The sequence below is a fragment of the Hyphomonas sp. genome (assembly GCF_013823385.1).
Taxonomy (GTDB): Bacteria; Pseudomonadota; Alphaproteobacteria; order Caulobacterales; family Hyphomonadaceae; genus Hyphomonas.
This window is the reverse complement of sequence record NZ_PNMA01000022.1, coordinates 1-56,876: the sequence shown is the minus strand read 5'-3', so window position 1 is coordinate 56,876 and position 56,876 is coordinate 1. Positions and strand designations below refer to the sequence as shown.

Annotated in this window: 54 protein-coding genes and 2 tRNA genes (1 of these 56 running past the window's edge); 25 read left to right on the top strand and 31 right to left on the bottom strand. The window is 61.8% G+C overall.

The features are described from left to right. A protein-coding gene (fliI, locus tag C0456_RS13315; RefSeq protein WP_291052930.1) for a flagellum-specific ATP synthase FliI crosses the window boundary here: on the top strand, window positions 1-930 show its 3' portion. It extends 465 nt beyond the left edge of the window; 930 of the gene's 1,395 nt are visible here — the last part of the coding sequence; the start codon falls outside the window, past its left edge; it ends in the stop codon at window positions 928-930. Here the strand turns inward: fliI and C0456_RS13310 are convergent. The 6 genes from C0456_RS13310 to C0456_RS13285 form a co-directional block, all read right to left on the bottom strand. Continuing rightward, window positions 913-1,755 (bottom strand): DUF1217 domain-containing protein, encoded by an 843-nt coding sequence (locus tag C0456_RS13310; protein WP_291052928.1) that lies wholly within the window; start codon window positions 1,753-1,755, stop codon window positions 913-915. The two genes, fliI and C0456_RS13310, sit on opposite strands and share 18 nt — an antisense overlap. Before the next feature lies 1 nt (window position 1,756). Next, window positions 1,757-2,182 carry a flagellar biosynthesis repressor FlbT gene (flbT, locus tag C0456_RS13305; protein WP_291052925.1) on the bottom strand — a complete coding sequence of 142 codons (426 nt, stop codon included), beginning with the start codon at window positions 2,180-2,182 and terminating at the stop codon, window positions 1,757-1,759. Further along, entirely contained in the window at window positions 2,182-2,568 is a 387-nt protein-coding gene (flaF, locus tag C0456_RS13300; RefSeq protein ID WP_291052923.1) for a flagellar biosynthesis regulator FlaF, read from the bottom strand. Before flaF ends, flbT begins: the two co-directional genes overlap by 1 nt. 108 nt (window positions 2,569-2,676) lie before the next feature. Beyond that, window positions 2,677-3,924 carry a flagellin gene (locus tag C0456_RS13295; protein ID WP_291052920.1) on the bottom strand — a complete coding sequence of 416 codons (1,248 nt, stop codon included), beginning with the start codon at window positions 3,922-3,924 and terminating at the stop codon, window positions 2,677-2,679. Between the two features lie 147 nt (window positions 3,925-4,071). Continuing rightward, a complete protein-coding gene (locus C0456_RS13290) occupies window positions 4,072-4,452 on the bottom strand; it encodes a hypothetical protein (protein WP_291052917.1) in 381 nt (126 codons plus the stop codon). Next, entirely contained in the window at window positions 4,449-4,661 is a 213-nt protein-coding gene (locus C0456_RS13285) for a hypothetical protein (RefSeq protein WP_291052915.1), read from the bottom strand. Before C0456_RS13285 ends, C0456_RS13290 begins: the two co-directional genes overlap by 4 nt. Window positions 4,662-6,078: 1,417 nt before the next feature. Here C0456_RS13285 and C0456_RS13280 point away from each other — a divergent pair. Both C0456_RS13280 and C0456_RS13275 read left to right on the top strand, forming a co-directional pair. Further along, on the top strand, window positions 6,079-6,525 hold the full coding sequence (locus tag C0456_RS13280; RefSeq protein ID WP_291052913.1) for a flagellar hook-length control protein FliK: 447 nt from the start codon (window positions 6,079-6,081) through the stop codon (window positions 6,523-6,525). Window positions 6,526-6,536: 11 nt separating this feature from the next. Next, entirely contained in the window at window positions 6,537-7,187 is a 651-nt protein-coding gene (locus C0456_RS13275; protein ID WP_291052910.1) for a flagellar hook capping FlgD N-terminal domain-containing protein, read from the top strand. A gap of 42 nt (window positions 7,188-7,229) precedes the next feature. Here the strand turns inward: C0456_RS13275 and C0456_RS13270 are convergent, their stop codons facing one another. The 8 genes from C0456_RS13270 to C0456_RS13235 form a co-directional block, all read right to left on the bottom strand. Next, entirely contained in the window at window positions 7,230-7,787 is a 558-nt protein-coding gene (locus C0456_RS13270) for a flagellar basal body-associated FliL family protein (RefSeq protein ID WP_291052908.1), read from the bottom strand. A gap of 9 nt (window positions 7,788-7,796) precedes the next feature. Continuing rightward, entirely contained in the window at window positions 7,797-8,501 is a 705-nt protein-coding gene (locus tag C0456_RS13265; protein ID WP_291052906.1) for a flagellar basal body L-ring protein FlgH, read from the bottom strand. Next, complete coding sequence (flgA, locus tag C0456_RS13260) at window positions 8,498-8,905, bottom strand: flagellar basal body P-ring formation chaperone FlgA (protein WP_291052903.1); 408 nt, start codon at window positions 8,903-8,905, stop codon at window positions 8,498-8,500. Before flgA ends, C0456_RS13265 begins: the two co-directional genes overlap by 4 nt. A gap of 5 nt (window positions 8,906-8,910) precedes the next feature. After that, window positions 8,911-9,696 carry a flagellar basal-body rod protein FlgG gene (flgG, locus tag C0456_RS13255; protein WP_291052900.1) on the bottom strand — a complete coding sequence of 262 codons (786 nt, stop codon included), beginning with the start codon at window positions 9,694-9,696 and terminating at the stop codon, window positions 8,911-8,913. 27 nt (window positions 9,697-9,723) lie between these two features. After that, window positions 9,724-10,440 (bottom strand): flagellar hook-basal body complex protein, encoded by a 717-nt coding sequence (locus C0456_RS13250; protein WP_291052897.1) that lies wholly within the window; start codon window positions 10,438-10,440, stop codon window positions 9,724-9,726. Continuing rightward, window positions 10,440-12,200 carry a hypothetical protein gene (locus tag C0456_RS13245; protein WP_291052895.1) on the bottom strand — a complete coding sequence of 587 codons (1,761 nt, stop codon included), beginning with the start codon at window positions 12,198-12,200 and terminating at the stop codon, window positions 10,440-10,442. The genes C0456_RS13250 and C0456_RS13245 overlap by 1 nt, the downstream gene beginning before the upstream one ends. Continuing rightward, window positions 12,197-13,063, bottom strand: coding sequence for a flagellar motor stator protein MotA (motA, locus tag C0456_RS13240; protein WP_291052892.1), 867 nt, complete (start codon window positions 13,061-13,063; stop codon window positions 12,197-12,199). Before motA ends, C0456_RS13245 begins: the two co-directional genes overlap by 4 nt. Before the next feature lie 70 nt (window positions 13,064-13,133). Further along, a complete protein-coding gene (locus C0456_RS13235) occupies window positions 13,134-13,904 on the bottom strand; it encodes a FliM/FliN family flagellar motor switch protein (RefSeq protein WP_291052889.1) in 771 nt (256 codons plus the stop codon). A 282-nt stretch (window positions 13,905-14,186) separates the two neighbouring features. On the opposite strand from C0456_RS13235, the gene C0456_RS13230 reads away from it, so the two are divergent. The 5 genes from C0456_RS13230 (at window position 14,187) to C0456_RS13210 (ending at window position 20,015) form a co-directional block, all read left to right on the top strand. Continuing rightward, window positions 14,187-15,020, top strand: coding sequence for a flagellar motor protein MotB (locus C0456_RS13230; protein WP_291052886.1), 834 nt, complete (start codon window positions 14,187-14,189; stop codon window positions 15,018-15,020). Window positions 15,021-15,136: 116 nt separating this feature from the next. After that, on the top strand, window positions 15,137-16,441 hold the full coding sequence (locus tag C0456_RS13225) for a flagellar hook protein FlgE (protein ID WP_367179273.1): 1,305 nt from the start codon (window positions 15,137-15,139) through the stop codon (window positions 16,439-16,441). Between the two features lie 25 nt (window positions 16,442-16,466). Beyond that, a complete protein-coding gene (gene flgK / locus C0456_RS13220) occupies window positions 16,467-17,918 on the top strand; it encodes a flagellar hook-associated protein FlgK (RefSeq protein ID WP_291052881.1) in 1,452 nt (483 codons plus the stop codon). Between the two features lie 5 nt (window positions 17,919-17,923). After that, a complete protein-coding gene (locus C0456_RS13215) occupies window positions 17,924-18,901 on the top strand; it encodes a flagellin (RefSeq protein WP_291052878.1) in 978 nt (325 codons plus the stop codon). A gap of 4 nt (window positions 18,902-18,905) precedes the next feature. After that, window positions 18,906-20,015: a flagellar basal body P-ring protein FlgI gene (locus tag C0456_RS13210; RefSeq protein ID WP_291052875.1), complete on the top strand. Its 1,110-nt coding sequence runs from the start codon at window positions 18,906-18,908 to the stop codon at window positions 20,013-20,015. Window positions 20,016-20,133: 118 nt separating this feature from the next. Here C0456_RS13210 and C0456_RS13205 read toward each other — a convergent pair whose 3' ends face one another. The 5 genes from C0456_RS13205 to fliF are packed head-to-tail and all read right to left on the bottom strand — an operon-like array spanning window position 20,134 to window position 24,519. Continuing rightward, window positions 20,134-21,240 carry a FliG C-terminal domain-containing protein gene (locus C0456_RS13205; RefSeq protein ID WP_291052872.1) on the bottom strand — a complete coding sequence of 369 codons (1,107 nt, stop codon included), beginning with the start codon at window positions 21,238-21,240 and terminating at the stop codon, window positions 20,134-20,136. Between the two features lie 31 nt (window positions 21,241-21,271). Next, window positions 21,272-22,030, bottom strand: a complete 759-nt coding sequence (gene fliP, locus C0456_RS13200; protein WP_291052869.1) for a flagellar type III secretion system pore protein FliP — start codon at window positions 22,028-22,030, stop codon at window positions 21,272-21,274. Further along, window positions 22,027-22,347: a FliM/FliN family flagellar motor C-terminal domain-containing protein gene (locus C0456_RS13195; RefSeq protein ID WP_291052866.1), complete on the bottom strand. Its 321-nt coding sequence runs from the start codon at window positions 22,345-22,347 to the stop codon at window positions 22,027-22,029. The genes fliP and C0456_RS13195 overlap by 4 nt, the downstream gene beginning before the upstream one ends. Next, window positions 22,347-22,967, bottom strand: coding sequence for a hypothetical protein (locus tag C0456_RS13190; protein ID WP_291052863.1), 621 nt, complete (start codon window positions 22,965-22,967; stop codon window positions 22,347-22,349). Before C0456_RS13190 ends, C0456_RS13195 begins: the two co-directional genes overlap by 1 nt. Continuing rightward, window positions 22,960-24,519: a flagellar basal-body MS-ring/collar protein FliF gene (gene fliF, locus C0456_RS13185; RefSeq protein ID WP_291052861.1), complete on the bottom strand. Its 1,560-nt coding sequence runs from the start codon at window positions 24,517-24,519 to the stop codon at window positions 22,960-22,962. Before fliF ends, C0456_RS13190 begins: the two co-directional genes overlap by 8 nt. A gap of 129 nt (window positions 24,520-24,648) precedes the next feature. Between fliF and fliL the strand changes: the two genes are divergently transcribed. The 5 genes from fliL (at window position 24,649) to C0456_RS13160 (ending at window position 28,607) form a co-directional block, all read left to right on the top strand. After that, complete coding sequence (fliL, locus tag C0456_RS13180) at window positions 24,649-25,164, top strand: flagellar basal body-associated FliL family protein (RefSeq protein WP_291052858.1); 516 nt, start codon at window positions 24,649-24,651, stop codon at window positions 25,162-25,164. A gap of 4 nt (window positions 25,165-25,168) precedes the next feature. After that, complete coding sequence (locus C0456_RS13175) at window positions 25,169-25,657, top strand: hypothetical protein (protein ID WP_291052855.1); 489 nt, start codon at window positions 25,169-25,171, stop codon at window positions 25,655-25,657. 18 nt (window positions 25,658-25,675) lie between these two features. Beyond that, window positions 25,676-26,314, top strand: coding sequence for a hypothetical protein (locus C0456_RS13170; protein WP_291052850.1), 639 nt, complete (start codon window positions 25,676-25,678; stop codon window positions 26,312-26,314). 152 nt (window positions 26,315-26,466) lie between these two features. After that, entirely contained in the window at window positions 26,467-27,390 is a 924-nt protein-coding gene (locus C0456_RS13165) for an oxygenase MpaB family protein (protein WP_291052847.1), read from the top strand. Beyond that, a complete protein-coding gene (locus C0456_RS13160; RefSeq protein ID WP_291052845.1) occupies window positions 27,387-28,607 on the top strand; it encodes an acyl-CoA dehydrogenase family protein in 1,221 nt (406 codons plus the stop codon). The genes C0456_RS13165 and C0456_RS13160 overlap by 4 nt, the downstream gene beginning before the upstream one ends. A 6-nt stretch (window positions 28,608-28,613) precedes the next feature. On the opposite strand, the gene C0456_RS13155 is transcribed toward C0456_RS13160, so the two are convergent. From C0456_RS13155 to cpdR, 8 genes are all read right to left on the bottom strand, one after another. Then, window positions 28,614-30,182: a hypothetical protein gene (locus tag C0456_RS13155; protein ID WP_291052842.1), complete on the bottom strand. Its 1,569-nt coding sequence runs from the start codon at window positions 30,180-30,182 to the stop codon at window positions 28,614-28,616. A gap of 4 nt (window positions 30,183-30,186) precedes the next feature. After that, the gene (locus C0456_RS13150; protein ID WP_291052840.1) at window positions 30,187-31,137 is read right to left on the bottom strand and encodes a DUF6384 family protein; all 951 of its coding nucleotides are present in this window, start codon (window positions 31,135-31,137) and stop codon (window positions 30,187-30,189) included. Further along, a complete protein-coding gene (locus tag C0456_RS13145) occupies window positions 31,134-32,324 on the bottom strand; it encodes a cell surface protein (protein WP_291052837.1) in 1,191 nt (396 codons plus the stop codon). The genes C0456_RS13150 and C0456_RS13145 overlap by 4 nt, the downstream gene beginning before the upstream one ends. A gap of 218 nt (window positions 32,325-32,542) precedes the next feature. Continuing rightward, window positions 32,543-34,639 carry a TonB-dependent receptor gene (locus C0456_RS13140; protein WP_291052834.1) on the bottom strand — a complete coding sequence of 699 codons (2,097 nt, stop codon included), beginning with the start codon at window positions 34,637-34,639 and terminating at the stop codon, window positions 32,543-32,545. A gap of 83 nt (window positions 34,640-34,722) precedes the next feature. Then, a complete protein-coding gene (locus C0456_RS13135; protein ID WP_291052831.1) occupies window positions 34,723-35,124 on the bottom strand; it encodes a DUF2946 family protein in 402 nt (133 codons plus the stop codon). 73 nt (window positions 35,125-35,197) lie between these two features. Then, window positions 35,198-35,920 carry a hypothetical protein gene (locus tag C0456_RS13130; RefSeq protein ID WP_291052828.1) on the bottom strand — a complete coding sequence of 241 codons (723 nt, stop codon included), beginning with the start codon at window positions 35,918-35,920 and terminating at the stop codon, window positions 35,198-35,200. Window positions 35,921-35,987: 67 nt separating this feature from the next. Further along, window positions 35,988-36,062: transfer RNA gene (locus C0456_RS13125), tRNA-Val, on the bottom strand. A gap of 113 nt (window positions 36,063-36,175) precedes the next feature. Further along, the gene (cpdR, locus tag C0456_RS13120; protein WP_035600105.1) at window positions 36,176-36,535 is read right to left on the bottom strand and encodes a cell cycle two-component system response regulator CpdR; all 360 of its coding nucleotides are present in this window, start codon (window positions 36,533-36,535) and stop codon (window positions 36,176-36,178) included. Between the two features lie 189 nt (window positions 36,536-36,724). Here cpdR and C0456_RS13115 point away from each other — a divergent pair, with 189 nt between their 5' ends. The 4 genes from C0456_RS13115 (at window position 36,725) to C0456_RS13100 (ending at window position 39,615) form a co-directional block, all read left to right on the top strand. Next, on the top strand, window positions 36,725-37,588 hold the full coding sequence (locus C0456_RS13115) for an N-formylglutamate amidohydrolase (RefSeq protein WP_291052824.1): 864 nt from the start codon (window positions 36,725-36,727) through the stop codon (window positions 37,586-37,588). Between the two features lie 274 nt (window positions 37,589-37,862). Continuing rightward, window positions 37,863-38,261: a helix-turn-helix domain-containing protein gene (locus C0456_RS13110; RefSeq protein WP_035600103.1), complete on the top strand. Its 399-nt coding sequence runs from the start codon at window positions 37,863-37,865 to the stop codon at window positions 38,259-38,261. A gap of 32 nt (window positions 38,262-38,293) precedes the next feature. Further along, a complete protein-coding gene (locus tag C0456_RS13105; protein WP_291052819.1) occupies window positions 38,294-39,106 on the top strand; it encodes an inositol monophosphatase family protein in 813 nt (270 codons plus the stop codon). A gap of 101 nt (window positions 39,107-39,207) precedes the next feature. Beyond that, window positions 39,208-39,615 (top strand): helix-turn-helix transcriptional regulator, encoded by a 408-nt coding sequence (locus C0456_RS13100; protein WP_291052817.1) that lies wholly within the window; start codon window positions 39,208-39,210, stop codon window positions 39,613-39,615. A 21-nt stretch (window positions 39,616-39,636) separates the two neighbouring features. On the opposite strand, the gene C0456_RS13095 is transcribed toward C0456_RS13100, so the two are convergent. Further along, a complete protein-coding gene (locus C0456_RS13095) occupies window positions 39,637-40,665 on the bottom strand; it encodes a TraB/GumN family protein (protein WP_291052815.1) in 1,029 nt (342 codons plus the stop codon). Between the two features lie 133 nt (window positions 40,666-40,798). Here C0456_RS13095 and C0456_RS13090 point away from each other — a divergent pair. The 3 genes from C0456_RS13090 (at window position 40,799) to C0456_RS13080 (ending at window position 42,786) form a co-directional block, all read left to right on the top strand. Next, window positions 40,799-40,875: transfer RNA gene (locus C0456_RS13090), tRNA-Arg, on the top strand. A 92-nt stretch (window positions 40,876-40,967) separates the two neighbouring features. Further along, a complete protein-coding gene (locus tag C0456_RS13085; RefSeq protein WP_291052813.1) occupies window positions 40,968-41,738 on the top strand; it encodes an SDR family oxidoreductase in 771 nt (256 codons plus the stop codon). A 178-nt stretch (window positions 41,739-41,916) separates the two neighbouring features. Continuing rightward, complete coding sequence (locus C0456_RS13080) at window positions 41,917-42,786, top strand: pirin family protein (protein ID WP_291052810.1); 870 nt, start codon at window positions 41,917-41,919, stop codon at window positions 42,784-42,786. Window positions 42,787-42,830: 44 nt separating this feature from the next. On the opposite strand, the gene C0456_RS13075 is transcribed toward C0456_RS13080, so the two are convergent. From C0456_RS13075 to C0456_RS13065, 3 genes are all read right to left on the bottom strand, one after another. Then, window positions 42,831-44,105 (bottom strand): metallophosphoesterase, encoded by a 1,275-nt coding sequence (locus C0456_RS13075; protein ID WP_291052807.1) that lies wholly within the window; start codon window positions 44,103-44,105, stop codon window positions 42,831-42,833. Window positions 44,106-44,247: 142 nt separating this feature from the next. After that, entirely contained in the window at window positions 44,248-47,022 is a 2,775-nt protein-coding gene (locus tag C0456_RS13070; protein WP_291052805.1) for a TonB-dependent receptor, read from the bottom strand. Between the two features lie 422 nt (window positions 47,023-47,444). Next, window positions 47,445-49,289 carry a potassium/proton antiporter gene (locus C0456_RS13065; RefSeq protein ID WP_291052803.1) on the bottom strand — a complete coding sequence of 615 codons (1,845 nt, stop codon included), beginning with the start codon at window positions 49,287-49,289 and terminating at the stop codon, window positions 47,445-47,447. 304 nt (window positions 49,290-49,593) lie between these two features. On the opposite strand from C0456_RS13065, the gene C0456_RS13060 reads away from it, so the two are divergent. From C0456_RS13060 to C0456_RS13040, 5 genes are all read left to right on the top strand, one after another. Next, complete coding sequence (locus tag C0456_RS13060; protein ID WP_291052801.1) at window positions 49,594-51,027, top strand: TolC family protein; 1,434 nt, start codon at window positions 49,594-49,596, stop codon at window positions 51,025-51,027. 4 nt (window positions 51,028-51,031) lie between these two features. Next, complete coding sequence (locus tag C0456_RS13055) at window positions 51,032-52,177, top strand: efflux RND transporter periplasmic adaptor subunit (RefSeq protein ID WP_291052798.1); 1,146 nt, start codon at window positions 51,032-51,034, stop codon at window positions 52,175-52,177. A gap of 4 nt (window positions 52,178-52,181) precedes the next feature. Then, on the top strand, window positions 52,182-55,316 hold the full coding sequence (locus tag C0456_RS13050) for an efflux RND transporter permease subunit (RefSeq protein WP_291052796.1): 3,135 nt from the start codon (window positions 52,182-52,184) through the stop codon (window positions 55,314-55,316). Window positions 55,317-55,443: 127 nt separating this feature from the next. Continuing rightward, window positions 55,444-55,971 carry an acyl-CoA thioesterase gene (locus C0456_RS13045; RefSeq protein ID WP_291052794.1) on the top strand — a complete coding sequence of 176 codons (528 nt, stop codon included), beginning with the start codon at window positions 55,444-55,446 and terminating at the stop codon, window positions 55,969-55,971. After that, window positions 55,968-56,876 (top strand): nucleoside hydrolase (locus C0456_RS13040; protein ID WP_291052792.1); only part of this gene is annotated, 909 nt, incomplete at its 3' end. The genes C0456_RS13045 and C0456_RS13040, both read left to right, overlap by 4 nt.

The following is a 56,876-nucleotide window of genomic DNA, read 5'->3' as shown; positions in this document are numbered from 1 at the left end:
CTGGGTCTCTTTGCCGGCTCGGGAGTGGGTAAATCAACCTTTCTCGGCTCCCTCGCCGGCGGGCTTGAAGCCGACCGGGTCGTCATCGCCCTGATCGGCGAACGATCCCGCGAAGTGGGCGAGTTTGTCGAAGTGAACCTGCCTCAGGCCGTCCGCCCCAAGACGGTTGTTGTTTCAGCCACGGCGAGCGAATCGCCCGGGGCAAAAAAGCGTGCCGCCTATTGCGCCATGGCAGCGGCCGAGCATTTCCGCGACCAGGGCCACAGCGTTCTCTTCCTGTTTGATTCAATTACGCGGTTTGCCGAGGCTCACCGCGAAGTGGCCCTCCTTGCCGGTGAAACCCCCGCTCTTAATGCCTTCCCGCCGTCCACCGTCCGCGTGATTGCCGAGTTGGCCGAGCGTGCCGGCCCGGGCACCGGCACCAAGGGCGATATCACGGGCATCTTCTCGGTTCTTGTAGCGGGCTCCGACCTTGAAGAACCCGTGGCGGACATGATCCGCGGAATTCTTGATGGCCACATCATCCTTTCCCGGAACATTGCCGAGCGCGGACGATATCCGGCGATTGACGTCCTGAGGAGTGTGTCCCGGGCCCTGCCCGGCGCGGCGACGGACTGGGAGAACGATCTTCTGCGGGACTATCGCCGCATGATCGCGCTTTACGACGAGGTTGCGCCAATGCTTCGCGCAAGCCTGTTCGAGTTCGGCCGTGACGCCGATGCGGACCGGGCCATCAGGCTTTACCCGGCACTCGATGCCTTCGTCTCTACAAGGAACACTATGGGAATAGACGCAGCCTTTGCGGCGCTGTCAGGCCTTCTGGGAAGCAGCGCTCAGTCCACAGAAGGCTCGCTGCCATCGGAACCGCAAACCGGTCTCAGACCGCCGCCACGCCCCAGGAGTCAAGCGGCTTCAGAGAAAGATGGATAGAAAGAGATTCTGGCTGGCATTATTGCCATACCCATAGCTGCTACCCCCAAGAAGTGTCAGCGCCGCCGATGCCGGAGTATACATCGAGGAGCCTTCCGTGATCGACTTCATGGCATGATAGCGCACGATCGCCTTGTCCACGATCTCAGGCGACGCCATGTCGCTCAGCTTGGACACCCCAAGCGTCTTCTTCAAGCTGTTTTGCAGAATTTCAGCCTGCCGCTCAATTGAAAGGCCCTTCATGTCCGAGGGCAGGTTGAGGGCGGTTTTCAGAAGTGTGGAAACCGGAACATCCCCCAGTATCCTGTAAGCGATTGCCATATCGCTTACCCCTTCTGCTGCAAGAGATTTGATCTCATCCTTATAGTTCAGGGCGAGACGCATGTTGTCGTCAACGTTGCCGACAGCCAGTTCGAAAGAACTCGCTTCGAAACGAACCGCAATCGCGGCCAGATCATCCTCAGACAGAGTAATCTTGCCATTCTGCGGCTTCAGGGCCTCGGCGAAAGCTGTGTATTTGGAATTGTTCAGACGTTTGAGAAACGTGCTCTCGGGATTAGAGACTTCCGTCAAGACCTTATTGATAAAGCCTTTTTTCCATTCCTCGCCCGAAAGGTCGAAGGCAGTCATGGTCACGCGCACGAGACGGGCGTCTTTGAGAAAGTCCTCCACAGCGATCGGCTGGGAGAACTTCTCAATCATATAGTCCCGGTCTCTCCGGATCTGCGGCGAGTTCGCGTGAGTCTGCAGCTGTTTGTCATAGGTCGCCTGGAGGTACTTCCATCCCCCGATCCCCGACAAAGGAATGACCGGCTGGAAAGCCATGTCAGGCAACCTTGCTTTCGGGCGGAGTTGCGCCACGCATGGCCAGAAGCTCTTCTTCCACAGCAAGTATCTGGCGAAGATGGCAGAGGGCGGAGTAATAATTCCCGCGGCTGACCATCGATCGCAGCGTCGGGATAAGTTCGGCGTCAACTGGCTTGAAGATATCAAGCAGCTGGATGCAGGCTTCATCCAGCGCTGGCAGCGTATCGGCTTCCTTCAGGTCGCCGGTGATCAGAAGCTGTATCGCATAATAGACACGCTTTACCGGCGTGTTGACCTCTGTGGGATGCATGGCATCGCGCAGCCGCAGCACACGGGCATCCCCCTCGACCACGCGGATACGGGCGGGCTTGTCGCCATTTTCCAGTGTTGCGCCATTGATGATGAAACGCTCGCCAGGTGCAATTTTCAGAACCAGTCCAGACATCAGATAACCTCCTGCTCTACTGATGAGGCCGAGCCATCCAGGCCGGCCATGATTGTGCGGTTCACCTCGATGATGTCAGCAAGCCCCTCCGATCCGGAGAGAACTTTCATGCTGGTGCGCCGTACAAATTCGGAAAGGGATATCAGGCCTGCCTTGGTCTCATCAGGAAGCGCGTTATCCGGACCCAGAAGATCCGTCGCAATGATGGTCCATAGCTGCAAGTTGCGGTAAATTGCGTCGCCCCAAGCGCCAAAATTTATCCCGCCATCGTCAAGTGCGCTTTGTAGATCCCGCGTGATCTGTTCGAACACCGCGTATTCAAGCGCTCGGCCGGTCGCAGTCCGCTGCATCACCTGGCCATAGGCCTTATATGCCAAAGCCTGCACGATTCCCCTCCTGGGCATCCTATGAGTTGCCCCGGGCGCCGAAACACCCGGGACAATCGGTTTAATTGGGTATCCCGGGCACTTTAGCGCCCGGGATTAAAAGGTCCGTTAGCGGAAGAGCGACAGCAGGGCCTGCGGCGCCTGATTCGCAATCGACAGCGCCTGGACGCCGAGCTGTTGCTGAACCTGCAGGGCCTGCAGTTTTGCCGAAGCAGCTTCCATGTCGGTGTCGGTGAGGCCGCCGATACCAGCCGTCATCGAGTCGACGATGGTGCGGACAAATTCCGACTGGCCGGAGATGCGGTTCTGCGAAGAACCGAAGGCGGCAGTCGCGTCGATGGCCGTGTTGAGCAGGCCTTCAATCGTGGTGAGAGCAGCCGCTGCGCCCGTTGTCGAGGTCACATCGATATTGGCGAGGTTACCCAGGCCGCCCGACGAGACGCCAGCCGTACCACCGGTTGCCGTGACCGTCGTAACAGACAGAGCCTGAGCCGAAGCGTTCGCGATAACAATGTCTTCTCCGTTCCGGGTTACCGAGTAGTTCGTCTCACCGGTGGCAGCGAAGAAGTTCGACATCTGGGTCGTCAGGTTTGCAGCAACCGATTCGAGGCTGTCAGCGGCAGATGCAACATATTCAAAGCTGCGTGTACCGAGCGAATTGTTCGTGGTCGTGTCGCTCAGGGTGATGCGATAGCTGTTGCCGTCGGCAACCGATGCGATCGAGACGGTGCGGGTCGCGGAGCCTGCAACCGTAGCGGCAGTGCCAGCGGCCGTGCCGGCGTTGTCCATGATCGTGGTGTTGGTAACAGCCGTACCGCCGAAGGTTGCTGCCGAGCCCGTGTTGGCGATGGAGAGATCCTGGCGTGCAACGGCGATGTAGGAGGCCGAGACAGAGCCCGAAGAAGAGCGGTCGAGCGAAGCCAGGACGTTGACGTCTCCGCTTGCCGAACCGTTGAGCAGGTTCAGGCCGTTGAACTGGGCCGCAGCCACGTAGCCCTCGATCAGACCCATTTTCTCTTCAATGTCCGTCTGGTACTTGGCGCGATCAACGTTTTCGCCCTGAGCGCCGACGATCAGCGTCTTGATCTCTTTGAGGGTTTCGACGACTTTTTCCGAAGCCGAACGAGCCACGCCGACGGTAGAGGAGCCGAGGCTCAGCGAGTCGGAAATTGCCTTGAAGCTTTCAACGTCGCTCGACATGACAGTCGCGACGGCCCAGACAGCAGCGTTGTCTTTTGCGCTCGAGATTTTCTTGCCCGTGGCGATCTCGTTCTGGACGGTTTCGAGGTTACGGTTGATGTTGCGGAGGGTTTCCAACGCAACCATCGAAGCGTTATTGGTCAGGATGCTAGACATCTATCTTATCCATTCTTGAGTGCCGCTTTTTGTATCTGCGGCTGTTTGTTGAAACGCGTCGTCCTGACGTTGGAGCTGAAGCCCCGAACTTTCGTAGTTCCACAATGCCACTCATAAGGCCGAGCGATAAATGTACAGTTAATCGGTTCACACCCTTTTGAAATATTGTCCCGTGGCGTGCGAAAAGGCGACCTGGCGTCCCCCCATCCGATAGGAACCGACGAAAGCGTCGTCTGCCGGACCTTCAAATCTCCCGATCAGGCTGCGTACACCGTTCCGGACCGCGTTCAGCAGAAGCGCATTTTCTTCCGAGAGCTGAATGACATCCAGAATGAGCTGGCGCGTCTGCGGAGATACGGCGACCGGGGTGCGCCCGCCAAACGCATTCTCGAAAGCTTCCAGCGCAACCAGCTTCTCGCCACTCAGCTCCGCCGCATCCCTTGCCCGGCCAGCCAGGAGGAGCTCTCTCTCGGTGATCAGAATGTCTTCCAGATCCAGGGCTGCCGTCTGGATTTTTTCTTCAGTCATTCTGGCGCGCCTTTCTGACTAACTTGTGCCGCCCCCTGGCCCGCTGTCAGGTCGTCCACCCGGCGGGCGAGACCGAGCGGATGGGTTTCTGCGAGATCTGCGGCAATGGATTCCACCACATATCTGGAGAACGCAGACGCCGCCTCACCGCCGCCCAGGGTGAGAGATTTCTCCAGGCCCGCATGGCTGAGCATCTCAGCCCACAACATCTGTTCGAATCTTTTTCCGATCTCGGAACGCTCCGGGCTGGCCGCAGCCCCCCCCTTCCCTTCGCCCGCTGGCCCCATGGAAGGGGGCGTGGCGCTCGGCATTATGGATGAGACCATGAACAACTCCGAAAATTTATTCCGCCCAGGGAACATCAATAGCCCGGCAGTTAACGCATATTTTACGGCAGTTGGTTGTAGTAAGGTTAACAATACATAGGTGGAAGGCAGGATGACTTTCTCCGTAGACCCGGATTTCTGGCTTTTTCAGTCAGGTCCTCGGCAAGATGGACTGACTCGCGCTGAGGCGAGCGAGGGGCGCGGCAAGGCATTTGCCAGCAGCCTTTTTGGCGTTTCAGAAAATCCGGAAGCGCCCGGCATCGATCCGCGCGCGGAAGGCGATGGGCTCATGCTCGCCTCACTGAATCTGGCGCGGGCCTCTATCGTCCCGGCCAGCGGTGACGATAGCTTGGAGCAAGTCCCTCCCCCGTCTGAGGCGCCGCTACCAGACACAGATTTCCCTCTGGGCCAAGTTCTAACTGTGCCGCCTGAAGTGGTGGATCTCAAGGCCAGCCATCCGGCTGAGGCGCAACCAGCCGACGGCTGGACTACGTCAATGCTTTCGCAGAGTGCTCTCCTCGATGGCAATATGTCCGCCGAAGCCCTCTTTTTTGCCGATACTGATGTGCCCGTAGACGCCCCCCCGGCGGAAACAATACCTGCAGACCCGCCTCCCCTTGCTCTGCCGGCAGCTGAGCTAACCGCAATCGTGACCCTCAGCGAGGCTTCCCCCGAAGCATCAGATGCTAGACCCGCCATGCTGCCCGAGCGCACGCCGCCGGCACCGGAACCAGCGGCGGAAGCAGACACCGATCCGCTGCACGATACCTCTGCCTTACCCCAAGCGGCTCCGGCCATACCTGCCGCCGCTCCCCTGCCCGCTCCGGTGGAGATTGTTACACCATCCGGCACTGAAGGGGCAGCCACCGCTCACCCCATCCAATCTCAGAGCCCCGCAGCTTTATCTGACGTAGCCGCGCCCACAGAAGCCAGCGCGCGCGCTGCTGAGCGGCCCGCCGAAGTGATGATGGTCACACCTGCCGCCACACCGGACACGATTGTCAGCCCACCCCCCATCACACCACCGGTCCCTGCTACGGCCGCACCGGCAGCAGACACCCGGCAAAGCCGCCCGGTTTCCACCGAACCCGAAATGCAGCCCACCCCGGCGGACGGCTCATTCGTTGACGTAATTGAAACTGTAGCGCCCCCCGCAGGCGTTTCTGATTTCGCAGCTCAGCCTCAAGGCGGGACTGTCGGCGATGCCGCTTCAGGCCCTCCGGTCGCGCCTCTGTCTACTGGCGGCTTTCTCCCAGGGCAGCCTGCTGGCCAAATTGCTTCTTTGCCCGCCTCTACGCCATTGACCCCTACCCACGCCGTACTGATCGCCGCCCCCTCCCAACTGCCTGATATTGTTGCCCGCGCCACACGCGATGGTGGACAGGACGACCGCATCACCGTCCAGCTGGATCCCCCCGAACTCGGCCGCATCTCGATTGATTTCAAGTTTGATGGGCAGGGATTGCAGCATGTAACGATCACGGCGGAAACCCCGGAAGCCATGCGGCAGCTGCGCCAGATGCATTTTGAGCTTGTGCAGGCGCTTGAGCGCAACGGACTGTCCGGCCAGGACATGAGTTTCCAGCATCAGAACCCGCAGCAGAATGAGGGGTGGGGCCAAGCCGCAAAGCTTGCCGGCGCCCGTCCCGATACCCCTGCCCTGACCGGCAGTGGTCTGATCATGGCCGCCGACAATACACCCAGTCGCCAGAGCGCTTCGAGCGGCCGGCTTGATATCCGCCTTTAGGAGCCCCTACCATGACCACAATAACCAGCAACGTGGCTACCTCCGCTCAGACATCAGCATCTTCGAGCAGCGGCAATATCGGCAAGGAGTACTACAGCTTCATCAAACTGTTGACAGCTCAGGTGAAAAACCAGGACCCCCTGGCTCCCATGGACTCCACCCAGTTTGTCGAGCAGCTGGCAACCTTCTCCAGCCTTGAGCAGCTGGTGAACTCAAATACTGCCCTCAGCAATATTGCTTCAATGCTCAGTGACCTGAACGGGCTGATGGCCAGCCAATGGCTGGGCCAGGATGTGGCCTTCCCTTCTGCCTATATGCCTTATACCGGCAACCCCGCAACCTTCTCTTATGAAGCGCCTGCGGGCACGACCAGGAGCACGCTGACCGTCAAGGATGCAGATGGCAAGGCGGTATGGACCGAAACGCTTGACCCGAACGAAACCGTCTTCAAGTGGAATGGTCAGCTCACGGATGGCGGAACGGCTGCCAAGGACAAGATGTACGAGTTCGTGATCGACTATTACCAAGACAATACGTTCATGGGAACCGCCATTCCGGAGGTGATCTCCAAAGTCACGGATATTCTCAGCACGGGCGGCACACTGCAACTCGGCACGGCTGCGGGTCTGACTGTTGACCTGGCAAAGATACGTAAGCTCTGATATCCGGCTCTCGCGCGCTTGCCTCGGACTGCCCTGCCCGCGTCAGAGGTCCTGCCGGGCGATGTCGAGGATCAGAACATTCTTGATCCCCATATCGGGAAACTTTTTCTGCAGTGCCCCGAGAAGCAGGGAGCGCAGGGTTTCGTAATTCTCGATCGTGGTCATCGATTGGAACGTCCTGCCGTCTCCGCTGATTTCGACAAGTGTTGTCATCACGACATCGCGGAGCATTGGCTCCTGTGTCAGCATCCTGTCGGAAGCGGAGGCGTCCGCCTCAATATTGATATTGAGAATGACGAGGCTTGCGACCCGTTCATTCTGAATAATCGGCACCACGAATTCCCGGGTGAACCTGAAATAGGACGACCCAGAACTGGCACTGGCCTTTCCGTGATCGTCCTTTTTGGCTTTCTTTTCACTGCCGTGAGAGTCTTTTTCTTTCGGCGCGTGGTCGCCGCTCTCTTCCTTCTTCCCATGCTCCTCGCCCTCCGCATGGGTGGCCGCAGACGCGTCCCCAGCACCGCCGCGCAGCATATGCCCGATCACTCCGCCAATAATGACGCAGACAACAGCAACGAGGGCGGTGACAAGGTTTTTCATCATGGGGCTCTAAAACGGAACAATGCGGTCAATAATCTTGGTACCAACTTTTCGGTCAGTGGCGGAAGACGCGTCACCATTGCTGACATAGGCCAGCTTTGCATCGGCAATCTTGTCATAGGTAACAGCGTTCATCCGCGTAATATCCTGCGCACGCACGACACCCGAGACCGTCAGATAACGAACTTCATTGCTGACGCGCGTCTGCTGATATCCTTGAATGATCAGATTGCCGTTGGGCTCCACGCCGACCACACGCGCGGCGAGCGTGAATGTCACCTTCTCGGCGCGGTTCACGGCGCCAGATCCGTTCTGGCTGGAGTTGCGGGAAACATCGAGACCGGGCGACAGGCTCGCCCCGCCCGGCAACACGCCATTTGCCCATTCGGGAAGGCCGAACATGGCCTCGACACTCATGTCATCACTGGAAGCCCGCTTGCGCGTCAGCGAGCTCTGAAGGCTTGCCTGGTCGTTCATCTCAACGACCACTGTAAGCAGGTCGCCGACTTCCTTGGCGCGCCGCATACTGAGCAGTGCTGTTGGCGCGGTTTCCCAAAGCGACGCGTTCTGAATATTGGGATCTGCCGGTTCCGGAACCGCCCCGGGATACCCTGCGTACGGCGAAGGCGGCGTGAACTCCGGCGCTGGCTGGGCGGAGCTGGCGCAGGCAGCGGCTGCGAGCGCGGCGAGAGGCATTGAGAACAAGATTTTCATTGTGCGAGGACCCATCCGCTTTCCTGAACAATTCCCTGAACCATCTGGCGAGACTGCAGGTTCAGAACGGTAACCGGCTCATTCAGGGAGGCTTCTCCCAGCGCGCGGCCAGTGGTGGAGATTTCGAGGCCGCCCTGAATGTACTTCACGGTGACAATCTGATTGCGGGTGACGAGCCGCGCAGGACGCGTATTGTCCATCGTAACAGGCTGGCCGGCATAGATCGTGCGCTTGGCTTCGCGCCCGATGATCGGCTCTTCCATGGACGGTGCGTCGCCCGTCTCCCATGCGGCGTTGACCGGCGTTACGAGATCCCCTGCCCGGATCACTTCTGATGCGACAACCGAAGACGCACCGGTCAGAGCGACATACGCGCTGAAACTGAGGGCAAACAGAGTGCTCATCGGCGCTACCTCAACCGCGTTGTGGCCGACAGCATCTCATCAGATGCCGTGATCACCTTGGAGTTCAGTTCATACCCGCGCTGGGCTTCGATCAGGTCGGAAATCTCTTTAACGACATCCACAGCCGAATCTTCGATATAGCCCTGGCGCAGGAAACCCATGCCTTCCGTTCCCGGAATGAGCCGGTTGGCAGGGCCGGAGGCCTGCGTTTCCCGGAACATGTTGTCGCCCATGGCTTCAAGCCCCTTCTCGTTCACAAACCGGACGAGAGAGATGTTCCCGATGGCCTGACCATCCGTTTCATTGGCGAAATAAGCGACCACTTCGCCGTCCCGGCTGATCGATATGCGCCGCGCATCAGCCGGGATCACGATCCCGTCTGCCAGCGGATAACCATCCGATGTCACGATCTCGCCGTCCGGGCTGCGGCTGAGCTTGCCATCGCGCGTGAAAGCAGGTTCGCCGGAGGGAAGCGTCACCTCGAAATACCCGTTTCCGTCGATGGCGATATCGAGTTCAGCCTGCGTTTCGCGCAGAGAACCCTGAGTAAGCGCCATTGAAACAGTAGAGGGGCGGACACCTGTACCGAGCTGGATACCGGAGGGCACAACCGTGCCGACCTGCGAGGTAATCGTGCCCGGGGTCAGGTATTGCTGGTACATGAGGTCTGAAAACTCTGCCGTCCTCGGACGATAGGCCGTGGTGCTCATGTTGGCGATGTTGTTCGAGATCACTTCCACCCGTAACTGTTGGGCGGCCATCCCGGACGCGGCAATCTGCAATGACTTCATAGGCGTCTCCTACACCTGCTAAACAGTTCAGCGCTCCCGAACAGCTGTGATCAGCTGACTGATGCGTTGGTCCTCTTTTTCAAGAAGTGCCTGCCCCGCCTCATAGGCGCGGTGCACTTCAATCATACGCGACACTTCCAGCACTGTTGAAACATTCGATTGTTCCAGCGCGCCCTGGAGCAGTTTTGCGTCCTGAGTTGGCGCGACCTCGCCGTCGGTCGAGAAATAGGTATTGGAATCCCGCTGGAGCTCTCCGTCTGCAACCATGATCCCGACCTGATCGATGATCTGTCCGTTGCCCGAAATCGTGCCGTCTGCACCGATCGTAACGTCCAGCGCGTCCTGCGGTATATTGATGGGATTACCACCCGCATTAAGTACGGGGTTACCCTGCATATCGACAAGTTGGCCCTCCGCCGATAGCTGGAAATGTCCCGCGCGCGTGAGGCGCTCCCCCTGCGGAGTATCCACCATGAAGAAGCCTTCCCCCTGGATCGCCAGATCGAACCGGCCGCCGGTGAAATTCAGCCCCCCCTGCTCCATCTGAAAAGCGTGACCGCCAAGAGCGCCCATCGAGAGCGACTGATCGGCGCCATTCCCAGTTGATACCAGGAACTCCGTGAAGATCGCGCGGTCTGACTTGTACCCCGTGGTGCTGGAATTGGCGAGATTGTTGGCCACGACCTGCATCTCGTGCATCAGGCCCTGCTGGCGGGCCAGCGTGCTATAAACTGCGCTCGACATCAGTTACCGCCTCCTTCGAGTGTTTCCAACGCCATTCTAGTCGACATCAGCCGGTCCGGAATGACAGCGATACTGGCCGGCGCAGGTTGGGCAGGCCCGCTGGTGGCGGCCTGCCTCAGGCTCAGCACACGGTCGACACGCGCCTTGAGCGCTGCATCGGAGATCGTCTCCGCCGCCTGATAGACCTTGGCGGGCACAATCCAGCGCCGCATGGCGGCATCCTGTTCAATCAGTATCAGGACCGTTGTGTCATCAAGCTTGAGGCGGGAAGTAAACAACTGAGCCTGGGACGCATCATTGGCATCGATGGCGCTCAATGCCGCGATCAGACCGATTTGTGCGTTGGACGGATTTGCCTCAGCCAGTTTGAATACAGACGCATAGTCCTTCAGCCGATAAGCAAGGTTTGCGCGTTGTTCGGCAACTGATTCTCCGGCCTGCGTCTTCTGCGATAGCTTGTCTGCCAGCGACGCAAAGCCGAGGCGCACCGCTTTGAGGGTCGCAGCTTCATACAGCGCCGTGCGCTGCTCGTGATGATCGAGCAGGCCTGTTTCAATAGAAAGGGCCTCGATAGCGGCCAGATTGTGCAGGGGGTCATCGCTTGCCAGATCCCGCTCAAGGGCGCTGAAGAAATGACTGCGGATCTCGCTCTGCACCGCCGCGCTCTGCATGTTCTCCCGCCCGGCCATCTCCATCATCGTCAGATAGCGGGACTCGGCGCTGAGTTCCTCGAGTACAAATTTCATGCTGGCACGGATGTCATCATCTCGCTGAGACTGGGCGATCTTGACCAGCATCCCATCGAGCAGCAGCGCTTTTAGCGGCGCATCGATCACGCGTTTATGCCTCAGGAGGGCCGAGAGGGCCTCGTCCTGAAAGCGACCCTGCAGAAGGAAAGTCCGGATAATGATCTCCGCCTCAGTGCTGCCCTGCCCCATCTGGAGGATCGCATTGGCAAACTGCAGCTGGGCCGAATCGCGCAGCTCTGCCTCTGCAAAGGCAGCCATCATTTTCTGGGACAGGAACCGCCCGTCTGTGCGGTCGAGTTCGGGCACAGCAATCGCAGTCACACTCGTGCGCAGCTGCAGCGGCAGATTGCGGAACTCGCTGAAACTCTTCTCGACATGCGCCGCGCCAACACCCTGGCCATCGCTCAGCAAGGCCATCCCCAGCCAGAACCCCGCCTGCTCGTGGCAGCGTGCAAGTTCTTGAAAATATGCAATATCCGGACGAACCCGGCCGTCCAGCATCAAGGCAACCTGGCGCAGGGCCTGCTGATTCGGGTCGCGAGGATCATTGAGGTTCATCAGCGCTTCTGAGCCCATATCGAGCGCGATGTATGCCTTTGCCAGCCGGTGATCGTCAGTATGCGAAGCGCCCCCGGCCATCAATTGGGAGCGATAGTTCAGTATATCAGAATAGCTTGAGGCGGTTGCGAATTCAGAGAAATCCAGCGGATAAGGCGCGCTGCAATCCATCCGGCCGGCCAGTGCCCAGACATCAGACGGCGCAGAAATGAAGCGCTCACCCGAACCTGCGGCCGTTTCCCCGGCCTGCGGCTGCGCGGCCCCAGCATCCCCGCCAGATCCGGAGGGGGCCAGCAGACCTTCGTCAATCGCATCCCGGACAAACTGGTTGAGCTCTGTGGACAGGGCCTGCTTACGCGCGTCTGGCCCCGCCGCCGTTTCTGCCGGTTTGGCAGCAAGGACGGGCGGAGCCAGAAGGACGCCGCAAAGGAGAAGCCAGAGGTATCGCCTCATGCTGCCTGCTTGAGCCCCCTTACCGCCTGCTCGACCTCATCAAAAGTCGGGCGAACCCGCGCGGGCGCCTGGCGGCGAGCCACTTCAACGCAGATGTTAACTGGGTTCTTGTACAGGCTCGACACGAGCACTTGGCCAATCATCGAATAGAAAAGGTGCTCTTCAGTCCGGATCGATTTCACGCGCGCCGCAAAAGGGCCCACCATGCCATAGGCAAGAAACACACCCAGGAACGTACCCACCAGCGCGCCGCCAATCATGCCGCCCAGCACTTCGGGTGGTTTGTCGATGGAAGCCATTGTCTTGATGACGCCCAGAACAGCCGCGACGATCCCGAGCGCCGGCAGCGCGTCAGCCGTCTGCTGCAGCGCGTGCGAGCCGTGCAGCTTCTCTTCCAGAAGGCCTTCCAGGTGCTTGTCGAGCAGCTCTTCGACCTGGTGCACATTGTCGAAGTTCATGATCATTGAGCGGATCGTGTCGCAGATCATCTCAATCGCCTCGTGATCCTTCAGGATACGGGGATATTTGGTGAAGATCGCCGAGTCATTGGGCGCTTCGATGTGGGGTTCGATATCGACCGGATTCTGCTTCATGATGTGAAGCAGTTCGTGCATCAGCAGCAGAATATCCTGATAGTCGGTCTTCTTCCACTTCGGGCCTGTGAACGCAGCAACGACATCCCCGCCAGTATGCTTGACCGTCGTGAAATCGTTGGAGGCCAGGAATGCGCCCGTGGCGGCGCCGCCGATCATCATCATCTCAAAAGGAAGTGAGTGTAGGATAATACCTAATTTGCCCCCGGCGAGCATATAGCCACCGAAGACCATCACCATGGTAATTGCCAGGCCGAGTATCGCGTTCAACTGCCTATCTCCGTGTACCTATAAACCGCGCCACTCTTTTATACCGGCGGCTGCGGGTGACCTTTCCTTGCTACATCTTCGCGACTTCCTGCGTGAAGGGTTCGAGCACGGGCTGTTTCAGCTTCAGCGCTCGCTGGCGCTTCCACACTCCCATTTCACATTGCCCGATCTCAATTTGTCCGTTGACGGTCTCAGCATTCAGACGGACCGATCCCGGATCGGTGTCTGGCAGCGGAATGAGATCGCCCACCTCCAACCGCGAACATTCGCCGATTGTCATTGATATTTTGTCAAGAACCGCTTCAACATTTATAGAAGATCGCAGTGCACTCTCGCGCAGCACCTTGGACGGCGACAGGCTGCGATGCTCGGCGGCGCGCCTCTGAGCGCCGTGCGCACAGCTCATTATAAATTCAAGGTCGAAAATAATCCATATCTGGGATTGCAGGGCTGCCGGCATAACCCGGTAGGCAACGGCAAGATAGCGGCTGTCAGCGTTGACATGCCCGGCGGCCTGAGCCGGATCGGAGATCGGTGATGCTGCTGTGTCGGCATCATGCCCTTCAAGCAAACGCGCAGCCCCGCGCCATAATGACACGGCGGGCGCCTCGAACATCAACTTCATGAAAAGAGCGGACGTTTCCTGCGCGCTTTCGAAATCCTGACCGAGCCGCTTGGCTACGACCCGCGCAGCCCCGGCTTCGTTGGTCGCAATGGCGCAGATTCCCGGCGAATGCATGGAATGGAAGAAGAAGGCTGTCTGATGCTCCAGGATTTCGAGAAGCCCACCGCCATTGTACATCCGGCGGACGTCGGGTTCTTCCGGGACGGTGCCATCCATCGCCTCATCCGCCCAAGCACAGACTGCTTGATGGAGAGTTTCCCAGAACTCATGATAGCCAAGGATCGTCGGGGGCAATCCCGACCTGGACTCCAACTTCTTCCTGAGAACCGATGACATACCCCACCCCTTCTGGATGCAAGCGAATCCAGCGATTCTTTGTGGCGCCCAATTGGTTGAGGAAAGGTTATCAAGATGGGCAGATCCTCGGCCCCGCCTTACGCTCTTAATTGACTGTACAATGATACTACCACCCAAGCAGAAGCAAAAATGGTGGCAAAAATGGCTACGGACTCCTCAGCACAAGGACCGACCATTATAAAGCGTAAGAAGGTCTACAAGGGTGGCGGCCATCACGGCGGCGCCTGGAAGGTCGCTTACGCGGATTTCGTGACCGCCATGATGGCTTTCTTCCTTCTCATGTGGCTGCTCAACGCCACCACCGAAGAGCAGCGCAAGGGCCTCGCCGACTATTTCAATCCCTCGATCCCCATCAGCCGGATTTCCGGAGGTGGCGCCGATGCCCTGCAAGGCTCCTCAGTATTTGCCGAGGAAACCTACGCCAATACGGGAACGGGCGCGAACCGCCGAGCCCAGCAGGAGATGCAGGCCCACGGGCACAAGGCGAAGGATGATCAAACCACGAAGGCAGAAGAACAGAAGATCGCGGACGACCTGCAGAGCCTCAAGCAATCCCTCAGTGGCGAGAGCCGCAAGCTCTCGGAGCATCTTATGATCAAGATGTCCCCCGAAGGCATCGTTCTGGAGATCACCGACTCCGAAAGCACCCCCCTCTTCCCTATCGGCCAGAGCGCGCCGTCTGAAACAATGACCCAGATCATGGGTATTGTGGCCGAGGTGTTTGGTGAGTTTGACAATGAAATCAAGATCGTAGGCCATACCGACAGCCGCCGGTACCGGAATGACGCTGTCTACGACAACTGGAACCTGTCGGCCGACCGCGCCAATACCGCGCGCCGCCTCCTGGCCGCGGCGGGTGTTCCAGCTCACCGTATTCGCGAAGTTTCAGGCAAGGCGGATGCTGATCCCCTCATCCCCAACGACCCTGAAGCCGCTCAGAACCGCCGCATATCGATCACGATACTGACGAACTGATCCGTGTATTGGCAAAACCGGCCTCCAGCAGGTAAATCAGTTCGATTGTAGAGTTATCAGGTTATTTACCAGTTGCCTCCAATTTGCGTGATTATCTGACGCAGGAGCAACCAGATATGAGCATCTCATCCTCCCTGAACGCGGGGGTTATGGGGCTGAGTGTAAACGCCACTCGTCTCGCCACCATTTCCGACAACATCGCAAACTCCGGAACGTACGGCTACAAACGTAGCGCCGTCGATTTTTCCAGCATGGTCTTGCAGCAGTCCTCTGCGGCCTATGCCGCAGGCGGCGTGCGCGTTGATACCTACAAGAACATTGCCGAGACGGGCTCATTGATCAGCACCGGGCGAGCGACGGACGTGGCTGTTGCCGGGCGCGGCCTTCTCCCCGTAACCAACCTGGATGGCATCACAGATCTCGCAGCAAACCGCGATCTGATGCTGACTCCGACAGGCTCATTCTTCGCGGACGAGAATGGCTTCCTGCGCACGCAGAGCGGATTGTTCCTGCTCGGCTGGGCTGCCAATGCTCAGGGTGAAGTGGGCAATGTCAGCCGCAACAGCGGCGCCAACCTCGTGCCGGTGAACATTTCGACCTCGGTCTTCAACGCAACCCCGACATCCAGCATCGATCTGGGCATCAACGTGCCAGCAGACGCGACCCGCGCTGGTGGAACAGGTGAGCCTTACAGCCTGCCCGTTGAATACTTCGACAATCTCGGGCGCGCTCAGAACGTGACCTACGTATTCACCCCCGTCGTTCCCGCGACCGGCTCAAGTAACTCCTGGACCGTCCAGATATTCGACAGTGCCGGTGATCCTGCCGTATCGATTGGTGATCTCGCAATCACATTCAGCGATACGCCCGCTTCGGGTGGCCGGATTGCAAGCGCAACAGCGAGCAATGGTGCCGTCTATGACCCGGCAACAGGCCGCGTCTCTCTCAATCTCGCCCATGGACCCGTAGAAACCTTCATCGGCCGGCTGAATGACAGCACCGGGATCACCCAGCTCGCTGGCTCCTTTGCACCAACGGCAGTGACCAAGAACGGTTCACCCATCGGCGATCTTCAGTCTGTGGAGATTGACGCCAAAGGATACCTCCAGGCGATCTATGACAAGGGCTTCCGCAGGACCCTGTTCCAGATCCCGATTGCTGACGTTCCCAACATGAACGGTCTCCGGGCACTCGACTCCCAAGCTTACACGTCTTCCAACTCAAGCGGAAACTTGTACCTCTGGGATGCTGGCAGTGGTCCAGTCGGCAGCGTTTCAGGCTATTCGCTGATGGAGTCCACTACGGATGTCGCGGCCGAACTTACTGATCTGATCGAGACCCAGAGAGCTTACACATCCAATGCGAAGATCGTGCAGACGGTGGACGAGATGCTCCAGGAAACGACGAACCTGAAACGCTGACGGCGCCGTTAGGAGGCCTGCTTAAGTGAGCATCTCAGCCGCCATCATTGCCGCACGATCCGGCCTTCAGGTAGTTAGCCAGAAGGCCGAAGTCGTTGCCAACAACGTAGCCAATGCCAGCACGCCGGGCTATGTCCGGCGGTCGCTGGTAATTGGCGAGCTGGTCAAGGGCGAGCAGACTACTGGCGTCACGTCTTACGGCGTCGCGCGGGCTCCCGACGAAGCGATAAAAGCGCAGAGACGGGAACTGACGAGCGATGTCGCGCAGGCAACTGTGCTCGCATCGACCTGGCAGTCGATTTCAAAGCGCGTGGGTGACACGGCTTCAGGAAGCGGATTGTTCAGCACTTTCGCGAAGTTTGAAGCAGCCCTTTCCGCTGCGATCACCTCCCCGGAGTCTTCCGCTACCGCCTCTTCCCTGCTCAATGCGGCCAAATCCGTTGCCCAGGAACTTAACAGTCTGTCCGCATACGCCGCGCAGGCGCGCGGAGAGGCCGACAGTGAAATCCTGCAAGGCGTAAAGACGGTCAACCAGGCCCTGGAACAGATTAGAGACCTGAACAAGCGGATCTCCGCTATCGACACCTATTCCGCTCAGGCCGCGTCGCTGATGGACGAACGCCAGCGCGTTCTCGATACGATCGCCGAACACCTCCCTATCCAGACCGTGCAGCGCGAGGGGGGCACAATTGACGTCCTCACCACGCAAGGGGTCTATCTGATCAATGGCAGCACCCTGCGCCAGATCGAGTTTACCCCTGCTGCCAGCTTCGCATCTACCCAAACTCTGGCGGGTGGGCAGCTCTCGGGAATTTCCATCGATGGCATCAATCTGACCCCGGGCTCCTCCTCCTTCGGTGCCGTTTCAGGGGGTCTGTTCGGGGCGTTGTTCACGCTCCGCGATCAGGACATGCCCGCCTTCATGGCCCAGCTGGACATGGTGGCCAATGACATCATTACCCGCCTGTCAGACGATGCGATCGATCCAACCAAGACACCGGGCGAGCAAGGCCTGTTCGTTGATCCCGCCGGCGCGGGCACGCTTGGCCTCGCATCACGCATTTCCGTCAATGCTGCGGTTGACCCGGCCCAGGGCGGTGAAATCTGGCGCCTGCGCGACGGCTTGGGCGCAACCATCTCCGGACCGCCCGGCAACTCGGCCACCCTGTCCGCCATGTTCAATGCCTTTACGCAAATAAAGTCACTCAACTCGAACGGCTTCCAGGGGGCATTCTCTGCCAGCGATCTGGCTGCACAACTATCTTCAGTCGTCGGACAGAAGCGGGTCTTTCAGGACTCCGTGCTCGCCTCCACACAGGCTCAGCATCTGTCACTTGTTGAGGCGGAGCAGGCCCTGACCGGCGTTGATGTCGATCTGGAAATGGAAACACTCATGCTGATCGAACAGGCGTATGCTGCCAATGCACGCGTGATCCAGGTTGCCCGCGACATGCTCGACATTCTGATGGAGCTCTGATCCCCATGCGCGTCATCCCTCCCAACAGCATCATTTCAGCCTCCTTCTCCCAGAGCATCGCGGACATGAAAGCCCGTGCCACGAGCGCCGCCCAGGAGTCGGTCACCGGCCAGCATACCGACCTGACAAAACATCTTGGCGGCCGCATCGGCTCCGCGATGACCAGCCACAAGGCACTTGCTGATATCGCAAATCAGCGCGGCCTGCTCAGCATCCGCGCCGGCCGTCTCGACCTTGCCCAACAGAGCCTTGGCGGCGTTCAGGAACGCATCGCCGGCCTGGAAGTCCGGATGCTCAGCGCGCTGAGCATGGGCGACCGGCCCGGCCAGGATCTTGTCGCCCGCGACGCTGAGGCGGCCCTCAGAGACACATTCAATGCGCTCAACAGCCGGCATGGCGACCGGTTTCTGTTCGCTGGCGACCAGACAGCGACCCAGCCCCTCACCAGCCCTGACCAGCTGCTCGCCGATATTCGCCAGATCGCCAATACGGCCACCAGCGCAGCAGATTTCGAGCTCCAGCTCGACGAATACTTTCAATCGCCAACGGGCGGATGGCTCACCTCGATCTATGCCGGCAGCGCAACCTCCAGCGATCCGGACGCCGTCACCGCGACAGACCCCGCCATCGTCGAAGTGATTTCCGCGCTTGCCGTAATGGCCATCAGCACCACGTCCAACAACATAGCCCTGTTCGATCAGAACCCGGACATCGTAGCGGCCAGCGCAGAGCGCATCGGAACAGGCTCCACCGCGCTCGTGAACCTGCGGGCAGATATCGGCATCTCTCAGGAGCGCATCGCCAAATCCAGGGAGTCCCTCGACACCGAGGAGGCCATCCTCAACACCGTTTTCAACAGCATGGTCGGGCGCGATCAGTATGACGCCGCTTCTGAACTCAAACAGCTTGAGGCAGGTCTGGAGGCGGCCTATCTGCTGACCTCCCGCCTCTCGAACCTTACCCTCCTGAATTTTCTGAGGTAGCCTGATGAAACTGTCTTCCTGGCTGATCGCCGTCTTCGCACTCGCGCCCCTGCTCCTCCCCTTCCCTGCCGATGCGCAGGCACGCATCCGGGATGTGGTGGACGTTCAGGGCGTGCGCGAAAACGATCTTGTCGGGTATGGCATCGTGGTCGGCCTCAACGGGACAGGAGACACAGTCCGTAACTCGCCGTTCACGGAAGATTCCCTCACGCACATGTTGGAACGCCTCGGCGTCAACGTACAGGGCGAGCAGATCAAACCGAAGAACGTCGCGGCCGTTCTGGTTACTGCCACCCTTCCCCCCTTTGCCCGCAACGGGTCGAGCATTGACGTTAACGTCGCCTCGATCGGAGATGCAACTAACCTCAAAGGCGGTACGCTGATCCTCACGCCTCTGAAGGCCGGCGACAACGAAATCTACGCCGTCGCGCAAGGGTCTATCATTGTCAGCGGCATCGATGTGCAAGCCCAGGGCGCCCGCGAGACCCGTGGCTCCCCCACGACCGGTGCCATCCCGAATGGCGCCAAGATCGAGCGCGAAGTGAATTACGATTTCAATCGCAATCAGCAAATATCGCTCGCCCTGCGCTCACCTGATTTTACGACCGCGGCGCGGATCGAAGACACCATCAATGCCTCCTTTGGTTTCCCGCTCGCCACCATGCGTGACCCTGGCACAATTGAACTGGACCTGCGCGGCATTTCCGACTCGCCGTCGCGCCTTCTGGCCAGCATCGAGAACCTGCCCATCAAGGTCGCCTCCCCTGCCCGTATCGTCATCGACGAGAAATCCGGAACAATTGTTCTGGGAGAGGACGTCACCATCTCCCGCGTGGCCATTGCCCAGGGCAATATCTCCATCAAAGTGCGCGAAACGCCGGTGGCCTCCCAGCCAAACCCGTTTGCGCGCGGCGAAACGATGGTCCTGCCCCGTTCGGAAATCATCATCGGCCAGACCGGCAGCAACAATATCGCCATGCTCGATCCCAATGTGACACTGTCGCAGTTGATCGCCGGTCTCAATACGCTGGGCGTGTCGCCTCAGGAAATGGCAGATATCATCCGTGCCATGAAGGCTGCCGGCGCGATCCATGCAGATCTTGTGATCCGCTGACACTGGTCTGATACCAGTCCATACACAGTCTTTGGGAATTGCGCCCAGGCAGGCATGGGCTCAGGAACCCTTAGCCGCGCAGCCCTCATTTGCCTGACAGAACCGATGCGCTCTGTTTTCAGCTGGGCTTTGTGATGGTGATCAGGCCCTTGCGGCGCATGTCCATGAGTTGCGTCAGGAAATCGCGGTGCAGAACCTCTGCCTCAGTGTCCGGGATCGAGGGCGCCCCTTTCAGATCTTCCCGGATCTGATCTGCCATACGGGAGGATATGTTGCCGAGGATATATTCCAGCACGGCTGGATAATCGTTCTTGAAGGTAGTCAGCACCTTCATCATGAGATCGGGGTCGACTTCCTTCATCACGACCGGCACAGCCACGCGCGGCAGAATGTCTGGCAGGCTGACAATGGTGAACAGCCCCCTCTGTATGATCGGCATTTTGCTCTCATACTTCGTCTGCAGCACACTCAGGAGGTTTTCCCGTTTTTCGTTCGGGATAAGGCTCAGCATCTCTCCGATGGTTTCCAGATGCCCGTCATCGCCACCGGCGACAGCCTGCGGCAGGTTCAGGAACTCCATGTCGACCATCCGGCTGATCACTGCGTCGATTTCAGGGTCGGCCTTCGGCGGCTCAATCATCTTGCTGAGAATCGGGCTGAGCTTTTCTTCATTGATGAAGCAAAGCACGCTGGAGGCCACGGCCGCATCGAGCTTGCTCAGGATCATGGCAATGAGATTGGGCGACAGGCGATTGAGATATTCTGCAATCTTTTGCGGTTCGCGCTGGCTCAGGCGCAGCCAAGTATCGCCGTCGCCCGCATTGTCGTCTCCTTGGGCGATGGATTGCCAGTCCATTTCCATGAAACCGCCAGCGTCGCCAAAGCCGCCTGCGTCGTCGCCAAACAAGGCGCCTAACCGGCCCGAATCAACGATGCTCGAGAGAACCTCTCTTGCGCGGGCCGGACCGCCCATCAGAGACCCCTTCGCCCCGCGCAGCTGCTGCAGGAAATCGATCACAATCTCGATCACATCATCGCGGGAAAGATAGCTGATGCTTTCCAGTGCCGCCGCGACCTTTGAAAGCGCAGCGTCATCCATCTTGCTGGCAATCGGACGGGCAGCGCCCTCTCCAAGCAACGCAACGATGACCGCCGCCCGCTGGGCCGAGGTAATGTTTTTTGTCCTGCGCTCATTGGCGGATACTAGTTCTGGCCGTCTGCTCATAAGGGTACCCGCGCGCAATTTCTGCGACGACTCATGCCGCATAACCCCTAAGAATTGCTTCCGTTATCTTAAGCCATCCGTCTGCAAGCACGAAGAATCCGAGCTTGAACGGCAAGGACACAACCGTAGGCGGCACCATCATCATGCCCACCGCCATGAGAACGGAGGCAACGACAAGATCGATCACCATGAACGGCAGGAAGATCACAAATCCGATCTGGAATGCGTGCTTTATCTCGCTGAGCATGAAGGCCGTGGCCAGCAATGAGAAAGGCGGCGGCTGGCCCTCCACAACCGGGCGGTTGACCGCATCGGCAAGGGTCAGCAGCGCTTCCGGATCGGTCCGCTGGGTCATGAAGGCCCGGAAGGGTTCGGTCGACTGCGCCCAAGCCTGCTGCTCGTTCAAAGTGCCGTCCATATAGGGCGAGATACCGTTCGCCCAGGCCGACATGAAAACCGGTTCCATGATGAAAAATGTGAGAAACATGGCAAGCGCCATGATCATCATGTTCGGCGGCGCCTGCTGAACGCCAATCGCCTGGCGCATGAAGGAGAAAACGATGACCATGAAAGGCAGGCAGGTCACCATCATCGCAATGCCGGGCACAAGGCTCAACACTGTAACCAGCAGGACCAGCTGGACAACGGAACTGGAAAGCTGTCCGTCACCGGACGGGTTCAGCAACCCTTCCAGCGCTGCAGGCGCTTCCTGCGCATGCCCGGAAAAGGCAAGGCACGCCGCGAACGCGGCGAGAAGCAGGATGCGGAAAATGGCCGGTGTTCGGATCATTCCGGTTCCACAGGTTTTTCAATGATCTCAACGATCTTGACGGCGATCTGGCCATCTTCTGTCTCGACCAGCTCGCCCTTGGCGATCAGCTTATCATCAATGAAGAGGTCAACCGGATCGTCTATTTTGGAATTCAGCGCGATTACCGAATCAGGCTGCAGCTCAAGGATCTCCTGAACGCTGAGCCGCTTCTGGCCAATCGAGACCGAGACCGTGACCGGTACGCTGTAAATCAGCCGGCGGTAGGAGTTGCGCCCGGAGGGATCACGGCGATCCTGACCGTCGAACTCCGGCAGGGACATTTCAGGATTTGCCATCACTTGTGCTCCGTAGTCGTTTTATATGTTGATCCAATGTCGTTGAGGCAGGCCGTCAGCAGGCCTTCGAAGTCAAATGTCACGCCGCCCGTGCGCCAGGATACTTCGGCGCGCCCGAAGCCCTGATCTTCGCTCGGGATGATGTTGCAGCGCCCTTCCAGAGAAGGATGGCGGCTGACCATCTCCACCATCTGCGCCGCAAGCTCGGGTTCGGCGTATATGTCCACCACAGGCGCAGCCGACGGAAGAAGTCCCGGCAGGTTACGGCCGATCTCTTCCGCCAGAAATCGCCGGGAGAGTTCGGGAAAAAGCTGAGCGGCAACGGCCTGCGCGGTTTCCACAGCATACTGACGGGATTCCTGATCGATCCGTTCCATAAGGCCCGCAAGGCCGGAAACAGCTGCCTGCAGCGCGACCGTTTCCCGCGGCACCGGATGCACAACAGCAGGCTGAGCCGGCATTGGCTCGTCTGCAAACAGCGGCTCGGGCTCCTCCATCTCCGGAAGCTGGGCGGGGGCGTGCGTCTCCTCGCCGGCGATCATGGCGCGCAGCCACTCGGCCGGGCGCGGCCCTGCCACGACATCAAACCGCGGCAGATTGGAAAAGATGGCCTCACTCATTTACGGCCACCTTCCGGTTCTCGAAGGCAGACGCCATGGGATCGGCCTGAGCTGGCTGCTGGTCTTCGGCAAGCCAGCGCTGCAACAGGGCAGCCGTTTCATCCTGCCGCTCGCTTGCATAATTCTTGAGATAGGCAAACGGATCGTTTTCTGCGTCTTCCCCGCCGAGCGCGCCCAGGCCAGCCGCTCCATCCGGAGACAGAGCCTTCTTCGGCTTCTGGACAAGCATCGGGCGCACCACGCCGACCCCCAGCACGATCACCACAAGCCCCAGCAGCAAGGCCTGCAGGCCAGACCAGAAATACCGCTCCATCAGCTGTGCAAACAGGCCAGGCGCCTCGACGAGGTCTTCCACCGGCAAGGCTTGAAACGGCATCAGCTCAATCGAAATCGTATCACCCCGGGCAACATCGATCCCGGCTGCCGACGCAATCAACTGTTCAAAGCCCGCCGCCATCTGCTTTGCGCGCTCAGCGGCATCCGCGGCGGCCGGATCAATCCCCAGCGCCTGCTCGTTCAGCAGCACGGCAATGGTAATCCGCTGTATCTCACCCGGCAGGGTTTCGACTTCGGTGCGGGTTTCGTTGATCTCGTAGGAGACCGTTTCAACCGAATTCTTGTTGGTGGCCGTGTTGCCGCCGCCCTCCGCGCCCTGCGGCAGATTGCTCGCAACGGTCATCCCGCCGCCTGCCCCGGCGCTTGCGCCGCTGGAATCATTGGTCGTCCGGTTACGGATGACCCGGGAATTGGGGTCATACGTGACCGCTGACGTCAGCTGGCGATGCCGGCTCACATCGACGGTGGCCGACACCCGCGCATTGCCCGCCCCCACGCGAGGCTCCAGCAGGCTGAGGATCTTCTGCTCCAGCAGGCTCGCCTGGGTGGCCGCCGCGATGGCCGGTTCTTCTGTCCGGTTGGCCTTTGGCCCGGCAAGGATGCCCTTGGCCGGATCGATCACCGCAACATCCTCGGCATTGAGGCCGGCCACGGCAAGCGCCACCATGTATTGAATGGCTTCTGCCTGGCCGGACGTCATGGGGCGCACCGTCGTCAGGGTTACCGAAGCGGTCTGAGTAGGCTGCGAGCGCGAGAAACCAGACCGCAGATTCGCGCCGATATGAACCCGCGCCGCCGTGACACCGGGAATCGCCAGGATCGTCCGCGTCAGCTCGCCTTCCTTGGCGCGCCAGTAGGCGGCGTTATACATCTCCGAAGTGACCGAAAAGCCGTTCACCTCGTCCAGCAATTCATAGCCCTGTACCGAGGGGCGCGGCAGGCCCTGCTGGGCCAGCGTAAAGCGGATCGCGTCCCGCTTTCCCTGCGGCACGAAAATCGCTTCGCCCTTGATTTCATAAGGGGTTCCGGACTGTTCCAGTTCCTTGATGATGTCGCCGGCATGGGCGGGCTCAAGGCCCGAATAGAGCAAAGTCATTGGCTCGCGCGTCACCCCCTGAACCAGGAAGCTCATTGCGGCGATGATCCCGGCCACGGCCGCGGCCAGCATAAGCTGCCGTGAAACCGGCAGAGCCTTCAGAGTATCGATGAATTTCATAAATGCGGTCGCCCCAGGCTGCATACGAGTCAGCTGTAATGATTAATATTTGGCGCCAAATCGTTAAGGTTATCTTTACCCCGGATCAGTCATTAGGAAGGTGCCTCACGAGATTGAATGAGGGGCTAGATGGCGAAGAAACCCGACAAGAACGAATCGGGGCAGACAGAATCCGGGAAGAAGTCCGGCGGCGGGATCGCCGGGCTGCTGATAGTTGCTGCCGCCTCCCTGGCGAGCTCCTTCGGCTTGTTCTACTTCCTGACTCCGCCTGCCCAACCTCCTGCTGCGGCGTGCCCGCCGGCGGGTACGGAATCGGCTGCGCCGGCCCTCAAGCCGCTTGCGCAGGATCAGGCCTATGTCGAGATCAAGGAAATCATCATCACCATCGGCAGCGCGCCGGCCGACCGCTATCTGAAGCTCAACCTGTCCATCGTCACCAGCAAGGACAACGCCGCCAAGGTCAAAGAGGCCGAGCCGATGCTGGTCGATGCGTTCAACAATTATCTCCGCTCGATCGAGCTCAAGGATCTCGAAGATCCCGGCTTTTATCCGCACCTGCGCGAACAGCTGGCGCGCCGCTCCGAACTGGTGGTCGGCAGCGCAGCTTCAAACGGCGTCCTGATCACAGAATTCTTGCTGAGGTAGCGCCATGGACATCTCAAACCTCATCAACACCATACAGCCCACCGACGTCGCGATTTTCCTCGTGTCCTCCGCCGCCTGTGTGTACTGCTTCGTCCTGTCCAAGCGCCTGCGGGCCCTTCAGGACACGAAGGATGGCCTCGGCGCGACCATCACCGCGATGACCAATTCGGTCTCCGCCATGTCGCAGGCCACCCATGACACCCGCACCCGCGTTGAAAGCATGGCCACCCGTCTCGCCCATCTGATCAATGATGGGGAGAAGATGTGCAAACGCCTCGAAGACACCATCATGACCATGGAACGCTCGCAAACGGGCGTAACCAACCAGGTTCATGCCGCCCAGACAGAACTCAACGTCATGATGCGCGATGTGCTCGACCAGTCCCGCGCCCGCATCGTTGAGATGACCGCCCTGATGCGCCAGATGCGAGCCGTCTCCGAAGCCAGCCAGGCAGACATCACCGCCCCCCCTTCCCGTGCAAAATCGGCCTGATCGAAAAGAGTTATGCCCATGCACAACCGCTCAAACGTCCTCCTGACCCTCGGTGTCCTGTTCACGATCGGGGGCGCAACCCGCTTCCTGCCGGACGCGCTGGCCTTTGCCGAAGCCCCTGCAGACACAGCGGCAAATGCCGCAGCAACCCCTGCGGCAGCCACCAGCACCGTAGGCGCGCCCCCGGCTACGCCCGGCCCGGTCCCGGCCGCCGCCCGCACCGATGGCCTGGCGCAGGTCTGCTTCTCCTCAGAATCCGCGTCCCTGCTGCAGGAAGACCAGTGGCTCTTCGATTCTGAACGCGCGGAGCTCAAAAAGCAGCAGCTGGAACTCCAGGCCTGGGAAAACCAGCTGGCTCAGCAGACGGCCGAGCTCAAACTCCTGCAGCAGACCCTGGAAGCGCGCTGGGAGCAGATGCAGGCAAGCTCCGACCAGGACATCGAACACCTCTCCCGCATGTATGGCGCGATGAAGGCCGATCAGGCCGCCCAGATCTTCAACAAGATGGACGCTGGCTTTGCCGCCGGCTTCCTGCGCCTCATGGTGCCCGACCAGGCGGGGCTTGTGCTGGCCAATATGGAAGCCGAGAAGGCCTATCTCGTCAGCATCAAGCTTGCGACGATGAACAACGATGTCCGCGCGCTCGAACGGCCCTGAGCCTGACGCAGATCGGGCGCTTGCCCGCCTGGCGTCGATGACGCGGAACCCCGGCGCCCGCACCATCTGACTTGCCGGGTGACGCCACGTCGCGTCTGTTGAGGCCATACGCCCTGCGATATGTTTCATGGCCAACTCCTGGGGAGGAGACCATGAGCGACGCAAAATCCTATCTCGGCTGGAAAGTCGATTATACGGCGCCGCCCGGCGAAGCCGGTCTTGTCCCGCCTGATTCGGTCACCTGGCAGGTGTTCAAGAATCCCGTGGCCCTGGCCATTGGCGGCGTCTGCGCCGTGCTGCTGGAATTTGCCGACGCCCGGATCCGCTCAGGGGTCTGGGATCATTCGGTCTTCAAGACAGATCCCATCGGCCGCTCCAAACGCACCGGCATTGCCGCCATGGTCGGCACGTATGGGCCCGCCAGCGCGGCCCGGCGTGTGATTCAGGGCGTTACCAACATGCACGCCCGCGTCAGGGGCGAAACGCCTTCGGGAGAGGCGTACCTCGCGCTCGATCCGGAGCTGCTGGACTGGGTCAGCGCCACAGCCTCCTATGGCTTCCTGATCGCCTATCACCGCTTTGTCCGGCCCCTGACGGATGACGAGATGAACCGCTTCTTTGCCGAAGGCGCCGCTGTGGCCCGCCTTTACGGCGCGCAACACCCCCTGCGCTCGGTGGAACATTTCAACTGCATGATGGCCCACCTCCTCCCCCGCTTCGAGCCTCACCCGATCAATACCGAATTTCTCGCCATCATGAAGTCGGGCCGCGCCGCACCCGGCGTGCCCAGAGGCCTGCAGAGCGCGCTGGTGCATGCCGCTGTCGATATCCTGCCGCGCCCGGTCCGCCAGAAGCTGGAACTCGGCAAGGAGTATGATCTCTCCGTCCCCGGACGGCTCACTGTCAAAGGCATGGCGGCGATCGCCGAACGCACGCCTGATCTCAATGGCCCCGCCGCTCAGGCCGCCGAACGCCTGGGCCTGCCCCGCAGCTTTGTCTGGAAATCCGAACCTGAACGCCGCCGTCTCGTCGAGGCCGCCCGCATCTCCTCAACACCCAGGGAAGCCATCCCATGAACCTGTCCTTCACCCCTGAAGAAGAAGCCTTCCGTGAGGAAGTGCGTGATTTCCTCGCCGATCATCTGACCCCCTCGCTGCGCGCCTATGCCCAGCGGATGACCAGCGTGTATGCGACGAAGGAGGTCGCGCTGGAATGGCAGGCGATCCTGGTCAAGCAGGGCTGGGCGGCGCCCTCCTGGCCGGTCGAGTATGGCGGCACGGACTGGACGCCCGCCCAGCGCTACATCTACGACGTCGAGATGGCCCGCGCCGGCGCCCCGCCGCTTTCGCCCATGGGCATCGGCATGTGCGGCCCCGCCCTCATCGGCCATGGCTCGAAGGCGCAGAAGGATTACTATCTGCCCCGCATCCTTTCGGGCGAGGATTTCTGGTGCCAGGGCTATTCAGAGCCCCATGCCGGCTCAGACCTCGCCGCCCTCACCATGTCGGCCGTCGAAGAGGGCGATGATTTCATCTGCAACGGCTCCAAGATCTGGACCACCCACGCCCATGAGGCGAACATGATGTTCTGCCTGGTCCGGACGGACAGCTCCGGAAAGCTGCAGCAGGGCATCACCTTCCTGCTGATAGACATGAACGCCCCCGGCGTGCGCGTCGATCCGATCCTCATGCTCTCGGGCGAGCATATCCAGAACGCGGTCTTCTTCTCTGATGTGCGCGTGCCCAGGGCGAATGTCGTCGGCCAGGTGAACCATGGCTGGACCGTCGCCAAATACCTGCTGGAGTTTGAGCGGGGCGGCTCTTCCTACGGGCCCCGCCTCCTCGCCCGCCTCCGGGCGCTGCGCGCCACCGCCGCCGCAGAGGGTCTGCTCGAGCCTGGCTTTGCCCGCAAGCTGTCGCTGGCCGAAGCAGAGATCCTCGCGCTTGAGGCCGCCGAACTCCAGCAGATGTCAGACCTCGCCGGGGGCGGCACACCGGGCCTCAAGGCCTCGATGATGAAGATCCGCGGCACCGAGCTCAGCCAGCATCTCACCGAGCTCGCGATCGAGCTTGCCGGGGTCTATGCCGCGCCCTTCCAGCCGCAGCATACGTCCCCCGGCGGTCCGGTTCTTGTCCCGAATTGTCCGGATCTGTCCGGAAATGTCCCGGTTGTGGGTCCGGAAAGTGCCGTCACTGTCCCGGCAAAATACCTCAATGACCGGGCCGGTTCCATCTATGCCGGCTCCAACGAAATCCAACGCGGCATCCTCGCCAAGGGGCAGCTGGGGCTCTGATTTAATTCAGAAACCCCCGCCGGTCTTGAACCCGCCACCGCCCTTCCTTCCCCCGCCTGAGGGGAAGGATCGCCCGCCGCTGCGGGACGGCCGCGAGGGGCGCTTCGGCGGCCCCGGAAAGATCGGGCCCGACCCGTATCCACCCCCGCCACGCGTCGTCTCGCGGATCACTTCCTCCAGCACTTCGCCCAGGACGCCGCCGATCATACCCCCCAGCACATCGGGCAGGCCAATCGTCTGGCTGCGGCCCTGTCCCCCGAAATCGGGGTGGGCCTGGGCCGGCGCCTCCGCCCGCCGCACCGCCCGGCTCAGCCGCTGCAATGCGCCGCGCACATCAACCTTGTCCCGCATCAGATCGGCCATCACTTCGTCAAAAGCGGCTTTGGAAACAACGGCATAAGGACTGTCAAACCGCGCCTGCTTGAACTGCCGGCGCAGCGCCTCCACCCGCCCCAGCTCATCCCGCAGGGCGCCCGGCCGGGCCGCTACCCGGCCCGCCTCCAGCTCCAGGTTCATCTCTTCGGCCCGCAACCGCACGAGCTTATCCACCAGCCGGTCATCATCCAGCTCAGCCGTTTCCGCCGCCAGCACGCGCAGATCCGGAAAGCTCGCCTTGCGCAACTCCGCTTCCAGCATCTGACGTGCTTCCACCGCAGGACCAACCTCCTGCCGCAAGGCCGCTTCGTGTCGCTCTGCCGTCTCCCGGTAGCGTGCTTCGGCCTCGGCGATCTCTGCGTCGCAGGCCTCGATGGCGGCGCGAACAGTCTCCGCCTCTGCCTTCAGCGCGCCCGTGCCTGCTGCAGCCATCGCGGCCGCTTCCGCCTCAACCAGCTTTGCCTCGGCCTCTTCCGCGAGCCGGGCCATATAGGCGGCATGTTCTGCAATGCGCTCGGGCAACTCCGTCAGGCGCTGATAATTGAGAAAGGCCTGATCATACCGGCAGAGCCTTGCCACCCAGCCATCCAGCATCCGGATCAGCGGCGAGGCCTCGTACTCTGGCGAGCGGAACTTCCGTGTCCAGAGATAGCTGAACAGCTTGTCTTCCCGGTAGGAGCGTCCCTTCTCTTCCCGGTCTGCCCGCGCGATTTCCAGCTTCTCGGCCGCGCGCCCCGTCATTGCGCGCGCCTCTTCGGCAGCGCCTGTCAGTACGGCATATTCGTTGCTCTGTTTCAGTTGCGCCTCAGCCTCGGCCACCCGCGCCTCAAAGGCCGCGATGGCCTCGTCATACGCCGCTGCCAGTTGGGCGCGCGCAGTTTCTTTTGCATTCAGCGCCGCCGCTGCCGCTTCCAGCATGACACGCTCCCGCGCCACGAACGCGGCATGGCGCTCGGCAATGTCGCTCGTGGACGCGGCTATCTTCTGAAGGGAGGAGACGCCCCCATTCCCGGCCTGCGCATAGCTCAGCCTCAGCTGCGCCAGGGCGGCATAGGCGCCCGCCTGTTCCTTCTGAATCGCCGCCCGGCGCGCCTCTGCAGCATCGGCAGCTGACAAGGCCTCTGCCAGCGACTGGCGCGTGCGGGCGACCAGCGTATCGATTGCGGCGAGCGCGTCGCGGCCATTAAAGGTATTGCTCATTCCGTCACCATTTCAGAATGGCCCCGCCAGGCGTCTCTACGGTGAACTCCGGCGAGAGATACCCGGCCGTTTTCCGTCCGATGACGGAATTCTGGATGATCTGGTCATCGCCTTTGTCATCCGCCACCGACTGGAACACGGCCTCCGAAACACGCTGGCCCCAGCGTGTCACCCGGGCCGACCGGCGATCCTCCTCACTCGTCACCGGCACCTGAACCAGCACGCCATTCGGATCGACGGCCTCCACGATGAGATAATAATTGCGCCCGCCGGGCACATCTTCGGGAATACGGAAAACGCCGGACCGCGCCTCACCCGGCCCATAGACCACCCGCACCTCATAGACCGCCAACACGTCTTTCTGCAGCACCGCCAGAGCGTCCCGCGCTGCGCGGGCAGCCTTTACCTCTCCCGCGGCAATCGCCCGCTCGCCCTCTGCCTTAAGGGCATCGGCCTTGAGCCGCGCAGCATCTTCCAGCGCCGCGCCCGTCACCGCCGCGTGCAATCGTCCGATCTCGGAGGGAAGCGTATCGGCAATCTCGATCCGCGCTGCTTCTGCCCTCTGCCGCTCGGGCACTGCCACGCCCAGATGCCAGGCCGCGCCCAGCGAGCCCGCCGCAATCACCGCCAGCGCAGCAGGCATCATCCACCGGCTGCGCGCGATATAGATTTTCGCCAGTGTCACGGAGAGGGATGGCTTGGGCGGCTCATATTGAAACCGGCGTTCCTCCAGCGCCTTGACGCCTTCCTTCAGGATATGTTCGGGCACATCGATGCCCTGGGCCGCATAGATTTCCTTCAGCCGCACAAGCAGCGCCGCTTCCCGCGCCCCGGCATCCAGCTCGCTGAGGACAAGCTGTTCCCGGTGGCGCAGCGTGTCGACGACATCCATCGCAAGAAGGACATCGTCGAGCTTGCTCGTATCTTTTGCCTGCGGGACGGCGGGCGTGCTCACGGCTTGGGAAGCAGCGCGAGGGTCGCGCCCTCCTCAACCAGCTTCGTCAGGCGGCGCTTGCCATCCTCCACCGCTTCCCGGATTTCCTCAGAGTTCACGGTGGCAAGCTTGCGCATCTCGGCGATGATCGTCTGTGTACGCTCCTGATAGGAGACGACGCTTTCCACCAGCATTTTCACCGAAGCCGCCGAAACCGTCGGGCCATAACCCGCCTTCACTGCCGCTTCCTGGATCTGCCCGCCAATATCGGCCAGCACTTCCAGGCTCTGGTCCACCCCCTTCTTCATCGCTTCCAGCGTCTGGGTGGATTCGTGCAGGCCGTGCATGCCGGTGAAGCTCGCTGTCAGCGCCGTCAGCACGATCTCATTGGTGGAGAAGAAGCTGACAGACTGAGCATAAACCCGCTCCTTTGCGCTCGTAGTCTGAACGAGCCGCGCCATGATCACTTCGGAGGTATTATAGCCGATGGTGATATTGTCGGAGAGGTCCTTGGAAACCTGATACCGCTTCTCCTCTGCCTGCAGCAGGCGCAGCTGCTCATCACGGGCAAGCTCGAGGCGCGCGCGCTCGGCCGCGTCCTCACCGGAATAGGCAGCGACAGCGGCCACCGCCTCACCCACTTTCAGTCTTGCAGCTTCCAACTCCGCCTCAGCTGCCTTCAGCACCTCCAGCGCCAGCACTTCGGACTGTTTCATCGCGCCGCGGAAATCGAGATAAGCCTCAAGTATCTTCCGTTCCCGGTCGATCTGGTTGGCCGACTCGCTTTGAACCTCGAGGTAGATGTCCTTGATCTTGCCGAAGCGAGCGGCGATGTCGCCGCGCGTCATCTTCATCCAGACATTCGAGACGCGCTCCATGGTGGAGATCTTGCCGTCAGCATACTGGTCCACGAGAGACTTGGCGTCGTCCCGGATGGTGTTGAAGGCGGTGGTGATGGCCTGATACCGCTCGCCGATGGTGATGCCCGCCACCTGCTCGCGCACCACATCATTGAAAAGGCTCGCCTGGTCCAGCGTGCGGGCAATGGCGGCCACCTTCTCCGGTTCCAGATGGGCAATCTGTTCCAGCAGCGCCACAATCGGCGCCGCCCCATTCCTGGAATTGTCCGGCACAAGCCCGAGCTGTTTCAGCCCGCCCATGGCCTTGTCGAGATACTGAAGTGCCGAGGGGCTTGTTGTCTGCGCCATTCTGCTCACGCCTCCGATGTTTCCCGCAGGACTGCGGACGTGGCGGAAAGGTAGCAAAGCGGTTTTGCCACGCAAGAAGTATTTATCGAAAAACGGCAACAAATGGCCATTGAATTGCCAGCCGGAATACCCATTGGCGGGCCGGCCTGCCGGCGGCAGGATGACAGACGCTGCCAGGCGCAACCTGCCAGCGGCTGTCATTTGCCTTTCGCTCGGGATCAGCCGGCCACACTGAGGCGGATGAACACCCCCCGGCCTGCCCCCGGAATACGTTCTCCGACAGGGACATCCCCGAAGCCGTTGCGGTTGTATCCGGACAGATGGTCCTTATAGACCTGATCAAGCAGGTTCTCGACACCCGCAGAGACCTTCACGCCCTCGCGGATCGCCCATTGGCCATAGGCGCTGAGCACGACATACCCCTTCGACGCCGCTTCGCTGTTGGTCACCGAAACGTTCTCCTGATCGGCGACGGCCCGCGTCTCGAAGGTTGCCGACCAGCTGGCCGCCTCCCAGCTCAGGCCCACCGTAAGGCTGGGCGGGGCAACACGGTAGAGATTGTCGTCCACATCGCGCCGCTCGCCCCGGACATAATTCAGCACACCATCGACCCGCAGGGGGCCGCCGAAATCATACCCCGCATCAAGGTCAAACCCGTAAAGACGCGCATCAACATTATCCCAGCGCAGCGGTGTCGGGTCGCCGCTCGAAGCGGCCACCGTCTCCACCAGCGTATCGGCCACCCCGATTGTGGCGTCGTAGGGCACCCCCTGGATGTAGTTGTCCACCTGGCGCAGGAAGACCGTCGGGCGCAGATAGGCGCGCGCGCTGGCATAATCGGCCCCAAACTCGGCAATCCAGGCCGTCTCCGGCTCAAGGCCGGGATCCCCGACATAGATATTGCCATCGGCCAACCCGCCACTGGCATCCAGCGGCAGCCAGCCATACCGCTGGACATAGCCGGGCATCTGCTGCTTGCGCGCGAACGTCGCCCGCCAGGAAAGACCATTCTGCACTGTCGTCCAGAAGCGGGCGACGGCATCGACGGTCGTCTCCTCGCCGGAAAGGTCAGCGCCGCTGAAGGCCGCTGCCAGCATGCGCGGCCCCATGGCCAGCGCCGGGCCGACCACCGGCTCGCCCACATCATAGCTGTTCTGATCAATGCGCAGGCCAAGCTGGGACTGGAATATCCCGGCCGCGCCGCTCCATTCGGCAAAACCGCCGAAGCGCTCTGCTTCAGCCTTGCGGAACGGCGTCACAAAGAAGGCGGAATTGTTCGGATTGGTGATGGTCACGTCATGTTCGACGCGCTCGCCATCTATGCCAAGTTCCAGCTCACCGCCAAATGCGGCAAAGGCGAGCGAAAGATCACCGCCCTGTGTCCTTGCATCCGCAAAGGTGGCGCGTTGCATCATCGCCGCCGGCGCAGGCCGCAGCGAGAAATTGTCCATAAGGTGGGCGACATCCGTATAATGAACATTTGCCGCTACCCGCACGCCGCCGAACGCCTTGGAATAACCGATCCGGGCAAAATCCGTGTCGAAATACACGATATCCATTGGAAAAGGCGGATTGCCCGAAGGCCCGGTATTCTGCCGCCGCATATCGATCGAGAACTCGCCAAGGGCCGTTCTCACCCCGGCGGACGCGCCGAATACCTCGCGCTCCAAACCAGTCCCACCGATCGTGCCGACGGCAAACTCGGTGTCCCCGCCCTCTTCCCAGGTGCCGAGAAGATTGAACCGCCAGGTGTCGTTTGCGGCGCCGGCCACGCCGCCCGCAGAGGTGCTTTCATTGATGCTTCTTGCCCCGAAGGTCAGGTCATAGCCGAAGCTGACGTCCGGGCTGTCTGCAAAACCAATCCGTTTGAACACAGCGTCCGCGCCCCCGGCGAGGCCAGGGCCTTTGGAAACAGGGCTCACACCCCGGTCAATGACAACTGCGGCAATCAGGGGCGCCGGGGCATAGTGGAAAACCGGGTCCATAAGGTTGGGCCCGCCCGAAGCAAACCGCTGGCCATCAACCCGCAGGTTCAGCCGCTCGCCGAAGAGGCCGCGATACTGCATCTGACCGGAGAGTTCGCCGTTCCCGATGCGGGCGCCGCCCGGCGTGCGGGCCGTGAGGTAGGTGATATCACCGCCCTGCAGCGGCGCGACATCCGGGGTAACGCTTTGCTGGGTCGCCGTATAAAGGCGCGAACCGGTGACAACGATCACGTCTTGAAGCGCGGGCTCGGAATCCTGAGCCATCGCGGGCGCGGCAAACGCGGCAAGCGCCGCCCCCGTCAGGAGGCGGGAGAATAATTTTGCAGGCATAGGAAGTATCTCATAACTGAAAGCAGGGCGCCCTGAAGCGCCCCCGGAAGCCCGATCTGACCGGGCCGGAGAAAAGTCTGCGATCAGATGTGTGCGGGCGGCGCTCTGGGCCCCAGCGGCGGCCCCCGGGGCGGGTGCGCAAATCCCGGATCATATTGGGGGGCGGGCACTGCAGCGGGAAACCCCGCCGGCCCGACAATCAGAACCGGGCTAGGAAGCGTCGCGGCCTGGCCCAGCATGCACAGCGGGCAATCATCCGCCATAGGCGTTTCATCGGGTGCCTCGTCCCCGAGAAGGGCCGCAAGCTGGCGCGCTGTTTCAACCGCTTCCGCGCTCGGCTCAAAACCGGGCGTCGTGCAGAGAAAACGCCCGGTATCGACGCCATTCGCCTGGGCAACAGACACAGCTCCCGGCAGAAAAATCTGCAGGCTGATCGCCAGCACTGCCAGAAAGCAGGCGGCACCAGATCTGAATTGGAGCAGCATCCCGCCGCGGCTAGCATGGCCTCCGCCTGCCAGAAAGCGTTGCGATTGTCGCAATACCCCCAACGAGGCGTCGCTATTGGCTGCCTGCTTCAGCCGAGGGTCGGAACTCTATCGGCATTGCCTGATAAAAGGCTGCGTTCTCTAGCGTCCTAAGGGGTTCAGTCTGGGCCCTGAACATCTCATAGGCTTCGCTCATCTGCTCGCATGGCAGAAAAGCGGACGAGGGCAATGCGAGCCGCAAATGCTCGGAAATCGCCTCCGCAGTGTTTTCGTCGAACCAGTCTGGCGGGTTTTCCGGATCAATCGCAGCCACATAGCCGGCAAGATGCAGAGCATGGTCCTGTTCGGGCACCGCTATACAGTCCCTCATCAGGCTGTGGAGGGGCGTATCCGGCGCATCAGCAGGGAACATCAGGACGACAACCCGGTACAGGGCTTGCGCAGCTTGTCCGCCATTTATGAAGGCCGCGCTGGCATAGGCATCCGCCAACCCCGGCGCAGACACCTTCACCAGTGTGCTATCCCGGAAAACGCCTCCCATCGGCATGGCAACGATCGTGCGCTTTTCGGTGAGCCCCTGCAGCTTGAAGCTTCCGTCCGGTCTGGTTACCGCCGACGCAAGGCCCTCGGCACCCACATAGCGCACCTGAGCGCCGTCGACCGGCTGATCATCTCCGGCAAAGATCACTATGCCGCTGGCATCGGGGGCCAGGACCTGCTCGCGCTGAGTAATGCAGGCTGTGAGGCAAATGCCGACGATAAGCGCCGCTGATGATCTCACTGCAAACTTCGACATGCCCATCCCCCGGCAGCTCCTGCAGGGAAAACGATAGCGCAGGGTGAGAACTTCACAAGGGAAGGAATGGTGGGCGGTACAAGGTTCGAACTTGTGACCCCTACGATGTCAACGTAGTGCTCTACCGCTGAGCTAACCGCCCTTCACGGCGATGACCCGACCGGGCCAAGCCTGAAGAAGAGGCGTAATGAACAATCCGCGCTGGCGCGTCAAGCGGCCTTTATGCGAGATGTACAGCTGAAGGCACGGTCTGCCTCAGGCCGCCATCACCTTGTCCACCTCTTCGACGATTTCGCGCAGGTGGAATGGCTTGGAAAGAACCTTGGCGCCGGCCGGCGTCGGCGAACCCGAGGAGAGGGCCACGGCGGCAAAGCCGGTGATGAAGACAATCTTCATGGCCGGATCGAGTTCTGCGCCCCGGCGGGCAAGCTCGATCCCGTCAAGCCCCGGCATCACGATGTCGGTGAGCAGCAGATCGAACACTTCGCGCTCAAGCGCCTGAAGCGCCGTTTCTCCGTCCGCATAGTCCTGCACATCATGCCCGGCGCGGCGCAGCGCTGAAGCCAGGAAAGTGCGCATCGAATCATCGTCTTCAGCAAGCAGGATTTTTGTCACGCAGGGTCCCCTGTGATGCGACTCACATAATTAAGACATTAAGCCCACCGATGGTAAATCGGCGATGAACACAAAGGCTTGCAAGACTGACGCCACACGCAAGCGCTGAAAGGCCTTGACCTTGCGAACGATTGTCAAACCATTGCGTTGATGCCGGATACGTCGCCCGCCTTAAGGATCTATGAAGGAATGCCCGCCAGCCCGGATGGGCTTGATGTGCCCTTCCTGCTCTCGGCGCCGGAAACGGGGGCTGCGCCCATCGTCTTTGCCAGCCCGCATTCGGGCAATTTCTATCCCGAGGCCATGGTTTCAGCGCTCTGCGTCCCCCTGATGGATGTGCGCCGGACCGAAGATGCCTTTGTCGACGAGCTGTTTGCCAGCGCGCCCCGGCATGGCGCCCACCTGCTTGCGGCCCGGTTTGGGCGATCGGTTGTGGATCTCAACCGCGACCCGCACGAGCTGGATCCCGCCATGTTCCATGACGGCCCGCCCCGCGCCTGCGCCCTGCCGACACCGCGCGTCGAAGCAGGTCTTGGCTGTCTTCCCAAGGTCGGCGCCAGGGGAGAGGCGATCTATGGCCGCCTTCTGTCAAAGGCCGAGGGCGAACAGCGCCTCGCCGGCGTGCATGATGTCTATCACGGCCAGCTCGCCGCCCTGCTGGATGCGCAGCGCGCCCTGCATGGCCGGGCGCTGCTGGTCGACTGCCATTCCATGCCGTCCGTGCAACCGGGGCGGCGCAATCTGACCGATATTGTCCTGGGCGACCGGTTCGGATCGAGCAGCGATCCCCGTCTGGTGAACCGGCTGGAGCGGGTATTCCGCAATCACGGCCTCACCGTGGCCCGCAACGCCCCTTATGCCGGCGGCTACACCACCCGCCGCTATGGCCGCCCGAAGCGCGGCATTCACGCCATCCAGATCGAAATCAATCGCGGCCTCTACATGGATGAGCAGGCAATCACCCGGTCCAGCGGCTTTGCCCGGCTCCGGCCAGTCATGGAAGCAGCCATCATGGAGATGGTCGAGGCCATCCGGCAGCTCCCCAGCCGCTGACAAATCCCTGTTTTGAAAGAAAAAAGGCCGCGCCAAAGGGCGCGGCCGAAGTCAAAGGGAGGAAACGCCAGAGGCGTCTGCACCGAAGTGCAAGACCAAACTATGTTGCGATGCACAAACGGCCAAGAACCTATTCGCCGCACCCTGCCCCGCCCCCTGCATATGCCCAATCTTCGGGCAGTTTCCCCGCTCCGGCACGGCATTTGCGTAGAAACTGCGCGAATATCCTGTTTTGGGACTGATTGGCGGTCCCGCACCAATATGGAGAGGGATCATGGCTGACGAAACAGACCTGCACGTTGGCAAACGCCTGCGCCGCCGCCGCCGACTGCTGGGCATGACACAGCAGGAACTGGCGTCCCAGGTGGGCGTGCGCTTCCAGCAAATCCAGAAATATGAATGCGGCGCAAACCGCATCACCGCCTCGCGGCTCTATGATCTGGCGCGGGCGATGAACGTCTCCGTCCAGTATTTCTTTGACGGTATGGCCGTGCAGGGCGCTGTGCCCAACGCCGCCAATGATGCCGAACAGATGGAAGGCGACATTCTCTCCCAGAAAGAGACCCTGGAACTGGTGCGGGCCTATTACCGCCTCAGCGAACGCCCCCGCCGCCGCCTGCTTGAGCTTGCCAAAGCCCTTGAGCAGGACACCTCCAGCACCGGCGCCGCTTGACCTCATCTCATGGGCGGGGCATCGCCTCGCCCATGACCGATACCCGCAATATCGCTGACGACATCGCCCTCGCCCGCCGGCTAGCCGATGCGGCCTGGGCTGCGATCCGCCCGCATTTCCGGAACCTGAACGGTGTCGACCATAAATCCGGCACCGCGAAATCCGGCTTTGATCCCGTTACCGAGGCTGACCGCGCCGCCGAACTGGCGATGCGCGCCATCATTGCGCAGGAACGCCCGGCAGACGGCGTCACCGGGGAAGAATTTCCAGACACCGCTTCCCAAAGCGGCTGGCGCTGGTATTTCGACCCCATCGACGGCACCCGCGCCTTCGTCGGCGGCCTGCCGGTCTGGACCACCCTCATCGCCCTGGTAGATCCCGAAGGCGTTCCGGTCATCGGCGTCATTGATCAGCCCGTCGTGGGCGAGCGCTATATCGGCTGGCCGGGCGGGGCGGAGATGGAAACCGCAACGGGCGCCATGCCCATCCGCGTCTCGGGTAATCCCGACCTGCGCACGGCCACCATCGCCACCACCGACCCCTTCATTTTCACGCCGCCGGAACAGGGCGCCTGGAACCATCTGCGCGCCACCGCCCGCATCACCCGCTATGGACTCGATGCCTATGCCTATGCCCGCATCGCCGGCGGCACGCTGGATCTTGTCGCCGAGTCGGGCCTCAAGGCGTGGGATGTGGCCGCCCTGATACCGGTCGTCCGCGGCGCTGGCGGCATCGCTACCAACTGGCGGGGCGAAGCTCCGGCCCTTGGCGGGCAGATCGTCTGCGCCGCCAGCGAAGGGATTCTGGAGCAGGCGCTCCTCGCCCTGAGGCGCGCGGCCGACTGAGTGGCCGGCAGCCGAGACCCAAACTTATATTTTTTATATCAGAAATCCTTGTGCGCCCTCCGCCGGAGTCCATATAAAAAATATAAACAAGAGGTCGCCGCATGTCACGCTTCAAATCCGAACAGCTCACACCGAACCATGTAAAGGCCGCCCGCGCCCTGCTCGGCGTTACCGCCGAAGAACTCGCCAAAGTGCTCGACATCGGCGTCGCAACCCTGCGCAATTTTGAAAGCGGCAAGGATATCAGCGGATCAAGCCGCGAAGAGATCTATAACGGCCTCACCCGGCATGGCGTGCGCTTCAAGGGCGGCGCAACGATCGGGGTCAGCCTTTCGGCGCCCGACCCATGGGCCATCGATCTGAGCGCCCAGTCCTGCCCTGTCTGCGCCCATCCGCTCCCCGCAATCCGCGCCCCAAAGACAGTCGGCCAGGCTCTCTGGGGCGGTTGGACATGCAGCGCATGCGGTAGCACCGTGTCAAAGACCGGCAAGCTGATGCGCAAGGCGTGAAACGGCGCAGGTCGCCGCTGCTCAGGGGCCAGTCACCTCATACCCCTCGGCGCGGAGCATCTCGATCACGCTGTCCTTGCCGGCAAGGTGCCCGGCGCCGACGGCGACCAGAACCGTTCCCGGCTCGTCCAGCATCGCCGTGATCTGGGGCACCCAGCGGGCGTTCCGGTCGGTCATCATCACATCATAGATCGGCTGGGAGCCCAGCATCTCCGGATTGGCCATCAGCACACCGATGCCATGCACATCGCCATCGGCCCACTCCTCGACCAGCAGGTCCAGCGCGCCCGCGCCTTCCCCAATGCCATCGACTGTGGCCATCAGGAAGTCGACCTGTTCGCAATAGCCAAGACCTGCCAGGCCGCCGAGTTGCTGCTCCACTGTCTCCAGGAAGGCAAAACCGGCCCCATGCGCCAGCGCCGCCCGCTCGATCACCTTCTCCACCCCCGATTCCGGATCAAATCCTTCATCCAGCATCTGGGTCACCGAGATATTGACCGCCGCCATCCAGGGCCGGTGAGGCAGCAGGGCTTCAACCGGCAGGCCCACCGTTTCCAGCGCGGCCTTCAGGTCGGCCGTCTCGCTTTCCGAGAGAAAATGGGTCAGCTGTGTCCCGTCAGTGAAAAAGCCCTGCGTAGTGTAGAACTTCATCAGCTCCCGCTGCGCCTCGGGGCTGGTCGTGTCGGCCTCAAACACAATAGTGTCGGCACTCGCGACCGCCGCCTCTATCTCGGGCGACATCCAGTTGAGCTCCGGGCGCAGCAAGTGAACCGTGCCCAGGAAATGGATGGTCGTGTCTTCGTCGCGCAGCGTCCAGAGCGCAGGCGCCCCGCTGCCCCGGCTCGCCCTGGCAGCCTCCAGGGCGGCAGCTTCCAGCTCCGGCCGGACCTGGCGCAGCTCGGCCCGCCTGGACACATCACAGGCTTCCGCCCCCGGCGCGCCGCCTTCCACTGTTGCCTTGGCCTCAGTGTCGGCGGGCTGGCAGGCCACCAGAAAAAGCGCGGCGCAGCCGGCAAGCAGGGATCGGGCAAAAGGCAGCTTCATGGCCATGGAAACCTTTCCAGTGAGGTCATCTATAATTTCCCGGCACCATAGAGAGCCCCTGCCCTGCCCGTCTATGCCCGGCATCAGGCAAAGCCGGTTGCACAGCCCCCCGGCTTCGCCTAAACACCGGCCTCGGCCTGCACCCATAGCTCAGCTGGATAGAGCGTTGCCCTCCGAAGGCAAAGGTCAGAGGTTCAAATCCTCTTGGGTGCGCCAGTTTCCCCCCTTCTGCAGATCCACCCCGCCCATTGGCCGCTGCGCGTTTCCCTCCTAGGGTCGCCTGCAGACACTCAAGGGAAGGAAATATCATGGATCTCGGCCTCAAGGGGAAGAATGCCATCATTCTGGGCGGCACGCGCGGCATTGGCCGGGCGATTGCCGATACACTGGCAAAGGAAGGCGCCAATGTCGCCGTCTGCGCGCGCAATGCCGATCAGGTCACCGCTGCCGTAGCCGAGCTCAAGGCCCTCGGCGTCAATGCCACCGGCGCGTCGGTGGATGTCACTGACGGGGCCGCCCTCAAGGCCTGGATTGCGGCAGCAGCCAGCGAGCTCGGCGGGCTCGACATTCTCATCTCGAACGCCGGCGCCATGGCACAGGGCAATGATGTCGCCGCCTGGGAATCCAACTTCAAGCTGGACGTGCTCGCCGCCGTCAACGCCTTCGAGACGGCTGAGCCCCTGCTTGCTGCGTCCGCAAAAGCTTCTGGCGACGCAGCCTTCGTCATCATCTCGTCGATCTCCGCCGCCATGGCCGACCGGGGCGACTCCTACGGCCCGATCAAGGCCGCCCTGATCCACATGGCCAAGGGCCTCGCCCGCCAACACGCAAAGGCCGGCATCCGGGTCAACGTCGTCTCGCCCGGCATGGTCTTCTTCGAGGGCGGCGTCTGGCACACGGTGAAAACCAATGCGCCGGATTTCTTTGCCCAGGCGAACGCCCGCAACCCCACCGGCCGCTGCGCCACCCCGCAGGAAATCGCCAACGCTGCGGTCTTTCTCGCCAGCCCGGCCTCCTCCTACACCACCGGCGCCAACCTGATCGTGGACGGAGCAGTCTCCAATCGCGTGAATTTCTGATCTGCCGCCGCCACGTCCCGGAAAATGCGCACCTTCAGAGAAGTGTTATGCAGGAACCGCATTATTCTGCGGGCCTGAGAGCCCTTTCATGAGGCGCCTGCATCCCTATCTTCAGGCCAACATGCTGCGCAGGCCAACCTGACCCTTCAGGCTGGCGCAATCACAAGGAGGCCAGCTCATGAGCAAGACAGTTCTCGGCCGCTTCGGCAACAATCAGGGCCACTGGGTCGGCGATGGTTTTCCCGTCCGCTCGCTCTTTTCGTATCACTCGCTCGGCGAGCATGCGAGCCCGTTCCTTCTGCTGGACTATGGCGGCCCCTATGTGTTCGCTCCGACCATGCAGCGGCGCGGCGTTGGCCAGCACCCCCATCGCGGCTTTGAAACCGTCACCATCGTCTATGACGGCGAAGTGGAACACCGCGACTCCGCCGGCAATGGCGGCGTCATCGGGCCCGGCGATGTCCAATGGATGACGGCCGCAGGCGGGATCATTCACGAGGAGTATCACTCGCCGAGCTTTGCCAAGACAGGCGGCCCGTTCAAGATGGTCCAGCTCTGGGTCAATCTTCCGTCCAGGGACAAGATGGCGCCGGCTGGCTATCAGGGTATCGTCTCGTCCGATATTCCGGTTGTGGACCTTCCCGGCCATATGGCCAGGGCGCGGATCATTGCCGGAGAGCTCTACGGCGCCAGGGGGCCGGCCAGAACCTTCACGCCCGTGAATGTCTGGGATGTGCGTCTTGACCGGGATGCGGAGTTTTCCCTCCCCCTGCCCGAAAGCCACACATCGATGCTGGTCGTGCTGAACGGCCACATCACGGTGAACGGCAGTCAGCAGGCCGGAGAGGCCGAAGTGCTGCTGCTCAGGCGGGAAGGCACGGACGTCAAAATCCATGCCGATGGCGACACCACGCTCCTTGTCCTGACAGGCGAGCCTCTGGGGGAACCGATCGTGGGCCATGGCCCCTTCGTGATGAACACGGAGGCCGAAATCCACCAGGCCATTGACGATTTCAACAATGGCCGCTTCGAACGTCTCCCGGCCTGAAAAAAGCCCCCGGATGATCTCCGGGGGCTTATTTCATGTCCGCCTCATTTGCCTGCCAGATGAGACCGGCGTTTGAACGTCAGCGCCGTCTCCTGAATCGGCCGCCCGGACATATCCTCCGGTGTCGAATAGACCCGCACCGTCATGTCTTCTTCATCCAGACCGATATGCATGAAGCCCCACAGCGCGCCCTTCGAGAAGGGATTGGCAAGCCCCGGATTGGCGGCCAGCTGATTGGCCATAAACTTGGGATGCAGCGGGCGGTATTTGGACCCTGCGCCTGAAACCAGCGCCGGCAGCACCGGAGCGCCCGAAACCCCTTCGCTGCGGCAATCATCCGTATACACTTCCATCATGTGATCATCGCCCGAGATATAGGCGTCAGCATACTTGCAGACAGAGTTCATGTAGAGCGCGCGCAGCGAATGGGCCTTTTCGAACTTGGTGCCCCCGCCCGACCATACCGCATGATGCCCGATCACGATCTTCCAGTGCGCCTTTGACGCGGCCAGAGACTCCTCCAGCCATTCGACCATGCGTTTCTCGCCCTCGGTGGCGGGCTTTACGAAATCATCCCACGCTTCCATCTTGCCGGTGCGGACTTCACGGCCCTCAGCATCCAGATTGTTCTTGTGCACCTGCGTGCTTGCCAGCAGCATCTCGGTATCGATTACGAAAATCTCGACAAAGCCTTCCATCCCGGCCGGCACGGCCCGGTAGAAGAAATCCGGCATCGTGAAATTCGGATGCTGCTGGAAATACGCCATCTGCGCCACGGTCGCCTCGCGCGAGACGCGCCAGTCATGATTGCCCATCATGGCGTAGATCGTGAAATTCTCCACGCCCTCCCCCAGCTTCCCATAAGGCCGGTCGAGCATATCCTGGAAGCGCCGCTCATCGGAAATGCCGTCGGCGCCGAGCGTCGCGCCATCGGGATAGATGTTGTCGCCCACCATCGCGGCAAAATCACAGCCGAGCGTGCGGCAGACCTCATCGGCCGCATAGGCCACCGGATACATGCCGCTGGCATCAATATAGCCGCCAATCGCCGATTCAAACACCCAGGGTGTCGGCCGGAAGCCGGTCATGTCGGGATTGCGCTTCAGCCAATCCTCCGCCTGCGCGGCGAGATATTCGCTCAAGGTCCGATGCGGCGCCTCATCTTCGTCAAGACGCTCATAGGACGGAATATAGCCCGTATCCCCCACCACCGCGAAACCGGCGCTGCGCCCCTCTGCACTGGCCGGGCCCGAATGGGCGCAGGCTGCCAGGCTCAGCGCGCCAAGCGCCGTTACAAGGTGTTTATACATGAGTTTCATCCTGTTTGAGTGTCCGGGTGCTTCACCCTCTTTGAAAGCAATTGGCCCCGGCTTTCTGCCGGGGCCAGCTCACTGAATCAAGAGCGCCGTTCCTGCGGCGTCCTGCATTGGGTCATGGTCAGCTGGCTGACCATGTCACGTCTCAGTATTTGAGACGGGCGCCCAGGAAGGCCGTGCGGCCGAACCGTTCACGCTCATATACGCGGCTGGTGGAACCGAAATAGCGCAGACCTTCGGTATCCGTCAGGTTCTTCGCCTCAAGATACATCTCGAATTGCGGCGTGAACTCATAGGACGCCGACAGGTCGAGCTGATCGCGGCCCTGCCAGTAGAGATCCAGCGCCGGGTCGTCCAGATTGAGCGCGTCCACATAGTCGCCGCGATCATTGTAGGAGAGACGGATGTTGGCGCGCTCATTCTCCCAGAAGACGGCAAGGTTGCCGACATAGTCCGACTGGCCTTCCAGCGGGGCCTTCGACCGGCCGCTCGTCGCCGCAGAACCGAGCTTCACTTCCGAATCGGTCAGTGTGACGTTGGCAATGATACCGAACGTACCCGGAACACCGGAGAAATTGAAGTTCTGTGCCCAGTTGAACTCGACCCCGGCAATATAGCCCTCATCCGAGTTGCGCACTTCGATGATCGTCGCAGGCGCCCCTTCGAACACGGCGCCGGTGATCCGGTTGGTGTAGGCAAAGTCTTCCAGCTGCTTGTAGAAGCCGTTCACGGCGATGATGCCGAGATTGGGCAGGTAGTATTCAAGGCCAGCATCGAAATTGTTCGAAAGCGTCGGCTTCAGGTCCGGATTGCCACGGTCGACCGTCAGCGGAGGCGTGTCGCCTGCCGAAATGCGCGCCACCACATCCGGGTAGGACGGACGATTGATGCCGCGCGTCAGAGCGAGGCGGCCGACCAGGTTTTCGCCGAATTCGTGGCGAAGCGTCAGGTTCGGGAAGACCGTCGTATAGTCGTTGGAATTTTCCAGCGGCGTGGCCGTCTCCGTGGCCGTATTGAAGCGGAAGGCCGTCGAGGAGAAGTCGGTCTGCTCAACGCGCAGGCCGGCAATGATGTCCGTGTTGCCATAGGCAAAGTCAGCCATGCCGTAAACGGCCGTAATCGTTTCCTCGGCAGTAAAGTCGGTCTCGATAGACTGGGAAACGCGGCGGTTGCCGTCCGTCAGGAGTCTCGCCTTGATGCTGGCGAGATAGGAGTCAACCGCCTGGCGATCCAGTTTGAAACCGAGGTTGTAGTCAAAATTCTTCGACTGTTCGGCCGACTGAAGCTGCGCCAGTGTCTGGGTAGGAGCCAGGCCGGCGTCGCGCGACCGCCAGCGGTTGTCATCGCGGGTCACTTCCCGGTCGCGATATGCAGCGCCAAACCGGTATTCGGCAGCGTTGCCAAACAGTTCCGACGGCACGGTGAAGTTGACACGCGCGGCCCATTCATCCGTCTTCTGAGCTTCTGCGCGAGTATCCAGCTGGCGGAATGCGAACGCGCCGAAATTCAGGTGCTGGTTGGTGTCGAACAGGGAGATCTGCGGGTTCTTCGCATCGGTATAATCATAGCTGATCGTTGGCCGCTGGCTGGAGCGGAAAAGCAGCTGATCACGCTGAGGATAGGACGATTCCGAGGTGTTGAAGCTCAGCTGGTAGTCAACCGTCATGCCGGAGAAAATGTTCTCCCCGCCCGCCGAGACGGTGGAAATTTCATTTTCAACGGTGCGGTGACGCAGCTCTTTCTCGATGCGCGGGTTCACCCAGGTACCGGTCAGATCAGTATTGCCCGGCTGAAGCGTGCCTTCGCTCAACTGCAGCAGCAGCTGGTTGCGGTACTCGTCGTCTTCAAACTTGGAGTATGATCCGCGCACATAGTATTTCGCAAGATCGGAAGGGCGGAAATCGAAGGCACCGGTGTAGGACTGGCGGGTGCGCTTGGTATCATAATCCTTGAACAGAACCTGCTCGACGGCAAAGCTGCCATCATCCAGGCGGACCCATGCGTTCTCGATATTGTCAAGCGAGCGGTCGGCAACCGAGTAGCTGGCAGAGGCGAGGAAGCCAAACTGCTCGTCACGGCCGAAGGTATTTGAAACGCGGGCCGAGCCTTTATAGTCTGCCTTGCTGTCGATTTCGTTCTGGCTCACGCCGATATCGAGCGAGGCGTGCGGGCCCCGGCGGTCAAAGGCGGACCGCGTCACGAGATTGACCGATCCGGCGATGGAGTCGGCGTCCTGATTGGGCAGCAGCGTCTTGGAAACTTCGATTGCGCTGACGATATCGGACGGGACCGTGTCGAGGTCCACAGCGCGGGTCGTCGCGTTGGGGGAAGCGATGGCAACCCCGTCCACCGTGATGGCCGTGAAATCGGAAGGGGCCCCGCGCAGGTTGATCGTGCGGCCCTCGCCCTGATCGCGTGAAATTGCGAAACCCGGAACCCGCTGCAGCGCTTCGGCGACGTTGTAGTCGGGGAAGCGGCCGATGGCATCGGAAGAAACGATGGAGGTCGTGTTGGAAGCGGTGCGTTGCTGGTTGAGCGCGCGCGCCTGACCGTCAAGAATGGCGCCCTGGACAACCACGCGCTCCAGCTCGCGGGCGTCATCGCCCAGCGTCACGATGATCATCGACGGCGTGCCGGCAACGACATCCACGGCCTTGTCCGCATTCGGAAAACCCATGTATTCGACGCGCACGGTCAGCGGGCCTGCCGGAACCGACGGCAGGGTGAATTCACCCTGGCGATTGGTGGAGGTTGACGTTCCCGTTTCGGCAACGGTGACGCGGGCCCCAGGCAGAGGCGCGCCATTGGCATCCACGACGCGGCCGCCAAGAACTTCCTGCGCCGAAGCCGGCAGAGCAATTGCGCCTGCGGCCAGCAGACCTGACAAAGCTAGAAACGAAACCGAATTGCGCACTGACATGAATGCCCCCTCAAGGCGATGAACCTGGGGCGGGAAATTGCCCCAGTTAACGAGGCGCCGATTAGTGAGGGTGCGCGACGCTTTTATTACATTATTGTCAGGGTTTTGAGACGTAGCGCCGCTGCAACACCCCTCGCCGAATAATGGATCAGCAACAGCCTCGCCGGGCGGGCGCCCGCCTCACCTTTGTTCCCGCTGCCTAAGGGAACCTACCTATGCGAAGGCCAATCCTCTGAAAATAATATACTTTTGACCCAATCCGTCGCCGCACTCAACCGCTCGGAGTAAAGAGAGTGCGATCGAAGAGCGCATCGGCAGAACTCTTACTCAGGAGTTAACATCCGTATACCTACTAATTTTTGTGTAGATTTGAGGCGAAAATATATGGCTTCCGCCAAGGCGTGCTACACGTTCAAGGAGCCTCAGGAATGGCCACTAACATCCTTTGACGGACGGCTCTCGCCGGAGCCGGGGGCCGCGATCTTCGGACGGCGGAAAAAGGCGCCAAGCCGTGCCCCTGCCCGCCGCAGCAAATCGGCGGCCAGCGCCGCCGCGCCGGGGTCTTCCTCGTCGATCACGATGCCGACCGTGGCCACCCCGCCGGCATCGTCAAGCGCGCAGACGACAATATCCACCGCCCCCGCCGACACCCGGTCGCCCACCACGGGATTGCCGCTGAAAGACCGTTCCAGAAACTGTCCGGCCGTGACGCCCTCGCTGGCATCAATGTCCTCCAGCCCATACTGGCGCACAAGGTCAGCCATCCGGGTGGCGCCCTTGACGCGAAACTGTATGTCGGACTCCGTCGTCATTTCATCCCAGGGGCTGGCATAGATCTGGTCCAGCAGACGGATGCGGCGGGCCGAGGCAAAGAGATAGACCTGGTCATTGGCCTGAAGCGGCCCGATTGTGTGGACCGAATAGGAAAGCCCGTCCCGGATCACCATCACCGGCCTTGCCCAGCGGGGCACGCGTTCGCCTCTGGCGATGGCGCTGTCGGGGTGGATCTTGTAGCCGACGAGTTCCATCTCGGTCGCCCCGCGCAGTTCCAGCTCCACCCGGTCTACCAGCCCCTGCTCGGACGGCAGGCTCATCTTCAGAAGCTTCGCCACCGGCTGCAGGGTCCACCCCTGTACCAGCAGCGAGACCAGCACCATCACGAACACGACGTTGAAATAGAAGCTGCCATTCTCGAGGCCCGCCAGCCCCGGCAGGATCGCCAGCAGGATGGAGACAGCCCCCCGCAGGCCGACCCAGCTGGTAAAGGCGGTCTCACGCGACTTGAACTCAAACGGCAGCAGGCAGAGCCATACCGCCACCGGCCGGGCCACAAAGATCAGGACCGCCGAAAGCACCAGCGCCGGAATCAGGATCTGCGGGAACTCCGACGGGGTGGCCAGGAGGCCAAGCGCCAGGAACATGCCGATCTGCGCCAGCCAGGTCATGCCCACCTGAAAGCGCCGCAGCCTCTGGGCAAACCGCACCTTGCGATTTCCGGCCACTACCCCCGCCACATAGGCCGCCAGAAATCCGCTGCCGCCAAACAGGGCGCAGACGGCAAACACGACCAGCGCCGCAGCCAGCCCCGAAATCGGGTAGAGGCCGGGATCCAGGTTCACCAGCTGGTTGAGCAGCCAGGCAATCCCGAAGCCGCCGACGATGCCGAACAGGATGCCGAGGCCCATCTGCTGGATGAAGGTGGTCAGGACTTCAAAGCCGAACAGCGCGCCGGCGCCCGCATTGGCCGCGATCAGCTCGATCAGCAGGATGGTGAGGAAGATCGCCATCGGGTCGTTGGCCCCGGATTCGATCTCGAGGGTCGAGCCGACCTTCTCGCGCAGGCGTATGCCCCCTGCCCTGAGCAGGAAGAACACCGCCGCCGCATCCGTGGACGCCACGATCGATCCCAGCAGGAACGCTTCAAGCCAGCCGATCCCGAACAGGAAATGCGCTGCCCCCCCGGTTACGCCGGCGGTCAGGAGCACCCCGAACGTCGCCAGGCTCAGCGCCGGCGCCGCCGCCACCCGGTAGCTGCGCATCGGTGTCTCGAAACCGCTGTCGAAGAGAATGATCGCCAGCGCCAGCGAGCCAATGAAATAGGCCACCGATCCGCTGTCGAACTCGATGCCCAGAAGTCCGTCTTCGCCCGCAAGCAGGCCGATCCCGAGGAAGACGAGCAGCAGGGGCGCGCCGAAGCGCTGCGACACCAGGCTCGTCAGAGCGGCCAGCGACACCAGCGCTGCGCCGATCAGGATGGCAATGTTCACAGACTCAAACAGCGTCCGGATCTCCTCTTCTGCGTCACGGCGGGCAAAATCTCATTGTAGACGGGCTGCCCCGTAGCTAAGGTTTGGGCAGCTAATACGCTAGAGGCGAAGCGGAATTTCCGCGCGCCAGAGCGTATTTCGCGGCTCGCCCATGCAAAAACATCACGAAAACGTGAGAGCTGCTTAGACGGAATCTTTGGCTTCTTTCGTTTAAGGAAGCGCGCAGCAGGTTAACTGCAAACTGCAGGCCGTTGGCTTGATTGGTAATGTTGTTCGTCTAGTTCGGAATAAGATGGCTGAAAGAATGGTTTCCCGGTACGCGCGCCTGTCTGGCGCGGCGGCGCTCGCGCTCATTATGGCGGGCTGCGCCTCTGTGCCGGAGCGGCCCATTGCCGAAGCGCTCCCGGCGGCCGGAGACGCCTTCCGGGCCGGCGCCAGCGCCGAAGCGGTCAGCGCCGATTGGTGGACAGGCTTTAACGATCCCATCCTGGCCAGTCTGGTGGACGCCGCCCTTGAGGCCTCCCCGGCTCTGCGCGCGGCTGATTTTTCCGTCGCCGAGGCGGAAGCCGCCCTGCGCCTTGCCCTGCTTGGCACCAGCCCGACCGCCACCAGCCGCGCCGGCGTCACCGCCGCCCGCCCCACCGGCAGCGCCGCCGACCGGATCAATGTCAGCGCCACCGGCACCCTCGCCGCCAGCTGGGAATTTGACGCGTTCGGCCGCATCGCCGCCCTTGTAGAAGCTGCCCGGTTCGACACCGCCGCCTCCCGCGAGCTGCGCCGGGACATCGCCGTTACCCTCGCCTCGGAAACTGCGCTGGCCTACATAAACCTCCGCGGCGCCGAAGCCCGGCTGGAAGTCGGCCGCCGCAATGCTCGGACCCAGGAGGAAGGTCTCGACCTTGTCCGCACCCTCGTTGACAATGGCCGCGCCACCCAGCTGGACCTTGAACAGGCCGAATCCCAATATCGCACAACGCTGGCATCCCTGCCCGTCTATGAGGCAGACCGCGAAGCCGCCATCAGCCGCCTGGCCGCGCTGACGGCCGCGCCGGCCAGCGCAGCCGACCCGCTGGTAGAGCAGCTCGCCGCCACGCCCGGCCTTATCCCAGCCCTCAGCACGCCCCTGGCCGCCGGCACCCCCGAAGAGCTGCTCCGCCGCCGCCCCGACATCCGCGTGGCTGAGGCGCAGATCGGCGCTGCCCTGGCGCTCGGGGAAGCCGCCCGCGCCAACCTCTTCCCGCGCATCACGCTCAACGCAAACCTCCTGGGCCTGGTGCGCAATACCGGCGTTGCGCTCAGCGATGAAAGCATCGGCTTCGATTTCGGCCCTGCCATCAGCTGGGCCGGACCGGACCTGCGCGGCGTCTATGCCAATATTGATGCCGCTGACGCCCGCACGGGCCGCCTGGTTGCGAATTATCAGTCTACGGTGCTCGATGCCCTGGCTGATGCCGAGACCGCGCTCACCAATCTTGCCGCCGAAAACCGCCGCACGGCCGATCTTGAAGCCGCGCTCGCCTCGGCCCGCCGCGCCCATGACCTGGCCCGCCTGAGATATCAGGAAGGGCTCGACAGCTACCTCAATGTCCTCGACGCGCAGCGCTCGCTGCTCGACGCGGAAGACCGCCTTGCGGTCAACCGGGCAGAAACCGCCCGGCGCGCCGTCCGCGCTTATCGAAGCCTGGGCGGCATCTGGACCGACGAAGAACTCGCCGCCTTCCGGGCGGGATTAGGATAACCCGATGCTGAAACTCGTCCGCAAGAACCCGTTCAAGACCGCAGGCGCTGCCCTGGCGGCCGTGCTGCTGATCGCGGCCCCCGCCCTCACCCAGCAGCGCGGCGGTGGCCCCGGCGGCCGGGAAGGCGGCCCCCCGCCGAGCAGCGTCTTTGCCGAACCGGCCCGCGAGCAGGTCTTCACCAACCGTGTCGAAGCCATCGGCACGCTCGAGCCCAACGAGCGGGTAGACCTCACCCTCACCGCGTCTGACCGCGTGACGGCCCTCTATTTCGAGGACGGCGACCGCGTGACCAAGGGCAAGACCCTCCTCTCGCTCGCCCAGCGCGAACAGGTTGCCCTTGTCGAGACGGCCGAGGCAGACCTTGCCAAGGCCCGTCAGGATCTTGCCCGCATCGAACCTTTGGCCGAGCGGGGCGCTGTTTCTTCCTCCGAGCTGGATATGGCCCGGCGCAATGTCAGCACCGCCAGTTCCCAGCTGCGCGCCGTGCAATCGCGCCAGAATGACCGCGTCCTGGTGGCGCCCTTTGATGGCGTGCTCGGCTTCCGCCGTGTCAGTGTTGGCTCGCTCATCCGCCCCGGCGATGTCGTCGCCACCCTGATCGACGACAGCGTCATGCGGCTGGAATTCGCCGTCCCCTCCACCTTCATCCGCGTCCTGCGTCCCGGCCTCGAGATTGAAGCCTATACCGGCGACCTGCCCGGCCAGGTCTTCGCCGGCACCGTCGACTCCATCGACAACGCCATCGACCCGGTCACCCGTTCCGTCCGTGTACGTGCCAAGGTGCCCAATCCCTCAGGCATCCTGAAGTCGGGCATGTACATGTCCGTCGGCCTGCAGACCGAGCCGCGCCGCGCCATGTCCGTTCCCGAAGTCGCCCTTCAGCCGCGCGGCCCCGATACCTTCGTCTGGGTCGCCGATTCCAGCGGCCCGCAAACCGTTGCCCGCCGGGTGAAGATCGAACCCGGCCTGCGCCATAACGGCCGGGTAGAGGTCGTCTCCGGCTTGACCCCCGGCCAGATGGTCATCACCGAAGGCGCGCTCCGCGTCCGGGAAGGCGCCCCGGTTGTCATCCTCGATGAAAAAATCCTTCAGCCCTCCCCTGCGGCCCGCAGCGGCGCCGTGAACGGCCCCGCCGTAAACCTGGATTAGGGCGATGATTCTTTCGGACACTTCGGTAAAGCGGCCGGTCTTCGCTTCTGTCCTGTCGATCCTCCTGATCGTCTTTGGCCTCGTGTCCTTTTCGCGGCTGCCGCTGCGGGAGTTTCCCGACATCGACCCGCCGGTCGTCTCGATCAGTGTCAATTATCCCGGCGCCTCGGCTTCGGTTGTTGAAACCCGCATCACCCAGGTCATCGAAGAGCGCATCGCGGGTATCGGCGGCGTCCGCTTCATCAATTCGCGCTCGCGCGATGGCCGCGCCAACATCTCGATCGAGTTTGACGTCAACCGCGACATTGACGCTGCCGCCAATGATGTCCGCGACCGCGTCTCCAGCATAGCCAACCGGCTACCCCCCGAAGCGGATGCGCCCGACGTCCAAAAGGCCGACGCTGACGATGATGTCATTCTCTGGCTGAACTTCGCCAGTGAGCAGATGAGCACGCCGGAACTCACCGACTATGCCAACCGGTTTTTGATCGACCGCTTCTCGGCAATTGACGGCGTTGCCCGTATCCAGGTCGGCGGCGCCCGTGACTATGCCATGCGCGTCTGGCTTGACCGGCGGGCCCTGGCTGCGCGTGGCCTGACCGCCGGAGACGTCGAGCGGGCCCTGCGCGCAGAAAATGTCGAAGCCCCGGCCGGCACGCTGGAATCGGGCGCCGTCAGCTACACGCTCCGCATTGACCGCTCCTTCCGGACCGCTGAGGATTTTGCCAGCCTCGTGATCGCCCAGGGCGAAGGCTATCTCGTCCGCCTCGGGGATGTTGCCCGGGTGGAACGCGGCACCGTGGACGACCGCACGATGTTCCGGGGCAATGGCGAACCGATGGTCGGCCTCGGGATCGTCAAACAGTCGACTGCAAACACCGTTGAAGTTGCCAACGGCGCCAAGGCGCTCGCCGACGAACTCAACGCCACCCTGCCAAATGGCATGCAACTCTACCGCGCCTTTGACAGCTCTGTCTTCATTGAGGCCTCCATCCGCGAGGTATGGACTACGCTCGGCATCGCCGTGGTGCTTGTCACCCTCGTCATCTTCCTCTTCCTCGGCAGCTTCCGCACGACAATCATTCCGGCCATCACAGTCCCGGTTTCGGTGATCGCCACCTTCATCGTGCTCTACAGTCTCGGCTTCACGTTGAACCTGCTCACCCTGCTCGCGCTCGTGCTCGCCATCGGCCTGCTCGTGGATGATGCCATCGTCGTGCTCGAGAACATCCACCGGCGGATGCAGGAAGAAAACGAATCTCCCCTCGTCGCGGCCTTCAATGGGGCCCGCCAGGTCGGCTTCGCGGTCATTGCCACCACCATGGTCCTGATGGCCGTGTTCATTCCCATCACGCTGATGGAGGGCAATACCGGCCGTCTGTTCACGGAATTTGCCGTCACGATTGCCGCTGCTGTCGCATTCTCGAGTCTCGTGGCGCTCACCATGTCGCCGATGCTGGCGTCCAAGATCCTGAAGCCCCACGCCGAGTCCCGCTCCGGCCCCCTCTCCGGCTTCATCCAGGGCATCGACCGCTTCGTTGACAAGGTCCGCAGCGTCTATTCCCGCATCTTTGACTTTTTGGTCCGCCGGCCGATTGCCATCGCGCTCGCCACGCTCGCCATCATGGCTGGCAGCTGGTTCCTCTTCCAGGATCTGGACAGCGAATATGCCCCCCGCGAAGACCGCGGCAGCTTCTTCATGTCGATCCGTGGTCCTGAAGGCGCCTCTTTCGAATATATGGAGCGCTATTTCGACGAGATTGAGCGCCGGCTCCTGCCCTACACCGAATCGGGGGAAATCAGCCGCCTTCTCATCCGTGCCCCAGGCTTTGGTTCCGCCGCCGCCTATAACCAGGGCAACGTCGTGGCCGTTCTGGCAGACTGGGACGAGCGCCGCCCGGCTGACGAGATCATCAACGAGATCAACGGCAAACTGTCCGACCTTCCCGGCATCCGCGGCTTCGCCATGATGCGCCAGGGCCTCGCCGGGGGCGGCGGCAAGCCTGTCCAGTTCGTCATCGGCGGCCCCTCTTATGAGGATCTCGTCGTCTGGCGCGATATCTTCCTCGCCGCCATCGAAGCGGATAATCCCGGCATCGTCGACATCGACTGGGATTACAAGGAAACCCAGCCGCAATACCGTATCCAGATCAATTACGAGCGCGCCGCAGACCTCGGCGTCACGGTCGCCGAAATCGGCACCACGCTGGAAACCATGCTCGGCTCGCGGCGCGTGACCACCTATCTCGACAATGGCGAGGAATATGATGTCATCGTCGAAGGTATCCGCTCGGAGCAGAACACGCCCACCGATGTGCAGAACATCTATGTCCGCTCGGCCCGCTCCGGCGAGCTGATCCCCCTCTCCAGCGTCATCACGCTTCAGCCCTTTGCCGACAGCCCGACGCTTAACCGCTACAACCGCGTGCGCGCCATCACCATCGATGCCGATCTCGCCCCCGGCGTCACCCTCGGCACGGCGCTCGACGGCATGGAGCGTATTGCCCGCGAGGTTCTGCCCACCGAAGCCACGATCGATTTCAAAGGCCAGTCACTGGAGTTCCGCTCAGCCGGCGCCTCCATCGCCTTCGTCTTCGTCATTGGCCTCCTGATCGTCTTCCTGGTCCTCGCCGCCCAGTTTGAAAGCTGGATCCATCCGCTGGTGATCATGCTGTCGGTGCCCGCCACCCTTGCCGGCGGCCTCTTCGGCCTCTGGCTGACAGGGCAGACCCTCAACATCTACACCCAGATCGGCCTCATCATGCTGATTGGGATCGCGGCCAAGAACGGCATTCTGATCGTCGAGTTCGCCAACCAGCTGCGCGACGAGGGCAAGGATTTCGATACCGCCCTGAAGGAAGCCGCCCTCGCGCGCCTGCGCCCCATCCTGATGACCGGCCTCACCACGGCGGCCGGCGCCGTCCCGCTGATCATCACCAGCGGCGCGGGCGCCGAAACGCGCATCGCCATCGGCATCGTGATCCTCTTCGGCTCACTCGCTGCCGTCACCGTGGCCCTGATCGTTGTGCCAACGGCGTACACGCTGCTCGCCCGCCGCACAGGCTCGCCGGGCGATGTGACCCGCAAGCTCGAGGAAGAACTCGCCGCGCCCGCGCCAGCGCCGCATCCGGCAGAGTAAACACCCCGCCCCGCCGGCCCTGCCGCGCTGCGCCTTGCCTTTCCGGCACAGGCTTCGCATAGACATGCCCGCCCCTTGCGCGCTGTTAGGGGCTTGTGAACATCGTCTTGCGTAGAGTTCTTCGGTCATGAACCTCTTTTTCCGGTTCCTTCGGATTTTCCTGCCGGCTTTCTTCAGCCGCGCCCACACGCACCTGATGGACCTGCACATCATCCGCTCGGCCGTCTGGCTGGGCGATCAGGACCCGATGGGCCACATGACCAATTCGCGCTACTCTTCCTTCACTGACCTGGCGATCATGAACTATATGGGCCGCACCGGCGCCCTGAAGGCCTTCCGCAAGCGCGGCTGGCTGCCCGTGATCCAATACGAATCCTTCGCCTATCTGCGCATGCTGCGCTATCCGCAGAAGTTCGAGGTCCACACCCGCCTCACCGGCTGGGAGGGCACCCGCCTCGTCTTCCAGCACAGCTTCATCGCCGCCGATGGCCGCGTTCATGCCGAAAGCACGATGGTCGCCCGCCTCACCGGCCGCAAGAAACTCCGCGTCACCGCCGACATGGCGATGGAAGCCCTCGGCGTCAGCCTGGAAAGCCCCCCGCTCTCCCCCCAGGTCCAGGCCATTCTTGAAGACCTGAAAGCTCGCGCCGCGTGACCAGCCCCCGCCCCCTCCTGATCGACTGTGATCCCGGCATCGACGACGCCGTCATGCTGATCATGGCCCTCGGCTCGCCCAGCCTAGACGTCCGCGCCATCACCACCGTCGCCGGCAATGTCCCCCTGCGCCTCACCAGCCGCAATGCGCGCCTCGTCTGCGAGCGGCTCGGCCGGCCGGACATCCCGGTCTTCGCCGGCTGCCCCCGCCCCCTGCTGCGCGCGCCCGTCACCGCCGAAGACTTCCACGGCGAAAGCGGCATCTACGGCATCGAAATTACCGAGCCAAACGTCCCGCTGAAACCAGACCATGCCGTTGACGAGATCATCCGCCAGCTGAAATTCATGCCCGACGCCAGCCTCACGCTGGTCGTCACCGGCCCGATGACCAACATCGCCTGCGCCCTCGTCATGGCGCCGGAGATCGCCCGCGCCATCGCCGAAATCGTCATCATGGGCGGGGCCGATACCGAAGGCGGCAACATCACGCGCTTTGCCGAATTCAATGTCTTCGCAGACCCCCACGCCGCCGCCATCGTGCTGGACACCGGCATCCCGGCCACGATCCTCAGCCTCGACGCCACCCATCAGGTCCGCGCCACAGAGGATCGCATCGCGCGCCTCGCCGCCATCCCCGGCCAGCGCGCCGCCATGATGGTCTCCCTGCTCAACGCCGCCAACAATCTGGAGGCCCGCGCCCGCCCCGGCACCAAGGTGCCGATGCATGATCCCTCCACCATTGCCTGGCTGATCGCGCCGGAGATGTTCGAAACCGTCCCCGCCCGCATCAGCGTCAATGTAAAACCCGGCAAGGAGTTTGGCCGCACGCGTGTCAAACCGTCGAAGAAAGGCCCCCATCGCTGGGTCACGAAGGTGGATGCCGATGCCTTCTTTGCACGGATCGAA

Excerpts from the sequence above, each read along its gene's own strand:
- flgG (WP_291052900.1), bottom strand. The coding sequence starts at position 9,696 with ATGAAGTCATTGCAGATTGCCGCGTCCGGGATGGCCGCCCAACAGTTA.
- C0456_RS13050 (WP_291052796.1), top strand. The coding sequence starts at position 52,182 with ATGATTCTTTCGGACACTTCGGTAAAGCGGCCGGTCTTCGCTTCTGTC.
- C0456_RS13080 (WP_291052810.1), top strand. The coding sequence starts at position 41,917 with ATGAGCAAGACAGTTCTCGGCCGCTTCGGCAACAATCAGGGCCACTGG.
- C0456_RS13110 (WP_035600103.1), top strand. The coding sequence starts at position 37,863 with ATGGCTGACGAAACAGACCTGCACGTTGGCAAACGCCTGCGCCGCCGC.
- flgA (WP_291052903.1), bottom strand. The coding sequence starts at position 8,905 with ATGAGCACTCTGTTTGCCCTCAGTTTCAGCGCGTATGTCGCTCTGACC.
- C0456_RS13115 (WP_291052824.1), top strand. The coding sequence starts at position 36,725 with ATGCCCGCCAGCCCGGATGGGCTTGATGTGCCCTTCCTGCTCTCGGCG.
- C0456_RS13195 (WP_291052866.1), bottom strand. The coding sequence starts at position 22,347 with ATGGCAAATCCTGAAATGTCCCTGCCGGAGTTCGACGGTCAGGATCGC.
- C0456_RS13215 (WP_291052878.1), top strand. The coding sequence starts at position 17,924 with ATGCGCGTCATCCCTCCCAACAGCATCATTTCAGCCTCCTTCTCCCAG.
- C0456_RS13145 (WP_291052837.1), bottom strand. The coding sequence starts at position 32,324 with ATGGCGCAGACAACAAGCCCCTCGGCACTTCAGTATCTCGACAAGGCC.
- C0456_RS13295 (WP_291052920.1), bottom strand. The coding sequence starts at position 3,924 with ATGTCTAGCATCCTGACCAATAACGCTTCGATGGTTGCGTTGGAAACC.
- C0456_RS13210 (WP_291052875.1), top strand. The coding sequence starts at position 18,906 with ATGAAACTGTCTTCCTGGCTGATCGCCGTCTTCGCACTCGCGCCCCTG.
- C0456_RS13105 (WP_291052819.1), top strand. The coding sequence starts at position 38,294 with ATGACCGATACCCGCAATATCGCTGACGACATCGCCCTCGCCCGCCGG.
- C0456_RS13060 (WP_291052801.1), top strand. The coding sequence starts at position 49,594 with ATGGTTTCCCGGTACGCGCGCCTGTCTGGCGCGGCGGCGCTCGCGCTC.
- C0456_RS13245 (WP_291052895.1), bottom strand. The coding sequence starts at position 12,200 with ATGAGGCGATACCTCTGGCTTCTCCTTTGCGGCGTCCTTCTGGCTCCG.
- C0456_RS13045 (WP_291052794.1), top strand. The coding sequence starts at position 55,444 with ATGAACCTCTTTTTCCGGTTCCTTCGGATTTTCCTGCCGGCTTTCTTC.
- C0456_RS13155 (WP_291052842.1), bottom strand. The coding sequence starts at position 30,182 with ATGAGCAATACCTTTAATGGCCGCGACGCGCTCGCCGCAATCGATACG.
- C0456_RS13265 (WP_291052906.1), bottom strand. The coding sequence starts at position 8,501 with ATGAAAATCTTGTTCTCAATGCCTCTCGCCGCGCTCGCAGCCGCTGCC.
- C0456_RS13175 (WP_291052855.1), top strand. The coding sequence starts at position 25,169 with ATGGACATCTCAAACCTCATCAACACCATACAGCCCACCGACGTCGCG.
- C0456_RS13285 (WP_291052915.1), bottom strand. The coding sequence starts at position 4,661 with ATGTTGTGGGCTGAGATGCTCAGCCATGCGGGCCTGGAGAAATCTCTC.
- fliP (WP_291052869.1), bottom strand. The coding sequence starts at position 22,030 with ATGATCCGAACACCGGCCATTTTCCGCATCCTGCTTCTCGCCGCGTTC.
- C0456_RS13225 (WP_367179273.1), top strand. The coding sequence starts at position 15,137 with ATGAGCATCTCATCCTCCCTGAACGCGGGGGTTATGGGGCTGAGTGTA.
- C0456_RS13310 (WP_291052928.1), bottom strand. The coding sequence starts at position 1,755 with ATGGCTTTCCAGCCGGTCATTCCTTTGTCGGGGATCGGGGGATGGAAG.
- C0456_RS13160 (WP_291052845.1), top strand. The coding sequence starts at position 27,387 with ATGAACCTGTCCTTCACCCCTGAAGAAGAAGCCTTCCGTGAGGAAGTG.
- C0456_RS13165 (WP_291052847.1), top strand. The coding sequence starts at position 26,467 with ATGAGCGACGCAAAATCCTATCTCGGCTGGAAAGTCGATTATACGGCG.
- fliF (WP_291052861.1), bottom strand. The coding sequence starts at position 24,519 with ATGAAATTCATCGATACTCTGAAGGCTCTGCCGGTTTCACGGCAGCTT.
- flbT (WP_291052925.1), bottom strand. The coding sequence starts at position 2,182 with ATGTCTGGACTGGTTCTGAAAATTGCACCTGGCGAGCGTTTCATCATC.
- fliL (WP_291052858.1), top strand. The coding sequence starts at position 24,649 with ATGGCGAAGAAACCCGACAAGAACGAATCGGGGCAGACAGAATCCGGG.
- C0456_RS13130 (WP_291052828.1), bottom strand. The coding sequence starts at position 35,920 with ATGTCGAAGTTTGCAGTGAGATCATCAGCGGCGCTTATCGTCGGCATT.
- C0456_RS13070 (WP_291052805.1), bottom strand. The coding sequence starts at position 47,022 with ATGTCAGTGCGCAATTCGGTTTCGTTTCTAGCTTTGTCAGGTCTGCTG.
- C0456_RS13275 (WP_291052910.1), top strand. The coding sequence starts at position 6,537 with ATGACCACAATAACCAGCAACGTGGCTACCTCCGCTCAGACATCAGCA.
- C0456_RS13075 (WP_291052807.1), bottom strand. The coding sequence starts at position 44,105 with ATGAAACTCATGTATAAACACCTTGTAACGGCGCTTGGCGCGCTGAGC.
- C0456_RS13085 (WP_291052813.1), top strand. The coding sequence starts at position 40,968 with ATGGATCTCGGCCTCAAGGGGAAGAATGCCATCATTCTGGGCGGCACG.
- C0456_RS13140 (WP_291052834.1), bottom strand. The coding sequence starts at position 34,639 with ATGCCTGCAAAATTATTCTCCCGCCTCCTGACGGGGGCGGCGCTTGCC.
- C0456_RS13270 (WP_291052908.1), bottom strand. The coding sequence starts at position 7,787 with ATGAAAAACCTTGTCACCGCCCTCGTTGCTGTTGTCTGCGTCATTATT.
- C0456_RS13095 (WP_291052815.1), bottom strand. The coding sequence starts at position 40,665 with ATGGCCATGAAGCTGCCTTTTGCCCGATCCCTGCTTGCCGGCTGCGCC.
- C0456_RS13135 (WP_291052831.1), bottom strand. The coding sequence starts at position 35,124 with ATGCTGCTCCAATTCAGATCTGGTGCCGCCTGCTTTCTGGCAGTGCTG.
- C0456_RS13170 (WP_291052850.1), top strand. The coding sequence starts at position 25,676 with ATGCACAACCGCTCAAACGTCCTCCTGACCCTCGGTGTCCTGTTCACG.
- C0456_RS13190 (WP_291052863.1), bottom strand. The coding sequence starts at position 22,967 with ATGAGTGAGGCCATCTTTTCCAATCTGCCGCGGTTTGATGTCGTGGCA.
- C0456_RS13100 (WP_291052817.1), top strand. The coding sequence starts at position 39,208 with ATGTCACGCTTCAAATCCGAACAGCTCACACCGAACCATGTAAAGGCC.
- C0456_RS13230 (WP_291052886.1), top strand. The coding sequence starts at position 14,187 with ATGGCTACGGACTCCTCAGCACAAGGACCGACCATTATAAAGCGTAAG.
- C0456_RS13055 (WP_291052798.1), top strand. The coding sequence starts at position 51,032 with ATGCTGAAACTCGTCCGCAAGAACCCGTTCAAGACCGCAGGCGCTGCC.
- C0456_RS13250 (WP_291052897.1), bottom strand. The coding sequence starts at position 10,440 with ATGTCGAGCGCAGTTTATAGCACGCTGGCCCGCCAGCAGGGCCTGATG.
- C0456_RS13235 (WP_291052889.1), bottom strand. The coding sequence starts at position 13,904 with ATGGATGGCACCGTCCCGGAAGAACCCGACGTCCGCCGGATGTACAAT.
- C0456_RS13205 (WP_291052872.1), bottom strand. The coding sequence starts at position 21,240 with ATGAGCAGACGGCCAGAACTAGTATCCGCCAATGAGCGCAGGACAAAA.
- C0456_RS13290 (WP_291052917.1), bottom strand. The coding sequence starts at position 4,452 with ATGACTGAAGAAAAAATCCAGACGGCAGCCCTGGATCTGGAAGACATT.